Below are 56,591 nucleotides of genomic sequence, written 5' to 3'. Positions count from 1 at the left end.
GACCTTGAAAGGGTTGGGATTAAGGGTTACTGCTGCGCGATGCTGTACCCATCAAACGCCGTCTGCTGCTGCAACGCGGTAATCACGCTCTTGCGGTTCAAAGGCTGTTCGGCACCGGCGTTATCCACAAAGCTCTCGACTTCCAGCTCCGCTTCATCGCCTTCACCCACAAAGCTGAAGCCCAGGAACTCGAACGCCTCACGGTCAACGTTCAGTTTCGAGCGCGGCGTGCGCAGCGGCAGGGTGACGCTGATGCCATCCTTGCTGATCACAAACACTTCGGCTTCTTTCTTCGGGCGGGATGCCTTGCTCTTGCCGGCGCTCGGGTTGCTGATGGCCTGGTGGCTCTGGTTCAGCACTTTCAACGCCAGGCCGTAGACCAGCGCCTGGAACTCGGGGTCGTCCTTGAAGCAGGACAGGATGCGGCTGATGGAGAACTGGCTGCTCAAGTTTTCCAGGGCGGCATTGTCGGCGGCCTCGGCGTCCTTGAGCTGTTTGAGCTGACCCATCAGGTCGTAGGCCTTGTCGTCGTCGAAGGCATCGTGGGCCTGACGGATGGCCACGCGCAGTTCGCGGATCTGGTCGCTTTCCTTGGAGGTGTGGAACGCGTCCAGCACCATCTCGCTGATGATCTTGGCGGCGGGCAGATGCTGTGAAAGATTGATGGCGTTTTCGTATTCGGCTTTGGCGTGCAAGGCGACGACGGATTCTTCGGTGGCAGATTGTTCGGTGTAAGAATCGGACATTGAAATTTCACTACTTCAGTAAACGAGGACAAAAAAGCGTCGGGCATTTTCAGGGGGGAGGGAGGTCAGGTCAAGGCAGCACACTGCCTTTGAGGTTCCGCTGATCCATATCAAGTGGCTGCTTGGGGAATTTCGCGACAACAAGCCTGGGGCTTGGCTGGCCCTGGTGATCTGCCTGATCACGCATAAAAACAATTGCAGACCTGAACCGAGGAGACCACTCCAGGTCAGGTTTTAAAGGAGTATTGCGATGTTCTCGGGACAACCGCGCCCGGACTTCCCCGACAAGGTCAAGGACTAGCCGAACGGCGGCAGGCCCGTGGATGCGCGCTACTAGTCCAACTGCTTGAGGCAGGCCTCGAGGATATCCAGGCCTTCTTCCAGCACTACGGGTTCAATGGTCAGCGGCGCAAGCAAACGGATAATGTGCCGCGACTTGCCGCTGGGCATCAGCAACAACCCGGCGCCCCGCGCCAGGCCCAATAGTTGAGCGAGCTGTTGCGGTGCAGGGGTGCCGTCGGCGTTGGCCAGCTCGATGCCGCGCATGGCGCCGACGCCGGTCAGGCGGCCCAGGTACGGCAGGCCTTGCGCCCGCCAGCTTTCATAGCGGCTGACGATGGCGTGTTGCTGCTGTGCGCCCCAGGCGTGCAGGTGTTCGTCGGTCATCGCATCCAGCGTGGCCAAGGCCGCCGCACACGCGATGGGGTTGCCGGAATAGGTCCCGCCCAAACCGCCTTTGGGCAGGTTATCCATCAGCGCCTTGCGCCCGACCACGGCGCCCAGCGGCACTCCACCGGCGATGCTTTTGCCGAGCAGGATCAAGTCCGGTTCGATGCCCAGGCGCGAGAACGCAAAGCGCTGGCCGGTACGACCAAAGCCCGACTGGATTTCATCGGCAATCAGCAGGATGTCGTGTTCATCGCAAAAGCGTCGCAGCGCCTGGGCGAATTCGCTATCCAGTGCGAGAAACCCGCCTTCGCCCTGCACCGGCTCGATGATGAAACAGGCCACATCGTTGACATCGATTTCCACGCTGAACAGGCGCTCCATGGCCTTCAACGCTTCGGCGCAGGTCACGCCATTGTCGGCACTCGGATAGGGCAGGTGATACACCGGGCCCGGCAGCACACCGACTTTCTGTTTGTAGGGGGCCACCTTGCCGTTGAGGTTGAGGGTGGCCAGGGTACGACCGTGGAAGGCACCGTCAAAGGCGATCACTGCCGTGCGGCCAGTGGCGCCGCGCACGATCTTCAGGGCGTTTTCCGCCGCTTCCGCGCCGCTGTTGGTGAGCATGCCGCTGACTGGGTAAGTCACCGGGATGAATGCGGTCAGCCGCGCCATCAGTTCGATGTAGGGTGTGTGCGGGGCGGCGTTGAACGCGTAGTGCGTCAACCGGGTGGCTTGGTCACGAATCGCCTCGACCACGCCCGGGTGGCAATGACCGAGGTTGAGCACACCGATGCCGCCGACAAAATCGATGTAGCGTTTGCCCGTGGTGTCCCAGACTTCGGCGTTCTTACCGTGGCTGAGGCTGATGGGGTGCACGATGGAAATCGACTGGCTGATGGTTTCGTGGCTCATGAATCGCAGACTCGGCAGTGACGGGCGTCTTTTTATCTAAGCCGGGCACCCACCCTTGTCGCAAACGAAATAAAGTCGCCGGGTCATGACTGAAAATCGCGATGTGCGCCTACATAGTCGACCATCCAGCTCAGGAAAGCCTTCACCTTGGGAATCTCGCCGGCATGTTCGGCATGGGCGATAAAGTGCGCGCCGCTGCTGGGCATCGCATAGTCCCAGGGGATCATCAGGCTGCCCTGGGCCAGCTCCTCGGCCACCAGATACTGCGGCACCAACGCGACGCCATAGCCCGACTGCGCCGCGCGAATGCACATGTAGAACGTGTCGAAGCGCGGCCCGTGATAGCTGTTCTGCGAGTGCAGGCCCTGCTCCAGGAACCACTCATGCCAGGCCTCCGGGCGCGAGGTGCATTGCAGCAGGGTGTGACGTGACGAAGCATCACTGCCTTCGGCGACAAAACCCGGCGCACACACCGGCACCACTGCCTCACGGAACAGCTCGATGCAAGTTGCTCCCGGCCATGAACCCTGGCCGAAGAAAAACGCGATATCCGCCTTGGCCTGCAACACATCGAACGGCTCCAGCTCGTTGCGCACATCCAGGTGGATGTTCGGATGCTTCGCTGCAAAATCCTTGAGCTTGGGCACCAGCCAGCGGTCGCCGAAGGTCGGCTGGGTGGCGATGCGCAGCACTTCGGTCTCGCCGCCGTAGGTGAGGATGTAGCGGCTGGAGATGTCCACCTGTGTGAGGATCTTGTGCACTTCGGCCAGGTACAGCGACCCGGCCGGCGACAGGTACAAACGCTGGCGCACCCGGTCGAACAGGTTGTGGCAGAGCATCTCTTCCAACTGCGCGACCTGTTTGCTCACCGCACTCTGGGTCAGGTGCAGTTCTTCGGCGGCACGGGTAAAGCTCAAGTGGCGGGCGGCTGCCTCGAAGCATTGCAGGGCGGTCATCGAAGGGGTCAAGCGTTTTGAAATCATGCACTTCATTCCAAATCGGAAGGAGCCTTTGCCTAAAGGTCGTTTGTGGCAGCGGCGCAAAGCCGTTGATACTGCCCGGCAGCACTATAAACCGGCGCGGGCTGCACGACGCCGAATAATAAGGAATGACAGGGAGAGCCTTGCATGAACCCATTCAAAACCACCTTGGCCGTGATCGGCGCCACCGCTGCATTGGGCCTGGCGAGCAGCGCGCAGGCGGGCGTGACCCTGGACGCCATCCAGAAGAAAGGCTTCATCCAGTGCGGTGTCAGCGACGGCCTGCCGGGTTTTGGCGTACCGGACAGCACGGGCAAGATGACCGGTATCGATGTGGACGTGTGCCATGCGGTGGCGGCGGCGGTCTTCGGCGACGCATCGAAAGTGAAGTTCACCCAGTTGACCGCCAAGGAGCGCTTCACCGCACTGCAATCCGGTGAAATCGACCTGATCTCGCGCAACACCACCTGGACCAGCTCCCGCGATTCGGGCATGGGACTGGTGTTCACCGGCGTGACCTACTACGACGGCATCGGCTTTCTGGTGAACAACAAACTGGGCGTTACCGGCGCCAGGCAGCTGGACGGCGCGACCGTGTGTATCCAGGCCGGCACCACCACCGAGCTGAACGTCTCGGATTACTTCCGCACCCACGGCATGAAGTACACGCCGATCACCTTCGACACCGCCGACGAAAGCGCCAAGGGCCTGGAGGCCGGGCGCTGCGACGTGCTGACCACCGACCAGTCGGGCTTGTACGCCCAGCGCATCAAGATGGCCCACCCGGACGAGTTCGTGGTGTTGCCGGAAGTGATCTCCAAGGAACCTTTGGGGCCGCTGGTGCGTAAAGGCGATGATGAGTGGTTCAGCATCGTCAAGTGGACCTTGTTCGCCATGCTCAATGCCGAGGAAATGGGCATCACCTCGCAGAACGTCGAGGAGCAGGCCAAGAGCAGCAAGAACCCGGATGTTGCCCGGTTGCTGGGAGCTGATGGCGAATACGGCAAGGACCTCAAGCTGCGCAAGGATTGGGTGGTGCAGATCGTCAAGCAGGTGGGTAATTACGGCGAGGTGTTCGAGCGCAACATCGGCCAGGGCAGCGTGCTGAAGATCAAGCGCGGGCTCAATGCGCTATGGAACAACGGCGGCATCCAGTACGCACCGCCGGTTCGATAGCACGGTTATTCAGATACGCCATCCTTCCCCGCCGCCTTGGCGCGGTACAACGCCTGGTCGGCACGCGCCATCAGCGCGGCGGGGGACTCATCCTGCTCGCGCTCGGCTACACCCACGCTCAAGGTGACTCTGAAGTCGCCGCCTTGCGAGCTGTGTTTCAATTGCTGGCGGATGCTCTTTGCCAGTGCCTTCGCACTGTCCAGCGAGGTCTTGGGCAGGACCAGCACAAACTCGTCGCCGCCCCATCGGGCCAACAGATCACCAGGGCGAATACAGCGTTGCAGGCATTCCACTACCTGCACCAGCGTCTGATCGCCCACGCCATGACCGAAACGGTCATTGATCGGCTTGAAGTCATCGATATCCATCGCGATCAGCGTCAGCGGCAGGCGAAAGCGTTGGGCGCGGTCGCATTCTTCCAGCAGCACTTTCTCCAGGCGGTAGCGGTTGGCGACCAGGGTCAGGGCATCCCGTTCGGCCAGCGAGCGGTTTTCATCCAGCTGTAGCTGCAACTGCTGGTTGACCCGCGACAGCTCGCGTGTGCGCTCGGCCACCAGCGCCTCAAGGGATTGATTGCGTCTTTCCAACTGTTCGACGGAGCATTTTCGCAGATGAATGTTGCGATGGGCGCCTACCATCCTTGCGACCGAGCCGTCGGCGTTACGCGCAATCACGTAGCCACGGTCTTCGATCCACAAGTAGCTGCCGTCTTTTTTGCGGCAGCGGTACTCGGCCTGGTAGTGAGGGGCACGCCGGTGGATGTAATCGTCAAACAACTTCATTACTTGGGCATAGTCGTCCGGGTGAATCACGCTTTCCCAGGTGAATACACTGTTCTCCAGCGCGTGGCGGGGATAACCCAGCATTTCGTACCAGCCTGGGTTGCGGTAGACGAACCCTGTGTTGGCGTTCCAGTCCCAGATCCCGTCGCTGACCAACTCCAGCACGGTGTGCAGCATGTCGGCGTTGAAGTGAGAGAAGTCCTGTTCCAACGGGTTGTTGTCGGAGTTATCGACCATGTGCGCATTCCTTGCCTGAGCAGGCCTCAAGGCCTGCCGTTGTTGACGCCGATACTCCGTGGCTGGCGCTACTGTACAACGGGGCCTGGGTGCTTTGAATAGGGCAGATGTACGGCTAAAGGTTGATGGCTAATGGCTATTTACCAGGTGCCATCATCTCCGTCCGCCCCTTCCCATCCGCGTTGTGCTGGTAGATCGCCTCAGGCTGGCCTTGCTCGTTGAAAAACACCTGGCCGATCCCCGCCGAATTCCACAACCGCTCGCCGGCTTCGGCATGCTCGGGAATATGCGGCACCACCTGCATACTGCGACGGCGCGTGAACCCGTTGAGGGGCGAGCGGGGTGAGTAGAGCCAACGGTTGAGCCGGTCAAACCATTCCAGCAAGCGTGGGGGGAATTCATTCTTGATGCCGCTGCTGGTGATCTGCCAGATCCTGGGGCCGGCGTTGCGATGGCGGATCAGCACTTCGTAGACGAATGAATAGTGAACGTCACCTGAAAGGATCACGTAGTTACCCGGTGTACGCGAGTGGCGAAAGATATTGAGGATCACCTGGGCAGCGCCACGGTGGGCCATCCAGTTTTCCGCATCCACCAGCAACGGGTGGCCGCACCAGCTGAAAATCTTCTGGACCGTCTCGATCAACTTCACGCCAAAGATGGGGGCGGGGGAAACAATGATGGCCGAAGGATGGTCGAGCAGTTCCTGTTGCAGCTCACTTAACGCCTCCCAGTCCAGCAGGCCGGACGGTTGCTTGAGGGTGAACTCGCTGCGCCACCGGCGCGTGCGGGTGTCGAGCACCACCAGGGCCGGGGTAGTGGGTAGCACGTAGTGCCATTGCTGGAAGTTGAGCAGCGCTTGGATCAAATCATCCTGGGCGGCGGATTGCAGGTGGTTGGCCTGGGGCTGGCAGGTGAGCGCCTGGGTTTGGCTGACCAGTTCGTTGAACGCCTCCGGCTGGTTGCCCCAGCCCTGGCAGAGGAGGTAGGCCAGCAGAGCGTTACCGATGATGCGTTTGGAGAACGGGTGGCCGTAGGCGGTGGCTTCCCATTGGGCGCTGAGGTTCCAGTCGTCGGTGATGTCGTGATCGTCAAAGATCATCAAGGTGGACAGGTGCGCGAACACCCGGGCGACGGCTGGCAGGCCCTTGCGGAATCGGTCGAGCTGCACTTGTTCGCGGGTGTAGCGCTGCAGTTCTTCTGTACCCAGCTGAGGCGCTTCGGGCGCGATCAGTTCCCAGGACGTTGGCGACCATACCAGCAAGTACATCGCGATGACTTCAGCGAAGGTCACGAGGTGATTATCAGCAGTGCTGCTGGTGAAGATCGGTTTTTTCACACCGCCAAAGAAGCGTTCACGCAGGGTTTCGTTGCTGTCCAGTGCCGGCAGCAGGTCGGCGCGATGGTAGTAGCTGGCACGATGCCCGTAGAGGCTGGCGCTGTCATCGATCACGGCGCCCTCCAGGTATTCATCGAACAGGCCCAGGCGTGCGATCAATGCATGTATGGCGCGCAACATCGGCCCGGCCACATCGTCGGCGTACACCTGGTCACCGCTCATCATCAGCAGGGCCGGGCGCTCGGCGGCAGTGGTGGCATCGGCCAGCAGGCGGTCGACACACAGCAGGCCTTCATCGGCGCTGTGATGGGGTTTGCGGCATGAGCCGTGTACCAACTGGTGGATACGGCTGTGCAAAACGAAGCTTGGGTATTGGGCGTTGGCGTACAGCAGGTGTGGCGCCCAGTCGGCGATGCCGGTGTTGTCGAACAATAGGTCGTAATGGATCGTTATGTCCTGGGGCAGGGCATCGTCCAGCGGTACATCGATCAAGTGGATAAAAGCATGGTGCCCCACCGGAACGACCTGGCAATGATCCAGGTTGATCTCCAGGATTTGGGCGGGCAGATGCAACTGCAGGGTCAGTTGCAGGGCTCGACTGCCCACCAGCCACAACACCAGGCGCCGGGATTCGAGGCGGCGCAGCAGTGGGCCGGCTAATACGGCGGGCAGTGTATCGAGGTGCGGCATGCAGGTAATGGTTCCACGCTGGGCTTGACCGGCAAGGTTAACTCAGTAAGTGTCATGGTTTTGTTAAACAAGGATACGAAGGGCCGTGCACTGCCCTTCGTAATAGGACGGGTTAGAGCAATCTGCCTTGACCAATAGAGTCTAGCCCACCTCCCCTTTTGCGGCGGTCGTTGGCTGCCGTGCTCTCAAGATCGTCGTAGTTAAGTTGCGAGTGTGTGACGTCAATGCTGCGCTTCCTGCGCTGGGGCTCTGCATCATCCTGCTGCAGTGGCGAGTAAAAGCTGCCCAGTGTGTGATTGATAGCGCTTAGCATGGATGTTTCCTTCTATTGAGTAGAGGATTACTTCGCCAGTTGCAGCGAAGTGAGGCCAAACTTATAGGGAGCGAAATGAGTCAGCTATAAACACGTTGCTGCAAGTTATGACACGGCTGGCCAACGCTTTCAGGCGTCATTCGAGGTGCTGTTCGCGCAACTGTCCAGCCCGAGCGATGTCGCGCCTTCCTGGCCCTTGCCCATAAAAGCCGCCCGATTTTCCGCTTCCACAGTACGCAACGCAGTAATCTGGCAGTTGCTGCAGGCGCAATTACGCCACTTCATCCAAGACCGCACCCAACTGGACCTGGCGGCGTTGCTGCAAACCCTGATCGACGACTACCACGACCTGGCGACCGACATCACCTTTCGCGGCCCGCCACCTCTGGTGGGCTTCGGCCGGCCCCTGGGCCTCAAGCGGGTGATCACCAACCTCGTGGACAACGCGATCCACTATGGCATCGCGCCGGAGATCGAATTGCAGTACACACAGGACGAGGTCGTGATTCGCGTGCTGGATTGCGGGCCGGGCATTGCGGCCGAATATCGGGAGGAGGTGTGCCTGCCGTTCTATCGCCTGGAAGGCTCACGCAACAAAAGCACGGGCGGTGTCGGCTTGGGACTCTCGACCGCTCGGGCGATTGTGCTGGAACATGGCGGCACCCTGACCCTGGCTGAGCGCCAGGGCGGAGGGCTGGAAGCGGTGGTGGTGTTGCCCGTTTAAACATGGCTTGTGGCAAGCCCGCTCACCACAAAAGTCTCGACCTTCACAGTCGGGACGTTCAGTCAGGTATGCGAGTCGTCGATCACCTTCGGCACCGTAAACCGGAACTCACTTCCCCGACCCACTTCACTCTCGGCAACGATCTTGCCGCCATGGGCCTGGACGATGCCTTGGGTGATGTACAGCCCCAACCCGCTGCCGGTCGGGTTGTTTTCCGTCTGGGTCCAGTAGCGATCGAACACGTACGGCAGTTGTTCCGGCGCAATGCCTTCGCCGGAGTCGCGCACAGAGAACACAATCTCTTCGCCATTGCTCATGGCGCTGATGCCAATGTTGCCCTGGCGCGGAGTGAACTTGATCGCGTTGCCGATCAGGTTCGACAGCACCTGGAACAGACGCTCCGGGTCGGCATTGATCTGCAGGCCCGGCTCGGCGTTGAAAGACAGGTCGATGCCCTTATCCATCGCCAGTGGTGCCAGCAGGGAATACGCTTCCTCGAAGATCTGGGTCACGTCGAGTGCCACCGGCTTGACCACATACCGCCCGGCCTCGATTTTCGAGGTGTCGAGCAAGTCTTCCAACAGTACGTTCATGCGCCCGGCCGCCTGTTGCATGGTGTCGATGGCCGAGGAAATCCGTCGCGAGGTGTGTGGGCCATCGGAGCTGAAGGCCTTTTGCATCATGCCGCACAGCATCGAGATCACTGTCATCGGGTTACGCAGGTCGTGGGACACCACCGCCACCAGTTCATCACGCGCACGCACCGCTTGTTGCTCACGCAGCACCTGGCGCGCCAGGTCGTTTTCCAGGGCCGAGCGGCGCAGGTCGTTGGCGGCAAAGTGGTCGCCATGGCTCCACTTGGTGGAGATACCGGCCATCTCCACTTTCCAGATTTCAAACGAGGTACGTGGGCGAAGGCGCAGGCCAGCGTCGGAGTTTTCCAGGTCCAGCGGTTTTTTCGGGTCGCCACTCCAATTGATGTTCTCTTTCACTTCCGGACGGAACCACAGCACAGCGTTATCCACCGGCTTGGGCAGGCTCATGGCCAACACACCACTGGCCACCTGCTGGAACTCGGCGGCCGGCGGGTACACCGACACCAGGTTATGGCTGGAAAACACCGGCTCGCTGCGCTCTTGCAGCCACTTGTGCAAGGCGCGGATCTGCGCCGGCTCCGGGCAGTTGCCGTAGCGGTGCAACTGCTTGTCTTCGATGATCGCCACGCCGCCGGACAGGGTCAGGTCCATCAGTACCTGCGGTTGCTGGGCCAGGCCGTCGAATACGTTATCTTCCGAGCGTTTCATCGCCTGGTCGAGCAATGCCAGGGCCTCGACTTTTTCCTCGCGCTGACGGCTCAGGTCCAGGGCCTCCATGGCGCTGATCTGCAACGACAGCACCTGGCCGATGGTCTGGCAGGTGGTGCGCAGCTCGTTCGGCACCAGCAGCGGCTCGCGGTTGCCGCAACTGATCAGCCCCCAGAGTTTGTCGCCCTTCATCAGCGAAATGCTCATGGACGACAACACGCCCATGTTCTGCATGTACTGGCAGTGAATCGGCGACACGCTGCGCAGGGTGGCAAAGCTCAGGTCCAGCGGCTGGCCGGTGTCCGGGCGCAGCTTGGGCAACAGTGGAACCGGCTCGTAGGCCGCGTTCGGGATGATGCGTAGCCAGTTGGTGCGATACAGCTCGCGGGCTTGCTCCGGGATGTCGGACGCGGGGAAGAACAATCCGTTGAACAGCTCCATGGACGGCGCCGACGCTTCGGCGATCACCTGGCCATGGCCTTCCTCTTCGAAGCGGTAGATCAGCACGCGGTCGTAGCCGGTCATGGCCTGGATTTCAGTCACGCTGATTTCGTACAGCGCTTGCAGGGTTTTCGCCGCCTGCAAACGTTGCAGCATCTTGCCCAGGTCACTGATGCGCCCGTTCAGTGCCCGTGGGCGGAAGTCTTTGAGACGTGGCTCGAATTCCAGCACCAGCACATTCTGATGGCGGTGCAGCAGGCCTTCGAACTCTGCGCCGTTAAAGGAAACGTGCAGCGGTGGCGCGTCAAAAAACGTGTTGTTTTCGGCCATGGCGGCAACCGCCTGGGCGTGCTCGGCGCCCATCAGCGTGTGCAGTGGCTGGCCCAGCAGCGCCTCGGGCGCATGGCCGAACAGGCTGCCAACGTTGGCACTGACCTGGATGATAGTCAGCTCGGGCTCGGACAATGTCAGCAGCACGCCATGGGGCTGGATCGCCCCCGGGAAGCGAATCGGCTCGTCGGCACAGTTGGCAAGCAGCTCTTCAAAATCTTCGGGTTTCATAGCAGTACCTCCTGGCTGTCGAGCCATTGCTCAAAGCAGCGGAATGTCGAACGGGCTGCCTCTACTGCGCGCTGTTTGGCGGGGGCATCCAGCGGCAGGCGGCCCAGGTAATCGAGAAAGTCTTTCCAGCGTCGACCGGTCTCGGCGCCGTATACATTGAGAAACGCCCCACCGTTGTCGGCATTGACGTCCAGGCGCTGGGCCATTTCCCGGCGCAGCACTTGGCCGCCGAGGGTCGCGCCTTCCAGCACGTACAGGGCTCCGAGGCAGGCGGCGGAGGTGTCGAGGGTCGGAAGTTCGGCGCAGCGGGGCAGGGCGCCGATCGCCTGTTCATTCAGGCCCAGTGCATCGAGATCGTGCAGTAGCGTCGGCGTTTTCGTACGCGCCCCCTGATCAAAGCCCTCAGGGATCAACTCACATTCGTACAGCGCCGCTTCCATCGGTCCATAAAAACCGTAGTACGCCTCAAGCAAGCGCTGATACCAATCGGCATCCAGATGCTCAGAGAAAAACGGCAGGCGCTTCTCCAGCGCCACATGCAGCAGGGCCGTGCCTGTGCGCAACGTTTCCAGCAAAGAGGGCGCACCAACGTCATGGGCCTGTGAATGCATTCAGTGAGCTCGAACTGTGGGCCTCTCGGCCATGAATGACGCGTTAAACGGGCGACAATTCTACACAACTCATGGCGGGCAGCTGTACGCGCAAGGCGAAAAGGCTGACCAGCGGATCAGAAAAGTCGCTCCTTGCTTTCATAATGACTCTGGACGGCGCCATGAAGTTCGATCTGGATGATATCGTGACGCTATCAGTGCATTGACAAGCCTTGTTGGGTCAGCGCCGTTTGTACGCACTCAATCAAATGCTCAGTGCTCCACGGTTTGGGCAAAAACCGCACCGAGCCGCCCAACTGCGCCGCCAACTTGGTATTCCCCGAGGTCAACACCACCGGCACCTTCGGCCAACGATGGGCCACCACCTTGCTCAGGTCATAGCCATTGAGCAGGCCCGGCATCTGGATATCGCTGACAATCAGGTCGACCGGATCATCGGCCCGCTCAAGATAAATCATCCCCTCATCCGCCGAAGGAAACGACGTCACCAGCGCGCCGAAATCCTCCAGTACATCCACCATTAACGCCCGAATGATTTCGTCGTCTTCCAGCACCAAAATCGATGGCTGAGCCATGATCCTTACTCCACCATCAGGGATTCAGTAAGGTGGAGTGGGATGGGTTGGAATAGGTTCGATTGGATGTGTACCGGGCGATGGATGGTCGTTTCAGAGCGCTTCCCGGGCTGTTACCAGAAGCGGCGGAGTGAAATTGATACAGGCATAATCGGCCTACCGTTGCCGGCTGTGGAGCCTTTGATGAAATACGCCTTTTTCACCCTCGCCCTGATCCTTAACGCAAGCCCCGCTCTGGCGGCCGGCGACGCCGAGGCAGGCGGCAAGCTCTTCACCAAGACCTGCGGCGGCTGCCACAGCATCGGCGAAGGCGCGCGCGGCGGTTTCGGCCCGCAGCTCAACGGCATCATCGGCCGGCCCGCCGCGACGACCACGGATTATCAGTATTCCGACGCGATGAAAAACTCCGGTGTGGTCTGGACCCGTGACAAGCTCGCGGCCTATATCGAGGCGCCGAAGAAGGTGGTGAGTGGTACGCGGATGATCTTCTGGGGTATCAGCGACCAGGAGAAAATTGAAAACATCCTGGCGTATCTGGAAACCTTCCAGCCCAAGTGATTGGTGTCGATCGAAGCCTGCGGGCTTCACCTTAAAAAACCAGAGGCACGCTGATGGACCGGCAACTGCTCAAGCTCGCCCGCAACAAACAACTGGCACACCCCGCGATGCTCGACGAGTTCGACATCAACGATTGGATTGTGAAATACCAGGCGCTTTATCCTGGGCACAGTATCGAAAGAGGCTTCCTGGAAGGCGCACGCTGGCTGAACACCCAATTTAAACGGGTGAAGAGCAGCCGTCTGCACTATTCGTTCAGTACAGATGAGCCGCTGACGTATGACGCGCTGATCAGCGCACATATCGGGTCGGCCAATCACTTCTTCTGCGCAATGGCTGCCGAGGCCCTGCAGGCCGTCGAGGCCAACCCGACAGCATCCCTTGAAGAGCACCTTTCATTCCGTTCTTCATTGACCAACGGTGAGTCCGGCCTGCCACCGGATCACCTCAACATGCTGCGGCTGGATTCGCTTTGCGGGCCGATCTGGGATCTGTATCAAAACCGCCATGACCTGCGTGTGCTGTTCCCCGACAATTGCCCGCATATGCTCAGCGCTATCAACTTTTTTGCCTATGAAAGCGACCTGGTTCAACTGACCCATAGTTTCAAAAAAATCTGGCAAGAGTTGTTGTACGGCGGCATGGAGTTTTTTGCCGACTCCAAAGGCGTACTGCTCTCCTCTGCGTCGGAGCATCTGGATCTGGTCAAAGTGATTTATGAATACCGCCGTGATCGCCACAACGGTACCAACGGTCTGAGAATTTCCAACGACCTTCATCAGGGTCGCCTAACCCATGTGGCCCGGCTCGGGTGGCAGCGCTATATCCAATGCGTCGGCACCGACGTGTTGTCGATCGGCAACTGGTCTGAATTAAGCGACAGCGTCCAGACAGCCGCGCTTTATGCGTATCTGTCGCCGTATTACATGATCGACGAGTACCTGCATCCGTTGTTCGATGCCTCTCCCAACCCGGCTGTAAAAAGTACCGAGTGCCAAAACCTGCTGCATATCTGGCTGCACCTTGCGGTGATCGCGGCGCAACTCAAAGAGCGCTATGGGCAGATGCCTGCGCCTCGGCAGTGGGAAGACCTGCTCAAGCTGTGTCCGCGGTTTTCCCGCAACACTCTTGTCGAACGGCTTGCAGAGTCCACGGGGCTTGCAGTTGAACAGGTAAACGCGGCCATTGATCTGCTCCTTTACGAGGCCAAGAGCCTGCAGCACGACCTGTGGTCGCGACCGTTGGTGAAGGTGGATGAAGACGTACTGATTCCGATCAGTGCGCCGTTGACGGCCAGCATCTCCAGGAATTTTGATATCTGGCTCAGCATCATCGACCCCAAAGGGAAGCAACGCGGACGACTGTTTGAACGTTACCTGCTCGCGGTGTTGGAAGATTGTCGCAAAACCAACCCGATCATGGCGGGCTTGACATGGTTGGGGGCGGTGAAGTTCAGAGGACCGTCCAAGGTTGTCGAGGAGATCGACCTTGTGTTCTCGTTTGGCAGTCTGCTGGTGGTGTGTGAACTGCGCAGTCGTCGAGCACCGATAACTCCGCTGGATTACCACAACGATTTTTCCGACAACAATGGCATCATCCATAAAGCCCGCCAGGCGCGGCGAAAAGCCCAACATATTCAGCAAGGGCTGGGGGCATTTTGCAGCCAGTATTTTCCTCACCTCAGCGACGCGTCCGAAGTCACCGTGCTGCCGTTGGTGATCGTCAGTGGTCCTTATCACGCCGGTTTTGCATATGACGACGTGCCCATTCTGGATCCTCACTTGCTCAGGCATTTTCTCAAGGATGGCGAAGTCCGGTTTGGAGGACGCGCGGACTCCGATACCGCTCACGACTACGGCTATGCCTTATATAGCGATGTGGAAAGTGCGCAGCGTGAGTTCGCAGGTTATGCCGCGAACCCGGCTCTGATCAGGGTCTACCGAACCATGGCCCAGCCCCGGCTGCACAGGTATCCCCTGCGGGGCGAACAGGCTCAGCCAGTGCGGAGTCTGTTCTACGAGCTTTCGGGTTTCAGCTTCGAGGAACAATTGGCCGTGGCACAGTCGGTTTCAGGCGGCAAACTGCGCAAAATTGACAGGTGATAAGGTTTGGAACATTCCCTGTGAGCCCTAGTCTCTTCATCACCCTCATTCGATAAGGATATCCCCTGTGAAGCGAATCGCATTGCTCTCCCTCGCTCTGGCCCTGGGCGCCTGCCAATCCAACCAACGCGACTCATCATCCAGCCTGTTCAAGGACGGCATTCAGTTTCGCCAGAAAACCGTGGCTGTGGATGCGGAACACGCCAAAGTCATCATGAAGTCCAGTGGCGGTACCCCCGCCGTCGACTTCTCGATCAGTCGCGAAGGCGACCCTGACTCACGCATGGAAGCCCTCGGCACGGTGATGGACACCGGCGAAGGCAAGGTCTTCAACTGGATCGCCAAGCTCAACCAGACCGTGGCCAGTGCGGGCTTCAAGCGTTTCCCACAACTGGAAATCCAAGCCGACCCCGGCAAGAAACTCACTGTATCGGGTTACGCGAACGACACCCGTACTGGTTACTACTACACCTGCGGGCCGGAGATGAATACGTTTAGCCCAGAGAAGGCAAAAGTGTATCTGGTGGAATTCCAATTCAAGGGTTCGGGGTGTGAGCAGCATGTGTATGACGTGACGGACCCGGCAAATCGGGTACCGGTGGCTGAGGCGGGGAGTGGGGGTAAGTCGGGTTGAGGGTTAGCCGTGGTGTGGTAGACCCTGCGGGAATACCACACCGTTGAAGGTGTGGGTGCAGCAGTTGCAGAAGGGTTTCATCTGCTCGGGCGTCAGCTGTGGGTTGACCTTTTGCAGCAGGCCGCCTTCGTCGACCCACAAGCCGCTGTAGTAGCTGTTCTCATCCGTTCTCACGTAATCCTGCTTGTCGCTTTCATGTTGCGCGACCATCCAGAACATCGGCTCCGGACGATCCAGGCGGGCGTTGGCTTCGCTGAACACCTGATCCCAAGGGTGACCGACTTTGGAAAGTAGAAAGCGGAATAGCGGGGTGTAATCAAAGCCATGCCGTTGATGGCTATGCATCGAACCGCGGTTTGATTGTTTGTCTTTTTCGCTTTTGGTGTGCCGCTCATACCGGTAGGCGCGACAACTGCCGTGGCGCACGCCATGGGTTCGGGTGTTGACTGAGCGGTAGAGGAGGGGCTTTTGCGATGTGGGTTTCATTGCATCACGACGCCTTTTTGGATTGTTTTGGAGGCGGTGGCCAGGCGCCTTGGTAGCGGAAGGAGATTTGGTAGTCGAGGCGGTTGGGTTGGATCACGTGCTGGAAGTACGGCTGAATTAGCGTTATCCAATTGGGTTGGACGTTGAATACGTCGGCATATATCGCGGTCTCTTCGCTTAAGCCCAATGCTTCAAAAATACTGTCTGGGTCTGCGATATCCGCTGAGTATTCATCCGCTTTCAAGTCATTGCTGTGCTTTTCGTACCATCGCAGTCTGATTTTCATCACCATTTTCAGAATTCCTTTTTATCTGTAAATTCGACGTTTCGGGTCCGCCGGTCCTCGACGCTCGGCGGTATAAGGATCAAATGCACCGAGGTGTTCCAAGTCACTTTTTCGATAGACTTCCAGCTCGGCTTTCTTGGAATCCCATTCAAATATTCTTTTTCCTTTTGCGTCTATCCAACGTTCGCGTAAGCCAACGCCCCCTCTTCTTGGCGTCACAGGCCTTTGCGGAATCAGACCAGGGAAGCCTGTTATATCTTCGGCTTTGGGGGCTGGGAAGTAGTCATGGTCTGGGTTTCTGAGCCCTTTCCTTGGCTTGTTGAGCACCACATACAGCGGCCGTACCCCCGACTCCACCGGGAACACCAGAATAAAATCCCGATACTCCGGCGGATAAACCGGGTTCACCAGAATCTGCGCCGCTTTCTCCGTCGGCGGATAAATCCAGATCATCGGCGCTTGCGGCGCAGCCTCCAATGGCGGAATCCCCAGCGTGTCGCTGGGATCAACGGCGGGTGTCCAGATCAACTCCACACCCTCACCCAAATCCGCTACAAACTGATCGCTACGGTTTTGGAACTGCACCACATCAATCATCTGCCAATCGGCATGGTTGCCCGTGTAGAACCCATACCCCTTGAGCGTGCCGTCCTCGCGTTGCTCGATATGCAACCGCATCTGCGACCGCGCCCGTTGCATCGAACGCAACTGCTCCTCGCTGTAGAGCGCGCTATCACCCAGCTCTGACGGCCAGGCCAGCGCCACCAAGCCCGTCAGCAGGCCCCCGGCGACCGATCCAACGGCAGTTGCCGCCGACTCCCAAACCGCCGACCGCAACGCCAACTGGCCCAAACCTGCAGGCAATGTGCTGCCGCCGATCTTGCGCAAGGCAACCGCGCCCCTGCTGTCCACCTCACGCCCACCCAGCAGGCTTAAGTGGCCGTACTCCCTGATCAGTTCCAACGGCACATACCCTGCCGGGTTGAAGTAATGAGTGATGCCGTCAGGCAATTGGCAAGGCTTCATGAAGACGCAGCCGGGAGGTTTGGCTCGCGTAGGGGCTGGGGCAGGGGATGGCTCGAAAAAATCAACCGATGGCGAATACGGCGCACGCGATGGCTGTGGCGTCAGGATGCGTCGTTTGCGTAACTCTTCTTCGGTGGGTGGGTAAAAGCGTTCTGGCATGACGGGCTCACGTCCTTGTGCGAGGAGGTGAGCCTACGAGAGCGCGAGCAGAAGCTTATGTCGGCTTAATTCGATTGTACGTGTGGGAAAAGTGGACTGAGATCTGGTTGGAAAGGCACGTTTCGATTATCTCGTTTTCTGTTTTTTTCGTTTAGCATTGGACTCAATCAGGTTGCGTAATACCGGAGTTGTATCTCTCAAACGATCCGTCCGTGAGAAAAGGAGGTAAAAGTTGCCGCGCAACGCCAGCCGAAATGGGAACCTTGGTTGCGGAGCCAATTGAAAACTGACATTTATATCTTTGATAAAGAAGATAAAACTGCGCCCGCATATAGACATCCTTCGCATCGCGCCTGCGGTTTGATAGCCTCGGAAACTGGCCGTATGAAACGCCGGGGGTAAAGGTAATAAAGAGCGAACAGGAAACTATTTATGATTTATGACAACGTTGATCCAGCGCTGCTTGCCTTTTTGCATAATCCTATGGCGGTAATGACCACGGAGCCTCCAGTAGGGGAACGTCTCAAGTGGCACACTCGAGTGCTTTACCGTATCCCGTTACTGCGTAGCCTGATTCGCTCCGAGCAGATCCAATCGTTACTCTGGGAAAAGCTTAGCGTTAACTTGCGGCATGCCCGCGACACCCTGCCTGATTATTTATTTGAAGACTACACACCCCTTAATCAGGAAACCATGCATCGTTTTACTGATCAGTTAAGTCTGTATTTCAAGGTTGGAGTTTTATTGTCGGGAGAGGACATTAAGTCAGCGTCTCGACGCGAAATGATCGCTGGGTTTAATGCGTCTTATACGTGGGCAGCGCTCGAATATACTTGTAATAGGGTTGCCGAAAGCTTGAAGCTGCGTGCAGTTCATAATTTGGCCATCCTCATGAATGCTAATTTATGGACGAGTTACTACCTAAGTGAAGTTTATTTTCTGATGGCGCAAGGTCTGCTGACGGCTAGGCTGGCGGGAGACACTCTTCATATTACGCCTACTGTGAAGCTACAACGACGGGTTAAGGGTTTTTGGCTAGCGGAAATTACCGAGGCTAATTCAAAGATCAGTGACTTGATTTCTCGGCATGACGCTATACCTTTACTTCAAAGATATGGGCGGTTGCCAGAGGCGCTCCGAAAACTTTTGGTTGATCAGACCTTGGATAAATGTTTTTCCATACACGCCGACTATTTGTCAGAAGATATGGTCCGGCATCCGAAATATCAGTACCTGCGAGAAATCGTCGATTTTGCAGTTCACCTTGAGCTGCGTGTGATTTCAGGTCAAGTCACGACCGACGAAGCCTACTTGAGAAGTATTGTCAGCTCCGCAACAGTGGATATGATCAACAGTGCGCTGATTGGACGTTCACCCACGTTGGACTCAGCTAGCAGCTTTATTGAATACAAAGGCGGCGTATATATCAGGGGGGCGCTGAACTTTAAGTATGGGTTGAGAAAGTTTGTCAGGTTTTTATTGGGTGAGGCAAAAGGAAGTGAGAAAGGCCAAAATTTTGGTCATTTGCTAGGGGTGGGGTTCGAAAAAAATTATATCCTCAACTACATTCGGGATCTTAATGATCCGCGCTTCAAGGTCTATGATGAGTTTAAGCCGAGCAATAATTCGAAGGTTAAGGGGTATGATATAGATTTTATTCTTCAGGATGTAGAGGATGATATTTATTACTTTGTTCAGGTTAAGTATCAGTTGTCGGACATGCCGACCTACCTCGCGGAACAATGTCAGTTGTTTCTTAATGATAATTTCCGCGCCGGTTTTGTTCGCCAGTTAGCAGTGCTTAGAGATAGTCTGAGTGATGAGAGTATCCGCAAAAAGTTAAGTCGGCATGGTGTGGGCGGGGCTCATGAGCATAATAGTTATTTCGTGTTGTTGCACAATATCCCATTTTTGAATTTTTATGAGTTGGACGGGTTTTTCTTTTATGAGTGGAATTTGCTCCGTAATCTACTGCGAGACGGGCGCGTGCAGGTTCGCAAAAAACGAGACCTTACGGAGGAGCGAGTTCTGAATAAACCACGGTTGCACCGACCACAGGAGATGGTCGATGCTTACTTCAATCATACCCAGAGCGGCAGGCAGATGGCTGAGCACTATGATGTCTATTGTCGAGCTAACGCGCACTTTCTTTTTGATGACTTGAAGGTCATCTGCAAGCTGCTGTGAAATCACGCTCGCCGGTCACAGTGAGAAAACTGCATCGATCGTTTAAGCGGTGCAGGCTTTCACACTGTAGACTTTTCAAGGCCAGGAGTCAGAGCAGATGTTTGGAAATCAACCGCGAGATTTCCACAATTGAAGTCTTGCCGGTAAATTCGAATTTCACTTTGCCCAGCGACGAAAAATAAATCTCCAACTCCGAATCCAGATCAAACGTCCCGGACGTCTCCACCGAATACGCCACGATGTTTTTATACGGCAGCGACGTGAAGTCCTTCTTGCTGCCGGTAATCCCCTGCACGTTCACCGCGATGATGCGCTTGGTGGTGAACACCACGCCGTCGCGCATGGCCTTGTAGGCGTCGACCACTTCTTCGCCGTCCAGCAGCAGGGCGGCGACGCGTTCGGCGTATTCGTTGTTTTGCTTGAGCTTGAAGAAGCCTTTGTTGTTGAAGTCGATCATGTCCTGCCTCTTGGGTGTATGCCGTTTTACTCGCGGATCTGTATCTAACGCGCGCATTTTGAACGCCCTACCATGGCGGCCAAGCTGACAACCTTGGCCAAATGTTTCGCCGACAACCTAACACCCCAGGAGCCCAACAATGCCCGAACTGTCCAGTTGGCTGGCCTATGCGCTGATTTCACTCGGCATGGTGCTCACGCCCGGTCCGAACATGATTTACCTTATCTCCCGTTCGATTTGCCAAGGCCGCACGGCCGGGTTGATTTCCCTCGGCGGCGTGGCGTTGGGGTTTCTGGTTTATATGGTGTGCGCGGCTTTGGGGATCACGGCCCTGGTCATGGCGGTGCCGTTTGCCTATGACGCGCTGCGTTTCGGCGGCGCGCTGTACCTGGCGTACATGGCCTGGCAGGCGATCCGGCCGGGTGGGCGTTCGCCGTTCCAGGTGCGGGATCTGCCCAAGGACAGCCCGCGCAAGCTGTTCACCATGGGCCTGGTGACCAACCTGCTCAACCCCAAGGTGGCAGTGATGTATTTGTCGTTGCTGCCGCAGTTCATCGACCCGAACGGTCATGGCAGCGTGTTGACGCAATCCCTGGTGCTGGGCTTTACGCAGATTTTCATCAGCGTGAGTGTCAACGCGGTGATTGCCACAATGGCGGGGTCCATCGCGGTGTTTTTCGTTACCCGGCCGGGTTGGCAGGTGGTGCAGCGCTGGTTGATGGGCTCGGTATTGATGGGGCTGGCGGTGCGGATGGCGGTGGAGGGGCGGCGCTGAACCGTGCGTTACAGGATGGCTTTCAGGTAATCCTTGAGTGCGTTGAGCGGGTCATTGAGTTCATCCAGTGTCGACGCCTGGCGCACGCCCAGCGCCAAGCGCTGCAACTCGCGCCCCATCACCGTATCGGCCCCGCCCAGTGCTTCAAGCGCTTGATCCACAGATTCCGCGACTTTGGATTGAATGGCCGCCAAGTCTCCCTGCCGCACCAGCAGCCCGAATACCTCCCGCTCATACCCATCCATCACCGGATCGTCCCGCAAGACCGGGCTGCCGCCATCCGTCTCGTGCACCAGCTTCAGTGCAAAAAGCGCAACAGCTTCCAGCGTCAACTCCATGGTCTTGGTTCCTAGGGCTTGGGGGAGGGCGATGATCACTGTTCCAGGCAGGAAAAAAAAGACCCCAATACCGCGAACTGCCAGGCTCACCCTCCTGTGAAGTCATCTTCCCAAGGAACGATATTAATTAGCCATGTTCCAACTCGCCGTGCCAAATGCACCCGGCCACCAGACTGACAGTGTGCAAGGCTTAACCCATTACAAGGACGCAAACACTTATGCAGTCATCCCCTACCCAAGCACCTTCGGCCACCGGCGAGCTGATCGCGAGTTTCCGCCACGGCAAAGGCTTCCTGATTTTCAGTTTGATATTCGGGGTTGTGTTATTGGCCCTCGCCGGTTTTGTGATGTACCTGAGCACGATACTGCCACCGGGCAACGATGGCCCGGTCAACCTCCAGACATCACGTGGCATGGCCTTGAACTTTGCCAACCCACATACCCTGATCTACGCCACCAGCGCCTTGCTGGTCGTTCTTGCCGTGGGCGTGTTTGCAGCCTACGCCTGGCACAAAAAACTGCGCGCGCCACGCTACAACGTGTTTGAGTTCGGCATCGAACGCATCATCAACGAGCAACGCGAGTACACGGCGTTTGCCGATATCGAAGACCTGTACTTGTTCGGCTCCGGGCAAACCGTGATGACCGGCATGATCACCAACCTGGCCTATCGTCGAAACGCGTCCGAGCCGTTTCATCGGGTGATTGAAAGCCTCAAAGGCTTTTACGAATTCCAACAACTGGTGCGTGAATTGCACGTTCGCGCACGCATGCCGGCAGTGATCGCGACGCTGGAGATGGGCGGGGCTGTGACGTTCAACTGCATCAGCTCGGGGCAGGTCTGGGGCAAACGCGTGAGTGGCAACTTCCTGAAAATCACCACCTCGCCAATCGTCGTCAGCCGCGCATCCCTCGAGTACCAGGGCCACAAAGTGCCGATGTCGTCGCTGCGCAGCGTCGACCTCAACGCCTGGACCGAAAAAGTGGTGATCAAGGACGAGAGCGGCAAACCCGTGTTGTCGACCATCTCTACCGGCATTCTGAGTCACGACCTGTTCCTCAATACCCTCGATGCCGTGTTTGCGGCGCAACAACAAACACGCGAGCGGGCTTGAGCCAGCAGCGTCACAGCTGAGGATTAAATGATGATCTATCGCGGCGCAGGCTGGCTGACGTTGTTTACACCGGTGGCGATGGTGCTGCTATTGACGGGGCTGTGGCCCGACCCCAGCGTCAAACCCGGCAACACATCGCTGATGCAGGTGTTGCTCGGCTTCGGGGTGGGGTCAGCGATCAACACCCTGCTGGGCTTTGTGCTGAACCGACAACCGCACGCCGATGGCGTGCGCCACCACTTCTTTTTCATGCCGATGCAATGGCCGGCGTTGGCGATCACGGTGGTCTGCGCGCTGATTGCCTTGTTGAAATAACCCTACCGGCCGCCCGGCAAGGGCGGCCTCAAGGAATGCCTGCCTCAGGTCCACGGGTCATTAACATATCGGTCATAAACCAGACGGAAGGCACTCAACAGACCTAAAGTTGAGGCGCTAGGGGCGGATAAACACTATGTCGTTTATATCCGCAACACTGTTCAAGGACCGAACTCATGCCCCAGCGCCCATCCAGCCGCATGCCCCTTCCCGTTTATCCTCGTTTCCGTTGGTTCGCCTTGATCCCGGTCGTGCCGGCCGTTTTGTGGATACTCGTGCAATCAACCTCGCCGGCCAATCTGGTGGCCTGCGCGGTACTGGTGGTGGTCGGCCTCGGTGCCTGTGCCTGGAGCGCGGCTTCACAGCGCAACGCACTGCAGCGAGCGATTGCGCAGGCGCAGGCGGACCAATCGAGTGCGCACGCACATGACGGCTTGGCCTCGCGTGCACAGCTCGATGAGGTATTGCTGGGTGCCATGCCCATCTGGGCCAAGCAGGTGGAAAGCTCGCGCCATCAGACCGAGGAAGCGATCGTGAGCCTGGTGAACCGTTTCACCGGGATCGCCACTCGCTTGGAGGAAACGGTACAAGCGTCGCAGCACGCGGCCGGCGAGCTGGACGGGCAGGCCGCTGACGGCGCGCTTGAGGTGCTGGCGCGCAGTGACAGCGAGTTGAGCCAGGTGATCAATTCGCTCAAGGCCACTCAAACCAGCCGTGACCAGACCCTGGCGCAGGTGCGCAGCCTGACCGCCTACACGGGCGAGCTGCGTACCATGGCCGCTGATGTGGCAGCGATTGCTGCACAAACCAACCTGCTGGCCCTCAACGCGGCCATCGAAGCGGCGCGCGCCGGTGAGGCCGGTCGCGGCTTCGCGGTGGTGGCCGATGCGGTGCGCAGCCTGTCGAGCAAATCCAGTGAAACGGGCCAGCAGATGTCGGCCAAGGTCGACATCATCAACAACGCCATTACTCAATTGGTGCAGGCCGCGTCCAGCAGTGCCGACCAGGACAGCCATTCGGTGGCCGAGTCCGAAAACAGTATTCAAATGGTGCTCACACGCTTCCAGAACATCACTGGGCGCCTGGCCGAATCCGCCGACCTGCTCAAGCAGGAAAGCTACGGCATCCGCGATGAGATGACCGAGGTGTTGGTCAACCTGCAATTCCAGGACCGGGTCAGCCAGATCCTCAGTCACGTGCGCGACAACATGCACGCGCTGCATGACCATCTGCAACAGGCCAACCAGACCCCGGACCAGCCGCTGGCCATCGACGCCCGCCAATGGCTGGCGCGCATGGAAACCACCTATGCCACTGACGAGCAACGACGCCTCCATCGCGGCGAGGCGGCTGTGCAGTCGAATTCCCAAGACATCACTTTCTTTTAGGAGCACATCATGGCGAAGAATGTATTAGTGGTCGACGATTCCAGCAGCGTGCGCCAAGTGGTCGGCATCGCCTTGAAAAGCGCCGGTTACGACGTGATCGAGGCCAGCGACGGCAAGGACGCCCTGAACAAGCTGACCGGACAAAAAGTGCACCTGATCATCAGCGACGTGAACATGCCCAACATGGATGGCATCACCTTCGTCAAGGAGGTGAAGAAGCTGGCCAACTACAAGTTCACACCGATCATCATGCTGACCACCGAATCTCAGGAATCGAAGAAGGCCGAAGGCCAGGCCGCGGGCGCCAAGGCGTGGGTGGTCAAGCCGTTCCAGCCGGCGCAGATGCTGGCGGCGGTCTCCAAATTGATCCTGCCCTGACACCCGGCGCCAGGGAGGCCACCATGCCGATCACTCACGAAACAATCGACGACACCGCCCATGTGGGCATCGACGGCGAACTCACGATCTACACCGTCGCTGAACTGGCGGGCGCGTTGTTGTCGCAGATGGGCGCGGTCCCGCGCCTGGAACTGGACCTGTCCCAGGTGACGGAAATGGACGGTGCCGGCCTGCAGTTGCTGGCCGTCATCCAGCGTGAAGCCGGCGTTGCCGGCACCGCCTTGAGTGTGACAGGCCAGAGCCAGGCAGTCATGCAGGCGCTCCAACTGTGTCGCAGCGCCGCGCTTTAAGCGGCACTGTCCCGTTCATTGATCGACAAGGAAAGTCCAGGTGAGCATCAATCTCGATCAGGCACTGCAGACCTTCATCGTCGAGGCGCGCGAGCTGCTGCAGGCCATGGAGCAATCCCTGCTGCAGTTGGAAAGCGACCCCGGTGACCAGGATGCCATCGGCGCGATTTTCCGCGCCGCGCACACTATCAAGGGTTCCGCCGGGCTGTTCGGCCTCGCGTCGATCGTGGGGTTCACGCATATCGTCGAAGACGTTCTCGACCGCCTGCGCGATGGCAGTGTGGCGGTGGACGCGGCGTTGATCGCGCTGCTGCTCAAGTGCGGCGACCACATGCTTGAACTGATCGACGTGGTCGCCAGTCGCGGTGAGACGCCGACCCCGGCCACGCTGGAGCGCGGTGAGACCTTGCGCGAGGCGCTGAGCGACTACCAGCCGCTGCGCACCGCCACCGCCGACGTCGTACCCGCTGCGGTGCACGACGACACGGGGGCCGACGTGCTTTGGCATATTTCTCTGCGTTTCGGCGTGGACGTGTTCCGTAATGGCATGGACCCGCTGTCGTTCCTGCGCTACCTCGATACGCTGGGGCAAATGGTGCAGGTCACCACCCTGACCGACAGCATCCCCGCCCTGGAGCACTGGGACCCGGAAAGCTGCTACCTGGGCTTCGAGATCGACCTGCGTTCGACGGCCAGCCATGCCACGCTCAACGAAGTGTTCGACTTCGTGCGCGACGACTGTGACGTGCACATCAGCGTGGTCGACGAAACGCCCGAAAGCAGCGTCGCCATCGGCAGTGACCTGATCGCGCAAGCCGAGCCAGGCCTGGCCCCCGCGTCGCCTCAGCGCCAGCCAGCGAACAGCGAGGCGAAAACCCGCGACGGCAGTTATGTTCGGGTCAACGCCGACAAGCTCGACGAGTTGATCAACCTGGTCGGCGAATTGGTGATCGCCAGCGCCGGCGCCAGCCTGTTGGCGCGCTCCTGTAACAACGACCCGCTGCAAGAGGCCACCTCGACGGTGTCGGGGCTGGTGGAAGAGATTCTCGATGGTGCCCTGCACCTGCGCATGATCCCCATCGGCGACACGTTCAACCGCTTCCGTCGCGTGGTGCGCGATGTCAGCCAGGAACTGGGCAAGGACATCGAGCTGATCATCAGTGGCGCGGAGACCGAGCTGGACAAGACCGTGGTCGAGAAGATCGGCGACCCGCTGATGCACCTGCTGCGCAACGCCATGGACCACGGTATCGAAAGTGCCGATGCGCGACGTGCGGCGGGCAAGTCGAGCAAGGGCCATCTGAGCCTGAATGCCTACCACGACTCTGGAAGCATCGTTATCGAAATCGCCGACGACGGCGCCGGGCTCAACCGCGACCGCATTCTGGAAAAAGCCCAGGAACGCGGGCTGGTGGCCAGCGGCGCGGTGCTCACCGACCAGGAGGTCTACAACCTGATCTTCGAAGCGGGCTTCTCCACCGCCGAGGCCGTCACCAACCTCTCCGGGCGGGGCGTCGGCATGGACGTGGTCAAGCGCAATATCACGCTGTTGCGCGGCACCGTGGACCTCGACAGCCGCCCAGGCCAGGGCACGGTGGTGCGCATTCGCTTGCCGCTGACCCTGGCGATCATCAATGGCTTCCTGGTCGGCATCGACCAATCCACCTACGTGATTCCGCTGGACATGGTCCAGGAATGCGTCGAGCTGGATGAACGCCAGCGCCAGTCCAGCCGCGATCAGGGCTATCTGGACCTGCGTGGCGAGGTGCTGCCCCTGGTGGACCTGCGCGACCACTTCAGCCACGAAGGCCCGGCCGCGCGCCGTCAGAACGTGGTGGTGGTGCGCTATGCCGAGCACAAGGCCGGGCTGGTGGTCGATGACCTGCACGGCGAGTTCCAGACCGTGATCAAGCCCCTGGGCAAGCTGTTCGGCGCACTGCGCGGTATCAGTGGCTCGACCATTCTGGGCAGCGGCGCGGTGGCCTTGATCCTGGATGTACCGGCGCTACTCAATCAAATCGTACAACTGGAAGCCCGCACGGCCCAGGCGCCTCAGTCGCCACCGCTCGTCGCCCGCTGACGTCTTTGCAATTCCATGGAGGTTCCCCGATGAAATGGTTCTACGATCTTAAAATTTCCACCAAGCTGATCAGCTCGTTCCTGGTGGTCCTGGCCCTCACCGGGGCCATGGGCGCCTTCGCTATCCTTCAGCTCGGTGCCGTCAACCAGGCCGCCCAGGACATCAAGGGCAACTGGATGCCCTCCATGCGTGCAGCCGCAGGCATGCGTTTTTTTGCCGCCAACTATCGCTTGAAAGAAAACCGCCACATCGGTACCGAGATTCCCGAAGAAAAGGCCCAGGCCGAACGCGAAGCCGCCGAGGCGCGCCAGCAGTTCGAAACCCGCATGCAGACCTACGAGCAATTGCTGTCGAACGATGAAGATCGTCAACTCCTGCTTAGCGTGAAAAGCGCATGGGACGCCTACATTGCGAGCAGCAAGCAGGTCCTGGAGTTTTCCCGTCAGAACCAGGAAGCCCAGGCGCGCAGTTTGCTCCGGGGTGAATCCAAAGGGCATTTCGATGAGGTGACCAACCGCCTGCAGAAAATGGTCGAGCTCAATGACGCCGGCGCCACTGCCGCGGGTGACAAGGGCTCGGCGCTGTATGAAAGCTCACGCGTGTCGATCATCGCGGTACTGGCCGCATCCCTGCTGATCGGTCTGGGCCTGGCGATATTCATCGCGCGGATCATTTCCCGGCCGTTGCGCCAGGCGGCGAGCGCCGCCGAGCAATTGGCCGAAGGCAACCTTAATGCGCACATCGAGCCAGGTGGCAAAGATGAAACCGGCATGGTGCTCAACGCCATGCGCAACATGGTCGGCAAGCTGGCCCATATCATCGGCGAAGTGCGTAACGCCTCCGATAACCTTGCCAGCGCCTCCGAACAAGTCAGCGCCACCGCGCAATCGATGAGCCAGGCCACCAGTGAACAGGCCGCCAGTGTCGAGGAAACCAGTGCGTCGGTCGAACAGATGAGCGCCAGCATCAACCAGAACACCGAAAACGCCAAGGTCACGGATGGCATGGCCAGCAAAGCGGCCAAGGAAGCCACCGAGGGCGGCGAATCGGTACAGCAGACGGTGGTGGCGATGAAGAAAATCGCCCAGCGCATCAGCATCATCGATGACATCGCTTACCAGACCAATCTGCTCGCGCTCAATGCCGCCATCGAGGCCGCCCGGGCCGGCGAGCACGGCAAGGGTTTCGCCGTGGTGGCCGCCGAAGTGCGCAAGCTGGCCGAACGCAGCCAGGTCGCCGCCCAGGAAATCGGCGAACTGTCTTCCAGCAGCGTGGAGATGGCCGAGAAAGCCGGCAAGTTGCTCGACGAAATGGTGCCTTCCATCAACAAGACGTCCGACCTGGTGCAGGAAATCAGCGCGGCGTCCGAAGAACAGGCCGCCGGTGTCGCGCAGATCAACACGGCGATGACCCAGCTCAACCAAGTGACCCAGCAAAACGCCTCGAGCAGTGAGGAACTGGCGGCCACGGCCGAAGAAATGAGCAGCCAGGCCGAGCAACTGCAACAGGCCATGAGTTTCTTCGTGCTGGATTCCGCGTCCAAGGCTGCGGTGCAAAGCACCGGCGTGGACAGCTCCGGCAGCACGCCCAACCGTCAACCGCCGCGCACCAAACCAACGCCGCCGCGCAAGGCGTTCGCCTACACCATGGCCAGTGCCCCGGACGAATCGGATTTCACCCGCTTCTGATCGCACGATCGATGCGGGCCTACAAGGGAGAGTAGTGACATGGGCGCAGTAATGACGACTCGGCAGACCGCGGTGGCGGTCGATGAGGATGCGCAGTACCTGACCTTCATGCTGGGCGGCGAAATGTTCGCCATCGGCATCCTGGGGATCAAGGAAATTATCGAATACGGCAGCCTGACCGTGGTGCCGATGATGCCCGCTTTCGTGCGCGGGGTGATCAACCTTCGCGGCGCAGTGGTGCCGGTGGTGGACTTGTCGGCGCGCTTTGGGCGGGCCAACTCGGCGATCACCCGGCGTTCCTGCGTGATCATCATCGAGGCGAGTACCGAGGACGGTCAGCCACAGGACATCGGGCTGCTGGTCGATACGGTATCTGCCGTGCAGGAGATCCCGGCCACGCAGATCGAACCGCCACCGAGCTTCGGTGCGCGCATTCGCGCCGATTTCATCAGTGGCATGGCCAAGGTCGAGGGCAAATTCGTGATCGTGCTGGAAGTGGACAAGGTGCTGTCTATCGACGAGATGTCCAGCCTGGCCGAGGCTGGCCAGGCGCCGGCCCCTGACCTCGACCTGCGTTGAGGCTCGATCATGTCAGATACCGTCTCCATCGACGATCATGAATTCGGTCAGTTCCAGACCTGGCTGTACCGGGCGGCCGGCATCAACCTGTCGCCCGCCAAGAAAGCCCTGGTGGCCGGGCGCCTGTTCAAGCGCCTCAAGCACTATGAGCTGCAGAGCTATGGTGAGTATTTCAAGCTGATCATGAATGACCAGCGCAAGGGCGAACTGCAGGTTGCGCTGGATTTGCTGACCACCAACGAAACCTATTTTTTTCGCGAGCCCAAGCACTTCGACTTCCTGCGTCAGCACGTGCTGCCCCAGGCCGCGCCGGGCCGGATGTTTCGCGTGTGGAGCGCGGCCAGTTCCACCGGCGAAGAGCCCTATAGCCTGGCGATGACCCTGGCCGAAAGCCTCGGCACCACGCCCTGGGAAGTGATCGGCTCGGACATCAGCTCCCAGGTACTGGCCAAGGCGCGCACGGGGCATTACTCAATGGAACGCATCGAGACATTGCCCCAGCCGCTGCTGGTCAAGTACTGCCTCAAGGGCATGGGGCGTCAGGAGGGCACCGTCCTGATCGACAAGACCTTGCGCAACCGCGTCAATTTTATCCAGGTCAACCTTAACGAAGCGCTGCCGGCGCTGGGGGAGTTCGAGGTGATTTTCCTGCGCAACGTGATGATTTATTTCGATCAGCAGACCAAGAGCCAGGTGGTCGCGCGTCTGTTGCCGCTGCTTAAGCGTGGTGGTTATTTGATCATCAGTCACTCCGAAAGCCTCCACGGCGTCAATGACACCTTGAAGCTGGTGGCGCCGTCGATTTACCGCAAGCCATGAAAAAGCCTGTGGGTACGACCGAAGTGGTATTGGCGCCTGGCCAAGTCAGTTTTGCAACGCGGCCGACGCGCCTGCGGACCTTGCTCGGCTCCTGTGTGGCGATCACCTTTTGGCATCCGCAGCGGCTGATCGGCGGCATGTGTCACTTCATGCTGCCGGGGCGCCTGCGCAACCATCAGCCCCTCGATGGCCGGTATGCCGACGAAGCCTTGGAACTGCTGCTGCGTCACGCGCAAATCAATGGCACGCATGCACGGGATTACCAGGTCAAGTTGTTCGGCGGCGGCGAGATGTTTCCTGATCTGCAACGTCGTCTGCCGACGCAGGACGTCGCCAGCCTGAATATTCGCGCGGCGCTGGCCCTGGCCGAGCGTCATCACCTGCACCTGACCGCCCAGGACATGGGCAGTACCGGTTACCGCACGATCATGTTCGACCTGTGGAACGGCAACGTCTGGGTTCGGCACCAACCAATGGGAATACTTCAAGAAGATGCCTACCAAAAAAATCAGTGTGCTGCTGGTCGATGATTCGGCCGTGGTGCGCCAGGTACTGCTGGCGATTCTCAGCGATACGCCGGATATCCACGTCATGGGGGCGGCTTCCGACCCGATTTTCGCCATGGACAAACTGGCGCGGGAATGGCCGGACGTGATCGTGCTGGATGTCGAAATGCCGCGCATGGACGGCATCACGTTTCTCAAGAAAATCATGAGCGAGCGGCCGACGCCGGTGGTGATCTGCTCCTCGCTGACCCAGAAAGGCGCGGAAACCTCCCTGCAGGCGCTGTCGGCGGGCGCTGTGGAAATCATCACCAAGCCCTCAACCGGTTTGAAGAGTTTCCTGATTGAATCGGCGGCCGAGTTGGTGGCCGCGATCCGGGCCGCCGCAAACTCCAATGTCAGGAACCTGGGAAAACGCAGCGTCAGCCCGCCCTTGGTTCCAGCCAGCAAGCTCAGTGCCGATGCGATCCTGCCCGCCGCCAATGGGCATGCCATGGCCCAGACCACCGAGCGTATCGTCGCCATCGGCACCTCCACCGGCGGCACCCAAGCGCTGGAAGCCGTGCTGACGGCACTGCCGCGCGTGTGCCCGGGTATGGTGATCGTGCAGCACATGCCCGAGAAGTTCACCGCTTCGTTCGCCGAGCGCCTCAACAGCGTGTGCGAAATCGAAGTGCGCGAAGCGCGCAACAACGACCGTATCCTGCCTGGCCTGGCCCTGATCGCACCCGGCGGCAAGCACCTGATGGTCAACCGCAGCGGCGCCTATTACCACGCTCAGGTGATCGATGGACCGCTGGTCAACCGCCATCGACCCTCCGTGGATGTGCTATTTCGCTCGGTGGCTCGCTACGCCGGCAGGAATGCCACCGGCATCATCATGACCGGCATGGGCGACGACGGCGCACGCGGGCTCAAGGAAATGCTCGAGGCCGGGGCCGCGACAGTCGCCCAGGATGAAGCCAGTTGCGTGGTGTTCGGCATGCCCAAGGAAGCCATCAAACTCAACGCCGCTCAGCGCATCATGGCGCTGGAGGATATTTATCGGGCGATCTTGCATAAGTGAGGGGGAAGGGGCGGGTGAATAGTTAGTGCGTCGACGAGCCACTTTTCTGTAGGCGAAAAAAAGACCTTGAATTTCAAGGTCTTTTTTTAAGAGGGGCCGAGGGAGACTGGAGTCTTCTAGTAAACTCAAGGCCTCCAGAGAGGTTTGCTGTTTAGGGATACATGTAGGGATACACGATCTCTTTTGCTGGGCCTATTCTAATGTGCTTTCGCGGACCTCAGTAATCGGCTGAAGCTGGAAATTGCGAGGTGTATGTCATCTCGGGTATCTCCATCCCATTCCTCAACCGTTTCGAGCTCTGCTCGTAGCTTGGCAATACGGTGTTCGATCTCTTCGATTTCTGGGGCGCCACATTGCTGGGCGATTGCCTGCCAACGGTCATCAGAGATTTTTTCCTGTACAGATAAACCGGAGCGGGCATCTGCGATTAGCTTTTGGAGGTTACTCATCTGAGATCTCGGATCGGGTTACAGAAAAAGACGCCGGGGACCCTGACGATATCCTGATCATACGGGGTCAGAAACCCGCGGGATCGTGGTAGCGGCAGCCGTACCAGCTTACTGAAATTTCAACGTTGAAATTGAAAGGATCTTGAAGAGAAAAGTGCATCCTTACCGGATGTGTAACGGTCATGGGTTTCGTTCAGAATAGTGAACGATTGGCCTGGTCAACTCGGTCAACCAGTCAACTAACTTTGGAGCCCAGCCACTAACGAGATCCGGCGGGTTCTATGCCCCGTGTCTATCCGAAATGCCCAGGGTCCCCAGCGGCTTTCCGATTCATAGGGCAAATGCACTGGTGAACAGCTGTTCACCCGGTTCAACTGTTCACTAAGCTGGGCACCTTTCCGCTGCCACGATCACGCGGGTTTCCTACCCCGTGACAAACCAACATGCGCAGGGACCCCGCTGTCTAATCAAAGCCAAGAACATGATCGATCTCCTTTCGCTGGAGGAGCAATACTGATGGGGCTAGGGGGATACCCTAATAAAACCGTGTTACGGGTGTTACGGGTGTTACGATATTTATTAAGTATATGTTTTTAAATGATTTATTTTGCGTTACACAGCTGTGTTTCGTTTGCCGATAGACGTGTTACACGGCAAATAGGTGTTACATCAAGAACTGCTCTGCGAGGAGCGGCTTATGATGATTGGACTACAGTCTTTAACTTAGAAGGGCTGCTACCGGCCAAAAGCGGACTTTGATGGCGTGTTCGCTCAAGATAGCCTACGCAAGCTGGTACTGGCAGAATGCATCCACGTTTTGACAAGGACAGGTCCTATGCAAGTTACCAAGCAGTCGTCCCCCAGCTGGCACGCTTCACCCAGGTGCGAAACAATCCGCTTCGTCTGTCTTCACCGATAGTCCTGGCGATCGGGCCGTTTTCGCCGCGGAAGGCATCTGAATATGTAGCCAAGAGCTAGAAAACATTACAAGCAGCATGCTCTTGCATCACTACAGGACACCAAGCCAGCATCACCCGCTAACTGGAGGGAATCATCGATGAACAACCTAATTACAAAACCACAAATGCAGCTAGTTGATCCACAAGCACAGATGATCGTTGAGGTCCTGCAAAGCATTGGGCTCCCACATGACAATATTATTGCGTCCGCTGAAGACAGAGCCATTATTGGGCATAGCTTGCTGGCACTTATCGAGTCACTTCCTCCCGAAGCGAAGCAAGGAGCTAGATATCTCTCAAAATTTGTGGTGGGCGCAGGATTCGGTCTTTTCGATTACTCCCTCAATGCGATCTGGAATGAAGTAGTCCTAGACCTTCACAAAAAAGTCGTAGCTTACGGTCTTGATATATTCTACGACGCAGCTATTGGCGGGAAAAACAGAGAGTTTTATCAAACAGAGGAGGATCTTCGCTCCGTAAAAGATTCAACCCTACTTGATACCTGTCGTAAGCTTGAACTAATCAGCGAGACCACATCAAAAAAATTAAAGCATATGCTCGATATGCGAAATGACATAGGTATCTCGCACCCCACTAATTACACCATCAATGCTTACGAACTATTAGGCTGGCTAACAAACTGCATCAAAGACGTTCTGAAAGACCGACCTACAGAGTCTGCACTACAGGTTCAGGCATTTATTCAAAATTTACGCAGCTATACGCAACCATTAGACGCCGCCAATCTTGCAGGAATAATCGGAAAAATCAACGAGCTCGCTTCTCACCACTGCGGGAACGTACTGAGAACAATGTTTGGGATATACGTCGCTCAGGATACGGATCCACAGGTCCGAAAAAACATTTCACTTTTATCTGTATCTGTTTGGCAAGCGAGCAATGACGATTTCAAATACCGCTTAGGCTTAACATTAGAAGGATATAATACAAATCTTCACAAGGATAAATATGATCTCGGTGCTCAGTTTTTCCAAGTCGTCAACGGTAATGCCTTCCGCTCCAACGCAGAGCGGGCAATAATAGTTGATGGTTTGGTCGATACATTGCTAGAAAAACATCATGCTTGGGATAACTATCATCATGAAGCACCCGTAGCTGCCGAAATCATGTCGTATATCCACAACCAGCAAGATATCCTGCAAAACTTTGGCCCTAAACTCATAAAAACTTTTCTCATGTGCCGTATCGGGAATGGGCGAGCCTATTACAACGGAGTTTCACCAAGAGGTGCAGGGTATTACGACCAGCTTCTTGTTTTACTAGGCGACACGTGGGCTCCATCGGCACTGGTTGCTTTAACCTCCTACGAAATACAGCTTCAGCTAAGCCAAGAAGTTTGCAGAAAACAAGCATGCATCGCGCTAGAAAAGCTAAAATCAGGTGTAGTCAATCAGCGATTACTTGAATGCATCGACTTCCTCATCGCCAATCTGCCTGGTAATGGCAAAGCTCCACTTGATAGCCGGTTCAAGCAGCTGACTGCGGGATACCTAACTTGGTCATAATGCTGTGTCATAAAACCAGCGCACTCACCTAGATAAAGCAATTTCAAGCGTCTCAACACATCGATTGTGCTTTCGAGTCACCGGGAAAAGCCTCTCAATCCATTGAAAACTGGTGCGAGAGGCTTTTTTTTTTCCACCAGCACATGCGGGCTCCGATTTGGCATGGGTTGGTCTTGCCATAACTGTTTAACGACCGAATCTGTTCTACCATCTCTGATGGCCGAACATCGCAACACTGCGTCTGAAGTGATCATAAGTTCAGCGCCCGTTTTTGGCCGTGATCTGTCATTGTGCTAGGTGACTTTCTCGCCGCGAACATGGGGGGCTTGGACAAGATGACGGCCATTTACTACTGTCACCTCTTGAAAAGGTGATCTCTGCCAACGAACGCGTTCAAGGAGGGGCTAATGAAGTCAGCCATTGCGGCAGCTACGATCCTGCTTGCTGCCAGCGTGCAAGCACAAGACTGGGGAAGATTCTCGGAACCACTGAACGTGGAGCTTTTGAACGAAAAAAACCATGCCAGGCTCTTGATAGACTTCACATACAAGGGGCCGGGGCCGGAGGAACTTTTCTGGTTGGCGCCTAAGGACACTATCACTGACGGAGCTTCGATCCCTCGCGTTGCTTGGAGTGTAATAGGGGCGCCGTTCGAAGGTCAGTATCGAAAAGCCGCCATCATTCATGATGTCGCATGTGTGGAACGAACCAGGGATTGGCGAGCCACACATCGGGCGTTCTATACCGCCATGCGGGCTGCTGGTGTGGGTGAAACTCAGGCAAAGATCATGTACGCAGCGGTGTACCATTTCGGCCCTAGATGGGCAGAGCCGAAAAGCATAATGCTACCTCGCACTGAGGCGGCGTTGATTGCGCCGAAGCTGGAAAAGCTGAAAGCAGAACTTCCTGTTGGTATGGAGGCCGTTCTCGCAAGCGACGGAAGGCTCGTTTCGAGGACAATTTCAACTGGTTTGCTGAAGCGCGAGAAGGTGGAAGAAGTTGTAGGTGCGGTCTTCGAGGTACGCGTGGTCCAACCCTCATCATCAGAGGCAGAGTTCCAGCGGATGAAGGCTACGATTGAACAGAAGAACCTGAGTCTCGCAGAGATCGAAGATATCCAAGTCGCCGAACTGAGCGAAATCAGATAGCGTGGACCTGTGACGCTATGCACCGACGTTGTCCATTTATAGTTAGGCGCTAAATATGATCGAGTCCTATTACTGGCGCGCAGAGCTTAGAAATGATCTCATTTGGCTCCGCAAGAAACGTAAGTACAAACGCTGGTCTGAAAAACAGCATGTTCTCTATGAGAGAAAACTGATGATAGTTGCTTTCCAGGTTCGCTCGCTCCTGGAACGACCAAAAGTAAATGATCAAGCCCGCGGAACTTGCCTCCCAGTACTACGTTACAAAAAGATCGGAAATCGACCGTTTACTATCACGGGTGCGGGCTGGCCTGAAGAACGATTCGAAATGGAGCATCCGGAGCCTCATACCCTCTCTGCACTTGAGGTGTGCAACCAGCTAATTCATTACTACTGGATGCAAACAATTACTGAAGGTACATCCTTTGCATCGATGCTAGTTTTCTCAGACTATCAGCGGCATAAATGGGCATATGAGATTAGAATCGACGCTCTTTTGAGTTTCTTTGGTGTATTCTGTGAAGAGTCATCTGCGATAACTAGCGCCTCATTTAAGTGGTGCGACAAAAAGCAGGATTACTTACTGGTGGAAGCAAGCGGTCCTGGGTAACAACAGCCTAACAAATAGTTTAAACCGTTCGCTTCGCTTCGCTTCACTTAACGGGACAGCCTGGAGCCCGTTCCTAAACGATCTCGTCTTGGCAGGCGATAGTTATTTGCTTTGCGCTCGTTTTTGCCTCTGTTGACCGGCCGCTTCTGGCCGATTCTGTTGAAAAAGTCGGACGCGGTTCTTAGGGCAGAAAAGTAAGCGCGTGAGATTGAAATCTTAAATGGTCGTACAAGTATTCGGACAAAGATTTCACGTAGCCGCGCGAAAAACAGGCTCCTACAACATTCAGATTCCGGGCAATCCGGGAGAACCGACTTTTGCAACAGAATCGGCCGATTGCTGCCCGTCACAAACGGCAAAAATCGGCCAAAAGCTACCACTCTGTCTCTGATAATCGCGACGAGTTATTCGCCTATTTCGACCGGCATAAGTCGTTGGCAGCGAGTAGCTTTTTTTGCATTTCGGCTCCATCCGCATGGGGTCAGATATCCCTGAGAAGCCCTTGGGATTCATGTGCTGACTGGTTAGCCAAGTCTGTGGCTGATGCTGCCTTCTGTCGAAAAGCACGCGGTGGGCAATTGCACTCTTGGCTGTTCATCCATACAGTAGTATGTGTGACTCGAATGCAAGGCCGAAAACAATCAGCTTGAGGCAGATTGACATCATGAGGTAAATTCGGTGACTTAACGAGGTTATTTGTCGAAAACAAGGAAGTATATATGGACGTAAAGGTAAATTTCGCGGTTGTTCATGAATTAATCAAAGAACAATTTAAAGATATTCAAAAATCCGATATTCGTGAGGTAGTGCTCAAGAAAGATAAGCCGGCTGTAAATAAGCTGATAATTGGTGCGACGTCTATTTACGGCAAGAAGAACAATGCTACTCACTACGGGATATTTGCAAAAAAGACCGTTAGTGATTTTCCTAAAGATTTTGATGCCTATTCAAAGATCGAGATTTCGGAAAAATCTTTTTTGGAGATTACTGAGTCGGCAATGGTAGAGCTTTTCGCCGCAGCAAAAAAAACGACAGCGTCTTCTGGTGGTTATATTTTGTTTGTAGATTACGAGAATAGCCAAGGGCGGTTCTTGCTAATTGCAATGCTTAAAAAGCGTGATGGTTTAAGGCTGAACGAGCACCTCGAACCTGAAGAGTTAATTGAGTTAGATCTGAGCAGCCTGTATCACGCAGCTCGCATTAATTTCAACAAATATAATGAGCACGCTGCAGCCGATGATGAGGCTAAACAGGAGCTAAACTACCTTAGCTTTTTGAGTCAAAGCGCAGGTCGGTCTGCTGCTGGATATTTTGTAACGGCGCTTGGATGTGCAGTAGGCACCGCTTCAGCAGCAGCCACAAAAAATCTTATTCTGGAGAGTGTAAAGTTTTTCAGAGAGCGTCCCAATCTCCGTGACAAGCGTATTCAGTTCAAGGATGAGGTTCTGAGGTACTTGGAGCGCCAACGAGACTCTGGACAATCTGTGAAACTGTCGGAAGTGGAGGCCATCGCTCGTCAGTTCTTTCCTGCGGAGATGGAAGGTGAGGCTGATGATTTAGCAAGTGAGTTTATAGGGCATCTAAATAGTGAGGCAGTAGGGATTCCCGTCGAGTTTCCTATTAGTAAAGCCACACTTGATAAGTACACCCATGTGGTCTATAAGGCAGACAACTGGCAGCTAAAATTTGATCGTAACTCTTTAGGTGAGGGGATTGATGCTGAAATTCGCTTTGTTGAAAAAGATCGCAAGCTAATCATCAACAACCTTTCTGAAAACGCTATCGAAGTTATACGTCAAGCTATTGCAGATAAGCGAGACTCAGCCGAGATAGAGTAAACGATATGGTGGATGTGCTTATATTTGCCGAGGCGTACCGGTCACTTGGACGTCCTGTGCTTGCAACGGGCAACGCTTTTGATTTCAGAGCGTCTTGTTTTGATCCTAAAATAAACACTGCAATTGAAGCATTGGCAATTTCTAAGACTGGACGGTTTGATGAATTAGTTGTTGATGGGCACGACATCAGTTCATCTGTTATGGAACTCCCTAAGCAGTGGTCCTCAATTGAGCTAACGTTCGTGCTTGATACTTCAGGAATGGTGCCGATTTTCAAAAACTTTGATCAGCTTATGGCTCGTTCAAAAAGTTTTGTGCGCGCGCAACTCCCAGAAGTCTTCTACCTTCTGGAGGAAGATATTCTTTCCTCGGAAGAACCGTTTGATAAACGGATAATAACTCTCCAATCATTATGTAGGCTTATTGTTTACTTGGCCGACCTGGCGCACTTTCATGATGAAAAGGAGTCCAGCGATGAATACAAGCTAGTATTCGTTGCAGAAGATATCGCCAAAGGCGAACGCGCCATAACACTTTATCCTTATTTGGATCGTGAGCTTCTAACTTTTGAGGTTGGAACAGACCTAGTCGACAGTCTTCAAATGAATAGCTTGGATAAGAGTCCGCATCTCTTTAAGGAACGGTCGATTTTTCGTGCGACTTTGATTGAGTATTTATCTGGGTATCACGGAGGAAAAGAGCGATTTAAAGCTTTAGTTGCCACTTGGTCGCAATTTTTGAGTTTGTATGGGAATAATCTTTCTACTTATCTTAGCGGCTTCTCTTTTCACAAGGCAAAACAAGAAGTGGCAGCCGCACAACTAACTATCGCGGATCAAATGTCAAAAGTGGTAAGTGATATTAGTGGGAAAATACTTGGCGTCCCGATTTCTTTGATTGCTGTTATTGCAATTTCAAAAGCCGATAATGCTTTGGAGAGCTCGATTCTAGTTGTGGGGATTTTAATGGCCTCTGCCTTATTGGCGGAGACTCTAGCTGCTCAAAAACTACAATATGACAGGATCAAGCATTCGCGCCTAATTTTGTTCTCATCCCATCAACAGAAATTAATTCAATATCCGACAGATCTTCGTAACTATATACACGAGTCTGTGGTTGCTCTAGTTGCGAATGAGACAAAGCTCAAGCGCTCGCTACTGATACTGCGATGTCTATCATGGTTTCCCGCGATGACTGCAGCAAGCGTGCATGCATATATCTATCGAAAGGATTTGACTGAGGGTGTGATGATGATTGCTAATTTTGCGTGCGGGGTAATTCATCGCTTTTGCGCATAGCCTTAAGCGGTCATAAGTCTAGGTCTGTCGTAGACCAGAAGTCAAAAAAATTCTGAAATTTTGGTTTGTAAGGATAGTATCTAGCGAAGCGGAAGCTGTTTAGGCTTCCACCTCTTCATTACCCGTTCTTTCTTTTCAGCTGGAGGCCAATGAAATCAAGCTCCGCCTTAATTGCATTAATCGTGAGCGTCTCAACTTTGGTGTCTTTGTTTTCTCTAACGTTGCGCTTTTTCATGCCAGCCAGGACGACAATTATCCCGTTTAAATGAAGCTTTCGGGCCTTCAGGTAATCAGGCATCTGTGCGCTGTTTTGTGGTGGTTTGTTCATGATTGGACCGATGGTAGGCCCGAAGCCACCAGCTCTCGCCGGTTGCTTCGGGGTAGGCTGGTTTAGGCAGCCAGCAGGTCATGCAGGCTGTGTTGGCGCGAGCGATCTGCGAGTTCTCGCCAGGTCCAGCTTCCAAAGTGCTCGCCCAGTTCAGGGATATCCAGCTTCATTAGTGCAACTGGGTCACGACTAATCAAGTTGCGTGCGGCCCACAGCTTGCCGCCGGTCTCCAGCAGTGTTTTGGCGGCCTCATTCCACTGTTCTTCCAGCACAGTGTTCGCCAGGTGGGCCGCTTTATTCTCGATCTCGGTGCGTTCCTTTTGTGCCTCAGTGGTATGCAGATCAATCGTCACCAGCTCTTGCTCCAGTGCGGTTATGAGCAGTTGTTGGCGGCGGTGATGCTCAACCGCGGCCGTGAGGTTTTTTGCTGCCTTTTGCGCTTCGGCGTTGGCCGCTTTCTCGCCCTCCACATCGCCCCAGGCGACAGCCTGTGCATAAGCGGTGGCTGAGTCCGTTTCAGCTTGTCGAGCTTTTGCCATGTCCTCCTGATCGCTCTGGCGGACCTGCTGTAACCGAGTCTCGATACTGGTGCGCTTTTCGTTGAGTTCCATCTCGTCGGCTTTCCAGTTCGCCATGGCGCTAATGTAGTCCGCAGCCAAGCTCTCACGGTTCGCCAGTGCCTCGAGGCGATCAATCTTTTGATTCAGGTGATAGATCTCAAGACCTCGCGAGTCGATGCGCCTTTTGCGATCGTTGATTTCATCCTGCACGGCCCGTTGACGGCCCTGTTGGATGACCTCTGGGCTTTCCAGCGCCTCTTCGAAGGGAGCCAGGTCACCCTGAATGCTCTCCATTTCGAGGGTCAGTGTGTCGCGGCGGTCTTTCAGTTCTTGGATAGTGTTCATCTGTATTGTCTCTGGGTATTGCGGTTGATAGGGATGGTTGTCGAACGGCTGGCGAGGCCGGTAATGAGCCGGCGCTACCTCGATCAGTAGACATGCCGTCATGCGGCCTTGGCCTCGCCTTCATCCGTTCCTGGAACGGTCTTCACCACGTAGCAGCGTTGAGGCCCTAACCCGGGCAGGCGAATCAAGCTGTACGCCTTGCCGTCGCTTCCCGGCTCGAGCACGCCCCGTTGCAGCAGCTCCTTGTTCACCGCACTGATATTCATGCCCTTGAAGATTTCGGCCCTCCAGGCTTCCGGCAGTACGTAGTAGGTGTTGGTGGTGTGCAGGGCGTCGCCCATGCCGTGTTCCAGAGTCTTGCGAAAGCCCAACCGATCAATCGTGCGTGGGCCGTGCTCATCGATTTTGGCGGCGGCGGATTCCCATCGGGTGAAGCGGCTTTCTCCAAACCGCTCGATGACCTGGCGTAGGCGCGCCAAGATCGCATCACCCTCGAAGTTACCGGCGCCGCCACGTTCAGCCAGCCATGCATGCAGGCAAACCCGTGCAGCGGTTATGGCCGTACCATCGGGCCAGCCGGTGACGCCGAAGGCGGTGGCCAACTCTCCGGCCGCTGCGGCAAGGCCGAAGCGAAGGGCGGCACGTTGCGCCTGACCACTGGCCGACGCGGGCAGGTTTTGGGTGATGAACTGTTCCACCGTTCGGCGAACGATCACCGACCACCTGAGCATTTCTCCAGGCGCGCACAGTGCGTGCAGGAAGGCGGTGAGGGGTGTGCCGTAGTATTTGGCTACACGGGCCTTGAGCGCATCGGAGAGAGCAGCAGCATCCTCAAAACCATTCAGCACATCGAACATGCCGAGGCCTTTGCTCGCATCCGCAGGCACCGCAAGCATGCGCACCTCCATACCGGCTTTCAGCTCCTTGTTTGCATCCGCCATGTGCTGCGCCAACGTCTTCTCGCCGGTCGAGAGAAACAGCAAGCGCCACTCCTGCACCTGTCGGCCCGCTTGTCCTCGATCATTCGCCCGGGCTTTGCCGGTGCCATTGCCGAGCATGTACACCGTTTCCCCAATGATTCGTGGGTCACACATGCCGATTTCATCCAGCACCAGGAGACCGTCTGAGTGGGCGGCGGCGATGGACTCCAAGGCGTTATCCGTGGAACGCCACGAACGCACCAGGCGCGGCCCGCCATAAACCGATGCAGCAACTTGTAGATGGGTAGTCTTGCCCCCGGAACTGTCGCCGTAGAGATGAAAGCCACCCGACTCATGCCCGAGCAGGTTCAGCAGAGGCCCTGCAAAGGCCACAGAAACGACAAACGCCAAGCGATGATTACCAACGCACAGCGCGCCGATTTGCTGCTGCCATTGCTCCAGAGAGCCCGCTTCACTGATCGGTGGCAACTGCGCACCGGCCTCATAAAAATGCAGGTGTTCGGCGTGCGATCCGATTTGCTGTTCTGGCAAAAGGAAGGCATTGTCGTGCCAGCCCAGGCGCGTAACCAAGCGTGCGCGCTGGGCACTGTCGAAGCCGCCCAGATAGCTTTGTAGGTCATTGCGTGCGTTACGTCCGGATCGGCTTCCTGCAAGGCGCAAACCCATATCTACCAGTGGACCGAGTACGTCCTTGCCGAAGTCGCCGGTCATGGTTCGGGCCGGAATGTTCCAACGTTTTTTAGCGCCGTCCGGGTCATCGAACTCAACCAACAAGCCCCAGTTGTGGCCCTTGTCGTCGCGAGTGCGGGCGATGATTTCGAGAGGCGAACACACGGGGCGTGCCTCGCCATCATCACCGGAATAAAACACCCCCTCAGACGTCAGGCGAAAGCCGCCCGGTAACAGATCATTTTTCGACTTAGCAGGGCGTTTGGCGGGCGCCTTGGCCTTAGGTTGTTGAGGCTCAGTGGGCTCATTGGCACCGCCGAAAAACTCACCGCTGCGCACCAGCTCGGCGACGTGGTCTGCGGTCCAGCCTTTGGCTAATGCATCCGCTGCATCATCGCCATCCGCCCACTTTCCACCCTTGATGAGCGTCGGTTTGCCGCCTTTGCTGCTTGGCTTGAGCTTGAACACGTCGAGCGAGACTCGTTGTACCGAAGCGACGCCCAGCTCAATCAACTTGAGTTCGATGGCGTCCATGCAGGTCCTGCCGCTGGCATCGTTATCCGGCCATAGCACCACCGTGCGCCCTTTGAGTGGCGTCAAGTTGGCCTTGTGCCAAGAGTTGGAGCCGTTCGGCCAGCACGTGGCGACGTGTTCCGGCATCAGCTCAGCAGCGGCATCAGCTGCTTTCTCCCCCTCACACAACACCACAGGCGCATCCGCACGCAGCTCCAGTTCATCCAGGCGCAGCAAGGGCCGAGGCTCGGGCAATCCCTGCCAGCGCCATTGTGTGGTTTGCCCATCGGAGCGTTTGCACCAGGTCAACGGCGCAAAGACCTTTCGTGGCTTGCCATCTTCATCGGGGCTCAGGTCGAAGCGATACAGCGCCATGACCGGCTGGCCCTGGGCATCACGATAGATCCACACCTTGGAAGGAACACCGTGGTGCCGGTGCTTGGCTGGGCACTTGTTCATGGCCTCGGCCGGGATCGGTTGAATCGCAATCCACTCCGGCATAGCACTCTTGGGCTGTGCACTTTTGGCAGTCGCAGAACCAGCGGAAACACTGAGCAGATCTGCCAGTTTTTTACAGGCCTCAACGTCCGTGCCGCCGTCGATGTAACGCACCAGGTCGATCAGGTCGCCGCCCTTATCGCCGGTAGCAAAATCCGCCCAGGTGCCTTTGCTCAAATTGACCTTGAGTGAGCCCGCACGTTTGTCCGTGCGCGTGGGATTCGGTGCGGTGTATTCCTTGCCGCCATCAACACGTTTGCCGTTCGGCAGCCAGTGAGTAAGGACGCGGTCGATGTTCTTCAGGGCGGCGCTTTTTACGTCGGCAAAGCTGGGGCGTTTTGATGTGTTGCCGGTGTGCGGGGTCATGGCGCTGTACTCGCTGCGCACAGCGCATCGTTCACGTCATCAATCAGCGCTTTAGCCATCTCGCCCAGGTAGAACGCCGGCCAACTAAACCGCTCGCCTTCGTCACTCATGGCGGCATCGAGAGTCAGTTGATTGGCGTAGTGCTGAAACAGTGAAATTGCTTCCAGCGCATCCTCAAGCGGCACACCTGCGTTGACCCGAAAGAGCTTCTGATGAGTGCCGTTGGCACATGAGAATTCGGCACGCCCGAGAGTAGTGGCAGTGTTCACAAGGCACCGCCTTTCTGGCCCATTGGCACAGAGGAGGCATCACCGTACATGGTGAGTGTTTTGATCAAGCCCAATGTGCCGCGCACGTCCCAAATAACAGACGACAGCACGCGGTTGGAAAGCAGGGGTTTATCGCCGTCTAAGTGATCTTCCAACAGCATGAGAACGGAGTCGGCACGGTCGAGCGCACAGGTGATCGCGTCGATAGGCAGACCGGCTTCAGCGTCTTGGCTGACGCAGAGTAGATCCTCGGGCAGTGCAAAGCCTGGGAGCATGCTCATTGGGCACCTCCTGCGGCTTCCAGGGCTCTCGCTTTGGACATATGGACGTTGTAACGGGAAAGGCGTGTAGCGAGGCTGGAGTTGGCGTGTAAAGCGGCGAGAGCCATTGCTCGATGAGCGGCGGCGCGAATTTTGGACGGATTGAGGGCGTGCATGAGTGGAGCTCCTTCTTAAGTGGGAACTGCCACGATTCGTCGCCAAACGAATTAGGGTGGCAGCTGTGCGCAGGTTGGCGAACCGGGTAAGAAGGAACCCGGCAGACCCGAAGGTCTCCCGCGCACAGCCGCCATAAAGCAGGAATGCGGGCACAAAAAAAGCGCCAGCAATCGTAATGGGGGCGCCTGTGCGCCTTCTTAAGCTCGGGTCGCCAAACCCGGTCGCTGAATTTGCAGCGACGTTCAGAGAGTAACGCCCGTTTTTTGAAAGTGCAACTGTGCGGATCACTTGCAGATTTTTTCGATGCGGCATAAATTGCTCAGGCATGTAGATTTACCTCAACGCCTCCGGTTGCCGCCGGGGGCGTTTTCGTTTCAGGCATGGATATCCCAGCGCAGGGAGACAAAGGGCAAGAAGTCGCCTTCGAGGCAGGCGCGCGCGTCCTCGTAGGCGTCGATTTGTTGGCCTTCGTCGACGATGATTGCTTGCGGGGCTTGGCAGGGAACTGACAATGCGCACCAGATGCCATCTCTCCATCGCATCACCATCACGTCCCGGTTCAGGCGTTTTTGCTCTGTGCGGTAACGTTCAAAACGCTGCATACCGCGTGATGAGAACCCGACTTTTCTGAGCACAGAAAAGGGCTGCAAGATGGCCCTGTTGGCAGCACGATTTTTCATGCTGCCACCTGATCACGGGCAGCGATGCGTGCGCGTGTCCATGCCTGAACTTCCCCAATACCCACGCAACCGGAGCGCTTCGAGCATTGCTGTTACTCAGCTTTACCGGCAACGGGAATCCGCTTTCAGGTTGACGCATCAGCTTGTAGATAGTCGGGCGTGCGAGCCCTACGATTGAAATGACCTCTGGCATGCGGATGAGGGTCATTGAGGGATCATGCGAGGGAATTGCTTTTAATACGGTAGTCATAGCGAGCTAACCCTTTGTTAATTGAGACAACGGGTCATACGCTACGCAGGGGGGCGGGAGTGGACTGTGTCCGCTCCCTTTTTTATTTCAGAGGTCGAAGCTTCAAAGCTTCCAAATGGCGTCGGATGGTCTTTTCCGTACCGTGAACCTTTTGGTTGAAAAGAATATTGGTGAGTTCAGAGTCGGACAGACTTCGCATTTCAATTTTTCGGCCGTTAATGATTTGCTCGGCAGCAACCTTGATTTTTGCTCGTCTATCCATTGTGTCGGTCTGTATTTTTGAGCTGGGATCTCGGTTCCCCTTGCCGGCTTCCTGACCCCTTCTCGTCGCCTTTGTAGACAAGGCGTCGTCGAGAATTCGATGCATCAGGCTTGATGTGTTGAAGCCTTTTTTAAACACATCCATTTGCTCCACCTGGCGATAAAGACTCGCCATCAGCAGCGCCTGATTCGCCTCGCCTAGCAACGTCGCGAATTCTTCTCGTGCCCTGATCTCGTTTCCACTGCTACGGTCCCGCTCTTTTTCGATCAGGGCAAGGTACTGGCGGGGAGAGTCGTGTTTCAGTTGCTCTATCAGGTCTGCATCAATGTCGTAAGTGGTCAGCTCAAGGTCGAACAGCCAATTTGCAAGCGTCTCCACAGCCTGCGTTCCCATGACCAGGGCAAAGGTAGCCGTAAGCTGTGAATCTGCTGCGGAATGACTCACCCCAAGAAACCGTCGAATGACACTGGGCAATGAGCCTGCCTCTGCATAACTGGCATGCTCGCTAATGGGATCGCGAAGTCGATAAAGGGTTTTTGTTACCGACTCTGCACACGGAGCGTAGGAGCCCTCCTCAAGCCAGAACGAGGTGGCCGTGTTGATCAGATGGAACGCATCTTTGAAGTGGTTGTTGAACTGCGGAAACAGCGCAAGACTGCGAACGGCTGCCTCAACGTCGTCCTGATCCCATACCAGGCACGTTACATCGAAGCCTGCGATTTCGAGCTCAAGCTCTTCTGCATCGATGTCCTGCTCAAAGTCCATTTAGATCTCCCCGTCGCCCCGAAGGCGATAGGCCGTTACAGCGATTCGCAAACGAAAACGCCGATGCCAGCAGGGTTGCGGGTGTGGCTTTTCTGTAACACGACTGCTCGATGTAACACGTGGTGTTCAGAAGCTTTGCAGTGCGTGTAACGCTAAATATATTGAATAAATACAATGGGTTATTGGTTGGCGTAACACGCGTAACACCCGTAACACGATTTTTGAGGGCGTGTAGGGTTAACAACTTCATACAACCTTCCCAAATTGACCTTGCACTACATTTCCGGCCTCTAGGGAATCAAGGTGATCGGCGTACCATTGCATCATTTTTACGCGTTGCTCAAAGTATTGGGCCTTGTTGTATACCCCCGAGATGCCTTCCTCTTTGTGAGCCAACTGCGCTTCAACATGTTCCTTCGGCCAGCCATGTTCTCGAAGTAACGTGCTCGCGGTGTGTCGAGTACCGTGTCCTACTAGACGCCCTTTGTAGCCGATGGTAGCGAAGACTTTGTTGATTGTGTTTTCGCTGATGGTTGGGTTCTTTGCTCCGACGCCGGGGAAAAGCCAGCGACTCCGTCCCGTTAAACAGTGCAGGTCCCTCAGTGCTGTAACGGCTTGGTGGGGAAGGGGGCATACAAAATCCCGGCGCATCTTCATCTTGGCAGCAGGCGTCGTCCAAATGGCCTTCTCAAAGTCGAACTCTTTCCATTCAGCCAAGCGGACCATGCCTGGGCGGGATGCCGTCCAGATACAAAGCCATGCGGCGGTACGTGCCGTCAGTCTGCTCGGAGTGTTTTTGAGTGCTTGGAGAAACTCAGCGAGTTCAGGCTCCAGCAAGTGTGGATGCTGCTGAGTTTTGGGTACCTGGGCGGCAATGTCGCGAAGGCGGCTGCCCGGATCGTTTTCGGTGAGTCCTAAACCAATCGCTCGGCCGAAGATTTGGTTGATCCAGGTGCGGCACTTTTCTGCCACGTTGTGAGCGTCTCTAGCTTCGAGGGATGCCTGGAGATGTGCACAGTCAGTGCGGGTGATTTCGTCGAGGGGCTTATCTCCCAATGCGGGGAGTATGTCCTTGTCGAGGTAGGTACGGATTTTGTGAAGGGTAGAGGTTGCGAGGCCCTTTTCTTCTTTGGCCTTGAGCCAAGCTTCAGCAGCAGCTCGAAACGTTCGAGCCTTGGCCGCATCGATTGCAGCTTTAGCGGATCGTTTCTGCTCAATGGGATCGGCGCCGCTACTCACCACTTTGCGTAGATCGGCAGCTTTCTCTCTTGCCAGCGCACCACTGACCTCTGGGTAACCCCCGAGCCCCATCCAAGCCCAATTGCCCGCCGGACGTTTGTAGCGTAGCTGCCAGGATTTACCACCATCAGGTTTGACCCTGAAGTAGAGGCCGTTTCCGTCTAGCTCCCGGTATTCCTTTGACTCCGGCTCCAGCCCTGCAAGCGTCGTGTCTGCGAGAGGGCGGCGCTTGATATCTGCGCGCTTCATCCTTGTATCCCAAAGTTCGGTATTTTTCTCAGGATACAAGCAGGGATACAGGGATACAACGGATAAGGGGATACAGAGGTAGAAAGCCAGACACAAAAAAACCGGCTCAAGTGGCCGGTTTCTCTGGGTCTGAGAGCCTGGTAGAGACTTTCAGATACTGCTATATGGTGCCCCGAGGGAGACTCGAACTCCCACTCCTTTCGAAAACGGATTTTGAATCCGCCGCGTCTACCAATTCCGCCATCAGGGCTCAATGGCGGCGAAGTATAGAGAGGTGATTACCGTTGGTCAATCACGTTTCATGGTCAATTTTGACTATTTCCGCTAGACTTCCCGGCCCTGCTAGACGAACCCCATCATGCGCGTTGCTGACTTTACTTTTGAGCTCCCTGATTCGCTGATCGCTCGCCACCCTTTGGCCGAGCGTCGCGCCAGTCGACTGCTGACCCTGGACGGGGTGAGCGGTGCCCTCGCACACCGTCAATTCACTGATTTGCTTGAGCATTTGCGCCCAGGCGACTTGATGGTGTTCAACAATACCCGGGTGATTCCGGCGCGGCTGTTTGGCCAGAAAGCCTCTGGCGGCAAGCTGGAAATCCTGGTGGAGCGGGTGCTGGACAGCCATCGCGTGCTGGCCCATGTGCGCTCCAGCAAGTCGCCGAAACCGGGCTCTTCCATCCTCATTGATGGCGGTGGCGAAGCCGAGATGGTGGCGCGCCATGATGCGCTGTTCGAGCTCAAGTTCGCCGAAGAGGTGTTGCCGCTGCTGGAGCGTGTCGGCCATATGCCGTTGCCTCCTTATATAGACCGCCCCGACGAAGACTCGGACCGCGAGCGCTATCAGACGGTGTACTCCCAACGCCTGGGCGCCGTTGCCGCGCCGACGGCCGGGTTGCATTTCGACCAGCCGCTGCTGGATGCGATTGCGGCCAAGGGCGTCGAGACCGCCTATGTGACCCTGCACGTGGGGGCCGGGACGTTTCAGCCGGTGCGTGTGGATAACATCGAAGACCACCATATGCACAGCGAATGGCTGGAAGTCAGCCAGGACGTCGTGGATGCCGTGGCTGCGTGCAAAGCGCGTGGCGGGCGGGTGATCGCGGTCGGCACCACCAGCGTGCGCTCCCTGGAGAGTGCGGCGCGTGATGGCGTGCTCAAGCCGTTCAGCGGCGACACCGATATCTTTATCTACCCAGGCCGGCCGTTCCATGTGGTCGATTGCCTGGTCACCAACTTCCATTTGCCGGAATCCACGCTGTTGATGCTGGTGTCGGCATTTGCCGGTTACCCCGAGACCATGGCCGCTTATCAAGCCGCCATCGACAATGGGTACCGTTTTTTCAGCTACGGTGATGCGATGTTTATCACCCGTAACCCGGCGCCACGCGGCCCAGAGGAACAACTATGAGTCGTATGTCGTTTGAATTGCTCGCCACCGACGGTAAAGCCCGTCGTGGTCGCCTGACTTTCCCGCGCGGCACCGTCGAGACCCCGGCCTTCATGCCCGTGGGCACTTACGGCACCGTAAAAGGCATGCTGCCGCGTGACATCGTCGCCACCGGCGCCGAGATCATCCTCGGCAACACCTTCCACCTGTGGCTGCGCCCGGGCACGGAAGTGATCAAGAAGCACGGCGACCTGCATGACTTCATGAAGTGGCAGGGCCCGATCCTGACCGACTCGGGTGGTTTTCAGGTGTTCAGCCTGGGCGCCATGCGCAAGATCAAGGAAGAGGGCGTGACCTTCGCCTCGCCGGTGGACGGTTCCAAAGTGTTCATGGGCCCGGAAGAGTCGATGCAGGTGCAGCGCGACCTGGGTTCCGACATCGTGATGATTTTCGACGAGTGCACGCCGTACCCGGCAGACGAAGATGTCGCGCGGATTTCCATGGAGTTGTCGCTGCGTTGGGCCCAGCGCTCGAAGAACGCCCATGGCGACAATACGGCGGCGCTGTTCGGGATCGTCCAGGGCGGCATGCATGAAAGCCTGCGCAAGCGCTCGCTGGAAGGCCTCGACAAGATCGGCTTTGACGGCCTGGCCATCGGCGGTCTGTCGGTGGGCGAGCCCAAGCACGAGATGATCAAGGTGCTGGATTACCTGCCGGGCCTGATGCCCGCTGACAAACCTCGTTACCTTATGGGCGTTGGCAAACCGGAAGATCTCGTAGAGGGTGTGCGCCGCGGTGTGGACATGTTCGATTGCGTGATGCCAACCCGTAATGCCCGCAATGGGCATCTGTTCATCGATACAGGCGTGCTGAAGATCCGTAACGCGTTCCATCGCCATGATGATTCGCCGCTGGATCCCACCTGTGACTGCTACACCTGCCAGAACTTCTCCCGTGCTTATCTGCACCATCTGGACAAGTGCGGGGAAATGCTGGGTAGCATGTTGAATACCATCCACAATTTGCGTCACTACCAAGTCCTGATGGCTGGTTTGCGCGAGGCTATTCAACAGGGTACATTGGCCGCCTTCGTCGATGCCTTCTATGCCAAGCGCGGGCTCCCTGTGCCGCCCTTGGACTGAGTTTTCCGACCCTAAGATTCACTATTTGCAACTGGAGTGCTAAATGAGCTTTTTTATCTCTAACGCCATGGCTGATGCCGCTGCGCCTGCCGCTGCCGGTCCTATGGGCGGTGGTTTCGAGTGGATTTTCCTGGTCGGCTTCCTGGTCATTTTCTACCTGATGATCTGGCGTCCACAGGCCAAGCGCGCCAAAGAGCAGAAAAACCTGCTCGGCAGCCTGCAAAAAGGCGACGAAGTGGTGACCACTGGCGGCATCGCCGGCAAGATCACCAAGGTTTCCGATGCTTTCGTGGTCCTGGAAGTTTCCGACACCGTAGAAATGAAGTTCCAGAAGGGCGCCATCGCCGCCACGCTGCCAAAAGGCACGCTCAAAGCGATCTGAGTAACAACCTTTACCAATCGACGGGGCGCGCAAGGCGCCCCGCGTTATAAGCGGGCGGCGTGATGCTGAACAAATACCCTCTGTGGAAATACGTACTGATCCTGGCGGTGCTGGCGATCGGTTTTATTTATTCCGCTCCCAATCTCTATCCTGATGACCCGGCGATCCAGATCACTGGCGCCAGCACTACGCTGCAGGTCAATCAGGCTGATCTGGAACGCGCGAGCAAAGCGCTCAACGACGCGGGTATCCAGGTCAAGGCGGCAACGTTGGCAGCTGGTGCGAAAGGCGGTTTGCTGCGCCTGACCAAGGCAGAAGACCAATTGCCGGCCAAGGATGTCGTGCGCAAGGCCATGGGTGACGACTATGTGGTCGCGCTCAACCTGGCACAGACCACGCCACAATGGCTGCGCAGCATTGGCGCGCACCCGATGAAGCTGGGCCTGGACTTGTCCGGTGGCGTGCACTTCCTGCTGGAAGTCGACATGGACAAAGCCCTCGACGCGCGCCTGAAAGTCTACGAAGGCGATGTGAAGAGCCTGCTGCGCAAAGAGAAGTTGCGTTATCGCAGCCTGCCGCAGATCAACGGCGCCATCCAGCTGGGCTTCTCTGACGAAGCATCCCGCGAACAGGCCCGTGCGCTGGTGCGCAAGAACTTCAACGATTTCGACATCGTACCGGCCGACCTCAATGGTCAGCCTGTACTGCGCCTGGCGATGACGCCAGCCAAGATCGCGGAAATCCGTGAATACTCCATCAAGCAGAACTTGACCACGGTGCGTAACCGCGTCAACGAGCTGGGTGTGGCCGAGCCGATCGTCCAGCGCCAGGGCGCCAACCGCATCGTGGTTGAGCTGCCAGGTGTACAGGACACGGCTGAAGCCAAGCGTATCCTGGGCAAGACCGCCAACCTGGAATTCCGTCTGGCGGCTGAGCCGGGTGCTACCCGCGCCACGGCCGAAGAGTTCGAATTCCGCGAAGGCAACCGTCCTCCTGCATTGATCGAGCGTGGCTTGATCATCACCGGTGACCAGGTCACCGACGCCAAGGCCGGTTTCGATTCGCAGCACGGTACGCCTGAAGTGAACATCCGTCTGGATGGCCATGGCGGCGACCTGATGAGCCGCGCCACGCGCAGCAACGTCGGTCGCAGCATGGCGGTGATCTTCATCGAGCAGCGCCCGGTCACCACTTACACCAAGCAAATGGTCGACGGCGTCGAGAAAGACGTACCGGTCCAGACCTTCAAGGAAGAGAAGAAGATCATCAGCCTGGCGACCATCCAGTCGCCACTGGGGGCTCAATTCCGTATCACCGGCCTGAACGGCCAGGGTGAATCGTCTGAGCTGGCCCTGTTGCTGCGTGCCGGTGGCCTGGCGGCGCCGATGTATTTCGCTGAAGAGCGTACCATCGGCCCGAGCCTGGGTGCCGACAACATCACCAAGGGTATCGATGCAGCCTTGTGGGGCATGCTGTTCGTGTCGCTGTTCATCATCGCCATCTATCGCTTCTTCGGCATCATCGCCACCGTGGCCCTGGCGGGCAACATGGTGATGCTGCTGGCCCTGATGTCGCTGCTGGGCGCTACACTGACCCTGCCAGGTATCGCCGGTATCGTACTCACCATGGGTATGGCGGTAGACGCCAACGTACTGATCTTCTCGCGGATCCGTGAAGAGATCGCGGCAGGCATGACCGTACAGCGTGCAATCAACGAAGGCTTCGGCCGGGCATTTACCGCGATTCTCGACTCCAACCTGACCACGTTGCTGGTCGGCGGGATTCTCTTTGCCATGGGCACCGGCCCGGTCAAAGGTTTTGCGGTGACCATGTCCCTCGGTATCTTTACCTCGATGTTCACGGCCATCATGGTGACCCGCGCAATGGTCAACCTGATCTTTGGCGGGCGTGACTTCAAGAAGTTGTGGATTTAAGGGGCTGCCATGTTACGTACAATCAACTTCATGGGCGTTCGCAACGTTGCGTTCGGCGTCACCGTGCTCCTTACCGTTCTGGCGTTGTTCAGCTGGTTCCATAAGGGCCTGAACTACGGTCTGGACTTTACCGGCGGTACGCTCATCGAGCTGACCTACGAGAAGCCTGCCGACGTTACCCTGGTGCGCAACGAGCTGGTCAAGGCCGGCTATCACGAAGCTGTCGTGCAGAGCTTCGGTGCGACCACCGATCTGCTGGTGCGCATGCCGGGCGAAGACCCGCAACTGGGTCACCAGGTGGCGGAGGCCTTGCAGAAGGTCGGCGGCGACAACCCGGCATCGGTCAAGCGCGTCGAGTTCGTCGGCCCGCAAGTCGGTGAAGAACTGCGCGACCAGGGCGGCCTCGGCATGCTGATGGCGCTGGTCGGCATCATGATCTATCTGGCGTTCCGCTTTCAGTGGAAGTTCGGTGTCGGCGCGATTGTGTCGCTGATCCACGACGTGATCGTGACCGTGGGTATCCTGGCGTACTTCCAAGTGACCTTCGACCTGACCGTACTGGCGGCTGTGCTGGCGATCATCGGTTACTCGCTCAACGACACCATCGTGGTATTCGACCGGGTTCGTGAGAACTTCCGCGTACTGCGCAAGGCGTCGCTGATCGAGAACATCAACGTCTCCACCACCCAGACCCTGCTGCGCACCATGGCGACGTCGATCTCCACGCTGCTGGCGATTGCGGCGCTGATGATCTTCGGTGGCGACAACCTGTGGGGCTTCTCCCTGGCGCTGTTCATCGGCGTACTGGCGGGTACCTATTCCTCGATCTACATCGCCAACGTTGTGCTGATCTGGCTGAACCTCAACAGCGAAGACCTGATCCCTCCGGCCAGCACTGGCAAGGAGGTCGACGACCGTCCTTGATGGGCGCTTGTTGATCTGCTGTTACAAAGAAGGCACGAGTATTGAACTCGTGCCTTTTTTTTTGCTCCAAGGCTGGGTATAGCGCGGATCTTTCGATCCGTTTGTGATGGTCAGGAGGTTCACGTGAACAAGTCGTTACTGGTTGGTGCGGTATTGGGTGCTGTCGGTGTGACTGCCGGGGGTGCTGTTGCCACCTACAGCCTGGTAAAAAGCGGCCCTGAGTATGCGCAAGTGCTGGCAGTGCAGCCGGTGAAAACCCAGATCAAAACCCCGCGCGAGGTCTGCAAGGACGTCGCCGTGACCCGGCAGAAGCCGGTGCAGGATCAGCATCAGATCGTCGGCACTGTGGTAGGTGCACTGGCCGGTGGCCTGCTCGGCAACCAGGTCGGTGGCGGTAATGGCAAGAAGCTGGCTACGGTAGCCGGTGCGGTGGGTGGCGGTTACGCCGGTAACAAGGTTCAGGAAGGTATGCAGAACCGCGATACCTACACCACCACGCAAACCCGCTGTAACACCGTCAACGACATCAGCGACAAGGTTGTCGGTTATGACGTGCGTTACACCTTGGATGGCAAGGAAGGCTCGGTGCGTATGGACCGTGATCCAGGCGGCCAGATTCCGGTCGACAAGGAAGGCCGCTTGGTGCTGGGCCAGAACCAGCAGTAATCTCAAGCCTGGTATAGATGCAAAAAATTATGTGAGTTCAAAATGTGGGAGGGGGCTTGCCCCCGATAGCGGTGGATCAGTCAGCTTGTTAGGTGCTGACCCACTGCAATCGGGGGCAAGCCCCCTCCCACAATTGATTTGTGTTGTTGCTGGAGTCGCGGCAAACCTCAAATCCCAGGCATAAAAAAAGCACCCCTCGGGGTGCTTTTTTTGTGCTCGCTCGCTTAACGCTTCAGCGAAGCCGGTAGGTGCGGCTGGATCGCCGTCAGTACTGCCTTGAAGCATTTGGTGTTGCCGGCAACCACGTGGCCTTTTTCAAGGAAGTCGTGGCCACCGGTGAAGTCGCTCACCAAGCCGCCTGCTTCCTGGATCAGCAGAGCGCCTGCCGCCATGTCCCACTCGGACAGGCCCGACTCCCAGAACGCATCAAAACGACCGGCGGCCACATAAGCCAGGTCCAGGCTTGCTGCGCCAGCGCGGCGAATGCCGGCGGTCTGGCCAACCAGAGCGCGGAACATGCCCAGGTAGTTTTCCAGGTTGTCCATCTGGTCGTCACGGAACGGGAAGCCGGTACCCAGCAGGGCGCCGTCCAGGCTGGTGCGGCCGCTGACGCGCAGGCGACGACCGTTCAGTTGGGCGCCACGGCCACGGCTGGCGGTGAATTCTTCCTGGCGGACTGGGTCGAGTACAACGGCGTGTTCCAGGCGGCCACGGTATTTGCAAGCGATGCTCACGGCAAAGTGTGGGATGCCGCGCAGGAAGTTGGTGGTGCCATCCAGTGGGTCGATGATCCACAGGTAGTCTTCGCCTTCACCGCTGCCTTTGTGCAGGCCGGTTTCTTCACCGAGGATGCCGTGGGTAGGGTAGGCCTTGCGCAGGGCGTCGATGATTTTCTGTTCGGCGGCGCGATCAACCTCGGATACGTAATCCTTGGCGTCTTTTTCGTCGACCTTGATGGTATCCAGGCGCTCGATGGAGCGGAAGATCAATTCACTGGCGCTGCGGGCGGCGCGCAGCGCGATATTCAGCATGGGCTGCATGGATGTGTCACCTAAGGTTGTTAAAGAAAGCCGAGCATTCTAGCAGAAACTTTCTTCAGGTGAAGGACGACGTTAGCTTTCATGGCATAACCTTAGGCTGTTCTGTAAGATTTGCTCCCCTTTCCCGTGTCCGAGAGCGCCTCCCTTGCTGCAAAACATTCGTGTCGTCCTGGTCAATACCAGTCATCCCGGCAATATCGGTGGGGTGGCGCGAGCCATGAAAAACATGGGGCTGACGCGCCTGGTGCTGGTCGACCCGCGCGTGTTTCCGCATCACGAGGCCGATGCCCGTGCATCCGGCGCCAATGACCTGCTTGAAAAAGCCCAGGTCGTCGCCACCTTGGAAGACGCCTTGGTCGGCTGCAATCTGGTGCTTGGCACCAGCGCCCGTGACCGTCGCATCCCCTGGCCACTGCTGGATCCGCGTGAGTGCGGCACCAAGGTGGTGGAAGAGGCCGCTGGTGGTGCTGAAATCGCCTTGGTGTTTGGTCGTGAAGACTCCGGTCTGACCAATGAAGAGCTGCAGCGATGTCATTACCACGTGCACATCCCATCAGACCCCGAGTTCAGCTCGCTGAACCTCGGGGCTGCGGTGCAGGTGTTGACGTACGAAGTGCGCATGGCCTGGCTGGCCGCTGCTGGCCGGCCGAGCAAGGTAGAGAAGGACGAGGTTGCCTCGACCAAAAGTGGCGAACTGGCCACCATGGACGAGCTGGAACGGTTTTATGAGCACCTGGAGCAAACCCTGGTGGCCATCGAATTCCTCGATCCGGAAAAACCACGGCACTTGATGGCGCGCCTGCGTCGCCTTTACGGACGCAGCTCGGTCAGCCGGGCAGAAATGAATATATTGCGTGGCATCCTCACGGAAACCCAGAAAGCGGCCCGTGGCGAGCTTCTTAAGCGGAAGGATTAAAAATGTTCGAGCGTTTGCGAGAAGATATCCAGAGTGTTTTCCACCGTGACCCGGCGGCGCGCAACGCCTTTGAAGTGCTGACCTGCTACCCGGGGATGCACGCCATCTGGATTCACCGCTTGTCCGGTGCCCTGTGGGGCATGGGCTGGAAATGGCTGGCGCGGCTGGTGTCGAACTTCGGTCGTTGGTTGACCGGGATCGAGATTCACCCGGGCGCCAAAGTCGGGCGCCGTTTCTTTATCGACCATGGCATGGGCATCGTGATTGGCGAGACCGCCGAAATTGGTGATGACGTCACCCTTTATCAGGGCGTGACCCTGGGCGGCACCAGTTGGAACAAAGGCAAGCGCCACCCCACGCTAGGTGATGGCGTGGTGGTAGGGGCGGGCGCCAAGGTCCTCGGCCCTTTCACCGTCGGTGCGGGTGCCAAGGTCGGTTCCAATGCTGTCGTGACCAAGGCTGTGCCTCCGGGCGCGACCGTAGTCGGTATTCCAGGCCGGATCATCGTCAAGCCGGAAGCCGGCGACGAGCAGGAGGCCAAGCGCAAGGCCATGGCCGAGAAGATCGGTTTCGATGCTTATGGTGTCAGCGAGGACATGCCCGACCCGGTGGCACGCGCCATCGGCCAGTTGCTGGATCACCTGCAAGCGGTGGACGGCAAGCTGGAGGGAATGTGCGGTGCGTTGAAGGATCT

At 57.1% G+C, this 56,591-nt stretch carries 53 protein-coding genes, 1 tRNA gene and 2 pseudogenes (1 of these 56 cut by a window edge); 31 read left to right on the top strand and 25 right to left on the bottom strand.

All coding sequences use genetic code 11. The features are described 5' to 3' along the window. Positions 1-26 precede the first annotated feature (26 nt). From LUU92_RS24080 to LUU92_RS24070, 3 genes are all read right to left on the bottom strand, one after another. Positions 27-746 carry a hypothetical protein gene (locus LUU92_RS24080; protein ID WP_257102745.1) on the bottom strand — a complete coding sequence of 240 codons (720 nt, stop codon included), beginning with the start codon at positions 744-746 and terminating at the stop codon, positions 27-29. 333 nt (positions 747-1,079) lie between these two features. Further along, on the bottom strand, positions 1,080-2,327 hold the full coding sequence (locus LUU92_RS24075) for a 2-aminoadipate transaminase (RefSeq protein WP_257102744.1): 1,248 nt from the start codon (positions 2,325-2,327) through the stop codon (positions 1,080-1,082). An 83-nt stretch (positions 2,328-2,410) separates the two neighbouring features. Further along, positions 2,411-3,310: a LysR substrate-binding domain-containing protein gene (locus tag LUU92_RS24070; protein WP_071489208.1), complete on the bottom strand. Its 900-nt coding sequence runs from the start codon at positions 3,308-3,310 to the stop codon at positions 2,411-2,413. 144 nt (positions 3,311-3,454) lie between these two features. Between LUU92_RS24070 and LUU92_RS24065 the strand changes: the two genes are divergently transcribed. After that, positions 3,455-4,483 carry an amino acid ABC transporter substrate-binding protein gene (locus LUU92_RS24065; protein WP_102592566.1) on the top strand — a complete coding sequence of 343 codons (1,029 nt, stop codon included), beginning with the start codon at positions 3,455-3,457 and terminating at the stop codon, positions 4,481-4,483. 5 nt (positions 4,484-4,488) lie between these two features. Here the strand turns inward: LUU92_RS24065 and LUU92_RS24060 are convergent, their stop codons facing one another. Both LUU92_RS24060 and LUU92_RS24055 read right to left on the bottom strand, forming a co-directional pair. Further along, positions 4,489-5,502, bottom strand: a complete 1,014-nt coding sequence (locus LUU92_RS24060) for a diguanylate cyclase domain-containing protein (RefSeq protein ID WP_257102743.1) — start codon at positions 5,500-5,502, stop codon at positions 4,489-4,491. A 136-nt stretch (positions 5,503-5,638) separates the two neighbouring features. Further along, entirely contained in the window at positions 5,639-7,531 is a 1,893-nt protein-coding gene (locus LUU92_RS24055) for an alkaline phosphatase D family protein (protein ID WP_257102742.1), read from the bottom strand. Between the two features lie 596 nt (positions 7,532-8,127). Between LUU92_RS24055 and LUU92_RS24050 the strand changes: the two are divergent. Beyond that, positions 8,128-8,568: pseudogene (locus LUU92_RS24050) on the top strand (sensor histidine kinase); the annotation flags it as partial. A gap of 62 nt (positions 8,569-8,630) precedes the next feature. On the opposite strand, the gene LUU92_RS24045 reads toward LUU92_RS24050, so the two are convergent. From LUU92_RS24045 to LUU92_RS24035, 3 genes are all read right to left on the bottom strand, one after another. Next, positions 8,631-10,874 (bottom strand): ATP-binding protein, encoded by a 2,244-nt coding sequence (locus LUU92_RS24045; RefSeq protein ID WP_071489214.1) that lies wholly within the window; start codon positions 10,872-10,874, stop codon positions 8,631-8,633. Beyond that, positions 10,871-11,485 (bottom strand): biliverdin-producing heme oxygenase, encoded by a 615-nt coding sequence (locus LUU92_RS24040; protein WP_071489215.1) that lies wholly within the window; start codon positions 11,483-11,485, stop codon positions 10,871-10,873. The genes LUU92_RS24045 and LUU92_RS24040 overlap by 4 nt, the downstream gene beginning before the upstream one ends. Before the next feature lie 194 nt (positions 11,486-11,679). Further along, positions 11,680-12,060, bottom strand: coding sequence for a response regulator (locus tag LUU92_RS24035; RefSeq protein WP_071489216.1), 381 nt, complete (start codon positions 12,058-12,060; stop codon positions 11,680-11,682). A gap of 183 nt (positions 12,061-12,243) precedes the next feature. Between LUU92_RS24035 and LUU92_RS24030 the strand changes: the two genes are divergently transcribed. The 3 genes from LUU92_RS24030 (at position 12,244) to LUU92_RS24020 (ending at position 15,354) form a co-directional block, all read left to right on the top strand. Beyond that, positions 12,244-12,618 (top strand): c-type cytochrome, encoded by a 375-nt coding sequence (locus tag LUU92_RS24030; RefSeq protein WP_071489217.1) that lies wholly within the window; start codon positions 12,244-12,246, stop codon positions 12,616-12,618. A 53-nt stretch (positions 12,619-12,671) separates the two neighbouring features. Continuing rightward, positions 12,672-14,720 carry a hypothetical protein gene (locus LUU92_RS24025; protein ID WP_257102741.1) on the top strand — a complete coding sequence of 683 codons (2,049 nt, stop codon included), beginning with the start codon at positions 12,672-12,674 and terminating at the stop codon, positions 14,718-14,720. A gap of 67 nt (positions 14,721-14,787) precedes the next feature. After that, entirely contained in the window at positions 14,788-15,354 is a 567-nt protein-coding gene (locus LUU92_RS24020; RefSeq protein WP_092249296.1) for a hypothetical protein, read from the top strand. Between the two features lie 3 nt (positions 15,355-15,357). On the opposite strand, the gene LUU92_RS24015 is transcribed toward LUU92_RS24020, so the two are convergent. The 3 genes from LUU92_RS24015 to LUU92_RS24005 form a co-directional block, all read right to left on the bottom strand. Continuing rightward, positions 15,358-15,699 carry a hypothetical protein gene (locus LUU92_RS24015; protein ID WP_306459258.1) on the bottom strand — a complete coding sequence of 114 codons (342 nt, stop codon included), beginning with the start codon at positions 15,697-15,699 and terminating at the stop codon, positions 15,358-15,360. A gap of 145 nt (positions 15,700-15,844) precedes the next feature. Next, the gene (locus LUU92_RS24010; RefSeq protein ID WP_071496423.1) at positions 15,845-16,132 is read right to left on the bottom strand and encodes a colicin E3-like toxin immunity protein; all 288 of its coding nucleotides are present in this window, start codon (positions 16,130-16,132) and stop codon (positions 15,845-15,847) included. A 15-nt stretch (positions 16,133-16,147) separates the two neighbouring features. After that, positions 16,148-17,311 carry an S-type pyocin domain-containing protein gene (locus LUU92_RS24005; protein WP_257102740.1) on the bottom strand — a complete coding sequence of 388 codons (1,164 nt, stop codon included), beginning with the start codon at positions 17,309-17,311 and terminating at the stop codon, positions 16,148-16,150. 432 nt (positions 17,312-17,743) lie between these two features. Between LUU92_RS24005 and LUU92_RS24000 the strand changes: the two genes are divergently transcribed. Continuing rightward, positions 17,744-19,498, top strand: a complete 1,755-nt coding sequence (locus tag LUU92_RS24000) for a hypothetical protein (RefSeq protein ID WP_071489222.1) — start codon at positions 17,744-17,746, stop codon at positions 19,496-19,498. 88 nt (positions 19,499-19,586) lie between these two features. Here the strand turns inward: LUU92_RS24000 and LUU92_RS23995 are convergent, their stop codons facing one another. After that, positions 19,587-19,955, bottom strand: coding sequence for a PH domain-containing protein (locus LUU92_RS23995; RefSeq protein WP_071489223.1), 369 nt, complete (start codon positions 19,953-19,955; stop codon positions 19,587-19,589). Between the two features lie 139 nt (positions 19,956-20,094). On the opposite strand from LUU92_RS23995, the gene LUU92_RS23990 reads away from it, so the two are divergent. Further along, positions 20,095-20,730: a LysE family translocator gene (locus LUU92_RS23990; RefSeq protein ID WP_024077308.1), complete on the top strand. Its 636-nt coding sequence runs from the start codon at positions 20,095-20,097 to the stop codon at positions 20,728-20,730. Between the two features lie 8 nt (positions 20,731-20,738). Here the strand turns inward: LUU92_RS23990 and LUU92_RS23985 are convergent, their stop codons facing one another. Further along, positions 20,739-21,068 carry a hypothetical protein gene (locus LUU92_RS23985; RefSeq protein ID WP_071489225.1) on the bottom strand — a complete coding sequence of 110 codons (330 nt, stop codon included), beginning with the start codon at positions 21,066-21,068 and terminating at the stop codon, positions 20,739-20,741. A gap of 218 nt (positions 21,069-21,286) precedes the next feature. Here LUU92_RS23985 and LUU92_RS23980 point away from each other — a divergent pair, with 218 nt between their 5' ends. The 11 genes from LUU92_RS23980 to LUU92_RS23930 all read left to right on the top strand — a co-directional run bounded on the left by LUU92_RS23980 (position 21,287) and on the right by LUU92_RS23930 (position 31,310). Next, positions 21,287-22,183, top strand: coding sequence for a hypothetical protein (locus LUU92_RS23980; RefSeq protein WP_257102739.1), 897 nt, complete (start codon positions 21,287-21,289; stop codon positions 22,181-22,183). Positions 22,184-22,210: 27 nt separating this feature from the next. Next, on the top strand, positions 22,211-22,498 hold the full coding sequence (locus LUU92_RS23975) for a hypothetical protein (protein WP_071489227.1): 288 nt from the start codon (positions 22,211-22,213) through the stop codon (positions 22,496-22,498). Between the two features lie 176 nt (positions 22,499-22,674). Continuing rightward, positions 22,675-23,886: a methyl-accepting chemotaxis protein gene (locus LUU92_RS23970; protein ID WP_071489228.1), complete on the top strand. Its 1,212-nt coding sequence runs from the start codon at positions 22,675-22,677 to the stop codon at positions 23,884-23,886. 9 nt (positions 23,887-23,895) lie between these two features. After that, positions 23,896-24,264 (top strand): response regulator, encoded by a 369-nt coding sequence (locus LUU92_RS23965; protein ID WP_058423391.1) that lies wholly within the window; start codon positions 23,896-23,898, stop codon positions 24,262-24,264. A gap of 23 nt (positions 24,265-24,287) precedes the next feature. Further along, positions 24,288-24,575: an STAS domain-containing protein gene (locus tag LUU92_RS23960; protein WP_257102738.1), complete on the top strand. Its 288-nt coding sequence runs from the start codon at positions 24,288-24,290 to the stop codon at positions 24,573-24,575. 40 nt (positions 24,576-24,615) lie between these two features. Next, positions 24,616-26,655, top strand: a complete 2,040-nt coding sequence (locus LUU92_RS23955; RefSeq protein ID WP_257102737.1) for a chemotaxis protein CheA — start codon at positions 24,616-24,618, stop codon at positions 26,653-26,655. A 29-nt stretch (positions 26,656-26,684) separates the two neighbouring features. Next, complete coding sequence (locus LUU92_RS23950) at positions 26,685-28,343, top strand: methyl-accepting chemotaxis protein (protein ID WP_257102736.1); 1,659 nt, start codon at positions 26,685-26,687, stop codon at positions 28,341-28,343. A 39-nt stretch (positions 28,344-28,382) separates the two neighbouring features. Beyond that, positions 28,383-28,922 carry a chemotaxis protein CheW gene (locus LUU92_RS23945; RefSeq protein WP_058423387.1) on the top strand — a complete coding sequence of 180 codons (540 nt, stop codon included), beginning with the start codon at positions 28,383-28,385 and terminating at the stop codon, positions 28,920-28,922. 9 nt (positions 28,923-28,931) lie between these two features. Then, on the top strand, positions 28,932-29,741 hold the full coding sequence (locus LUU92_RS23940; protein ID WP_092249251.1) for a CheR family methyltransferase: 810 nt from the start codon (positions 28,932-28,934) through the stop codon (positions 29,739-29,741). Further along, positions 29,738-30,271 carry a chemoreceptor glutamine deamidase CheD gene (cheD, locus tag LUU92_RS23935; protein WP_058423385.1) on the top strand — a complete coding sequence of 178 codons (534 nt, stop codon included), beginning with the start codon at positions 29,738-29,740 and terminating at the stop codon, positions 30,269-30,271. Before LUU92_RS23940 ends, cheD begins: the two co-directional genes overlap by 4 nt. Beyond that, complete coding sequence (locus LUU92_RS23930) at positions 30,234-31,310, top strand: protein-glutamate methylesterase/protein-glutamine glutaminase (RefSeq protein ID WP_093128371.1); 1,077 nt, start codon at positions 30,234-30,236, stop codon at positions 31,308-31,310. Before cheD ends, LUU92_RS23930 begins: the two co-directional genes overlap by 38 nt. A gap of 197 nt (positions 31,311-31,507) precedes the next feature. Here the strand turns inward: LUU92_RS23930 and LUU92_RS23925 are convergent, their stop codons facing one another. Continuing rightward, a complete protein-coding gene (locus LUU92_RS23925) occupies positions 31,508-31,759 on the bottom strand; it encodes a hypothetical protein (protein WP_222540389.1) in 252 nt (83 codons plus the stop codon). Positions 31,760-32,816: 1,057 nt separating this feature from the next. On the opposite strand from LUU92_RS23925, the gene LUU92_RS23920 reads away from it, so the two are divergent. From LUU92_RS23920 to LUU92_RS23900, 5 genes are all read left to right on the top strand, one after another. Next, the gene (locus LUU92_RS23920; protein WP_222540388.1) at positions 32,817-34,244 is read left to right on the top strand and encodes a hypothetical protein; all 1,428 of its coding nucleotides are present in this window, start codon (positions 32,817-32,819) and stop codon (positions 34,242-34,244) included. A gap of 407 nt (positions 34,245-34,651) precedes the next feature. Beyond that, the gene (locus LUU92_RS23915) at positions 34,652-35,392 is read left to right on the top strand and encodes a DUF1353 domain-containing protein (protein ID WP_024072729.1); all 741 of its coding nucleotides are present in this window, start codon (positions 34,652-34,654) and stop codon (positions 35,390-35,392) included. Positions 35,393-35,447: 55 nt separating this feature from the next. Beyond that, the gene (locus tag LUU92_RS23910; RefSeq protein ID WP_257102735.1) at positions 35,448-35,999 is read left to right on the top strand and encodes a hypothetical protein; all 552 of its coding nucleotides are present in this window, start codon (positions 35,448-35,450) and stop codon (positions 35,997-35,999) included. A gap of 719 nt (positions 36,000-36,718) precedes the next feature. Next, positions 36,719-37,837, top strand: a complete 1,119-nt coding sequence (locus tag LUU92_RS23905) for a nucleoid-associated protein (RefSeq protein ID WP_222540387.1) — start codon at positions 36,719-36,721, stop codon at positions 37,835-37,837. Between the two features lie 5 nt (positions 37,838-37,842). Continuing rightward, positions 37,843-39,135 (top strand): hypothetical protein, encoded by a 1,293-nt coding sequence (locus LUU92_RS23900; RefSeq protein WP_024072732.1) that lies wholly within the window; start codon positions 37,843-37,845, stop codon positions 39,133-39,135. A 118-nt stretch (positions 39,136-39,253) separates the two neighbouring features. Here LUU92_RS23900 and LUU92_RS23895 read toward each other — a convergent pair whose 3' ends face one another. From LUU92_RS23895 to LUU92_RS23850, 10 genes and pseudogenes are all read right to left on the bottom strand, one after another. After that, on the bottom strand, positions 39,254-39,463 hold the full coding sequence (locus tag LUU92_RS23895; protein WP_257102734.1) for a hypothetical protein: 210 nt from the start codon (positions 39,461-39,463) through the stop codon (positions 39,254-39,256). A 62-nt stretch (positions 39,464-39,525) separates the two neighbouring features. After that, on the bottom strand, positions 39,526-40,368 hold the full coding sequence (locus LUU92_RS23890) for a chromosome segregation protein SMC (RefSeq protein WP_257102733.1): 843 nt from the start codon (positions 40,366-40,368) through the stop codon (positions 39,526-39,528). A gap of 98 nt (positions 40,369-40,466) precedes the next feature. After that, on the bottom strand, positions 40,467-43,355 hold the full coding sequence (locus tag LUU92_RS23885) for a DUF927 domain-containing protein (RefSeq protein ID WP_257102732.1): 2,889 nt from the start codon (positions 43,353-43,355) through the stop codon (positions 40,467-40,469). Beyond that, complete coding sequence (locus tag LUU92_RS23880; RefSeq protein WP_257102731.1) at positions 43,352-43,624, bottom strand: DUF3077 domain-containing protein; 273 nt, start codon at positions 43,622-43,624, stop codon at positions 43,352-43,354. The genes LUU92_RS23885 and LUU92_RS23880 overlap by 4 nt, the downstream gene beginning before the upstream one ends. Further along, positions 43,621-43,905, bottom strand: coding sequence for a hypothetical protein (locus LUU92_RS23875; protein WP_017846196.1), 285 nt, complete (start codon positions 43,903-43,905; stop codon positions 43,621-43,623). The genes LUU92_RS23880 and LUU92_RS23875 overlap by 4 nt, the downstream gene beginning before the upstream one ends. A gap of 530 nt (positions 43,906-44,435) precedes the next feature. Next, complete coding sequence (locus tag LUU92_RS23870; protein ID WP_257102730.1) at positions 44,436-44,741, bottom strand: hypothetical protein; 306 nt, start codon at positions 44,739-44,741, stop codon at positions 44,436-44,438. After that, positions 44,738-44,991: pseudogene (locus tag LUU92_RS23865) on the bottom strand (helix-turn-helix transcriptional regulator). Before LUU92_RS23865 ends, LUU92_RS23870 begins: the two are co-directional and overlap by 4 nt. 82 nt (positions 44,992-45,073) lie before the next feature. After that, positions 45,074-46,018, bottom strand: a complete 945-nt coding sequence (locus LUU92_RS23860) for a hypothetical protein (protein ID WP_257102729.1) — start codon at positions 46,016-46,018, stop codon at positions 45,074-45,076. Positions 46,019-46,264: 246 nt separating this feature from the next. Then, entirely contained in the window at positions 46,265-47,506 is a 1,242-nt protein-coding gene (locus LUU92_RS23855; RefSeq protein WP_257102728.1) for a tyrosine-type recombinase/integrase, read from the bottom strand. Between the two features lie 165 nt (positions 47,507-47,671). Continuing rightward, a tRNA-Leu gene (locus tag LUU92_RS23850) sits at positions 47,672-47,756 on the bottom strand. Positions 47,757-47,864: 108 nt separating this feature from the next. On the opposite strand from LUU92_RS23850, the gene queA reads away from it, so the two are divergent. The 6 genes from queA to LUU92_RS23820 all read left to right on the top strand — a co-directional run bounded on the left by queA (position 47,865) and on the right by LUU92_RS23820 (position 53,941). Beyond that, complete coding sequence (gene queA / locus LUU92_RS23845) at positions 47,865-48,914, top strand: tRNA preQ1(34) S-adenosylmethionine ribosyltransferase-isomerase QueA (RefSeq protein ID WP_071489241.1); 1,050 nt, start codon at positions 47,865-47,867, stop codon at positions 48,912-48,914. Positions 48,915-48,919: 5 nt separating this feature from the next. Beyond that, complete coding sequence (tgt, locus tag LUU92_RS23840) at positions 48,920-50,035, top strand: tRNA guanosine(34) transglycosylase Tgt (RefSeq protein WP_003175976.1); 1,116 nt, start codon at positions 48,920-48,922, stop codon at positions 50,033-50,035. Positions 50,036-50,078: 43 nt separating this feature from the next. Then, positions 50,079-50,417 carry a preprotein translocase subunit YajC gene (yajC, locus tag LUU92_RS23835; protein ID WP_003175975.1) on the top strand — a complete coding sequence of 113 codons (339 nt, stop codon included), beginning with the start codon at positions 50,079-50,081 and terminating at the stop codon, positions 50,415-50,417. Positions 50,418-50,479: 62 nt separating this feature from the next. After that, positions 50,480-52,351, top strand: coding sequence for a protein translocase subunit SecD (secD, locus tag LUU92_RS23830; protein ID WP_257102727.1), 1,872 nt, complete (start codon positions 50,480-50,482; stop codon positions 52,349-52,351). Positions 52,352-52,360: 9 nt separating this feature from the next. Further along, positions 52,361-53,275 carry a protein translocase subunit SecF gene (gene secF, locus LUU92_RS23825; RefSeq protein WP_071489244.1) on the top strand — a complete coding sequence of 305 codons (915 nt, stop codon included), beginning with the start codon at positions 52,361-52,363 and terminating at the stop codon, positions 53,273-53,275. Between the two features lie 123 nt (positions 53,276-53,398). Further along, the gene (locus LUU92_RS23820) at positions 53,399-53,941 is read left to right on the top strand and encodes a glycine zipper 2TM domain-containing protein (RefSeq protein ID WP_015885750.1); all 543 of its coding nucleotides are present in this window, start codon (positions 53,399-53,401) and stop codon (positions 53,939-53,941) included. A 224-nt stretch (positions 53,942-54,165) separates the two neighbouring features. Here LUU92_RS23820 and suhB read toward each other — a convergent pair whose 3' ends face one another. Beyond that, entirely contained in the window at positions 54,166-54,981 is an 816-nt protein-coding gene (gene suhB, locus LUU92_RS23815) for a type III secretion system regulator SuhB (protein ID WP_003175971.1), read from the bottom strand. A 145-nt stretch (positions 54,982-55,126) separates the two neighbouring features. On the opposite strand from suhB, the gene trmJ reads away from it, so the two are divergent. Then, positions 55,127-55,897: a tRNA (cytosine(32)/uridine(32)-2'-O)-methyltransferase TrmJ gene (gene trmJ / locus LUU92_RS23810; RefSeq protein WP_071489245.1), complete on the top strand. Its 771-nt coding sequence runs from the start codon at positions 55,127-55,129 to the stop codon at positions 55,895-55,897. A 2-nt stretch (positions 55,898-55,899) separates the two neighbouring features. Next, positions 55,900-56,591: the 5' portion of a serine O-acetyltransferase gene (gene cysE, locus LUU92_RS23805; RefSeq protein ID WP_058423379.1), read on the top strand. 91 nt of this gene lie beyond the right edge of the window; only the first 692 of its 783 coding nucleotides appear in the window; the start codon lies at positions 55,900-55,902; the stop codon falls past the right edge of the window.

The organism is Pseudomonas extremorientalis, from assembly GCF_024584605.1.
In the GTDB taxonomy this organism is placed as follows: Bacteria; Pseudomonadota; Gammaproteobacteria; order Pseudomonadales; family Pseudomonadaceae; genus Aquipseudomonas; species Aquipseudomonas extremorientalis.
This window is presented reverse-complemented; position numbering and strand designations above follow the sequence as displayed.

What these genes read in the sequence shown, in the direction of transcription:
- LUU92_RS24080 (WP_257102745.1), bottom strand. Translation starts at nt 746, where the DNA reads ATGTCCGATTCTTACACCGAACAATCTGCCACCGAAGAATCCGTCGTC.
- LUU92_RS24075 (WP_257102744.1), bottom strand. Translation starts at nt 2,327, where the DNA reads ATGAGCCACGAAACCATCAGCCAGTCGATTTCCATCGTGCACCCCATC.
- LUU92_RS24070 (WP_071489208.1), bottom strand. Translation starts at nt 3,310, where the DNA reads ATGATTTCAAAACGCTTGACCCCTTCGATGACCGCCCTGCAATGCTTC.
- LUU92_RS24065 (WP_102592566.1), top strand. Translation starts at nt 3,455, where the DNA reads ATGAACCCATTCAAAACCACCTTGGCCGTGATCGGCGCCACCGCTGCA.
- LUU92_RS24060 (WP_257102743.1), bottom strand. Translation starts at nt 5,502, where the DNA reads ATGGTCGATAACTCCGACAACAACCCGTTGGAACAGGACTTCTCTCAC.
- LUU92_RS24055 (WP_257102742.1), bottom strand. Translation starts at nt 7,531, where the DNA reads ATGCCGCACCTCGATACACTGCCCGCCGTATTAGCCGGCCCACTGCTG.
- LUU92_RS24045 (WP_071489214.1), bottom strand. Translation starts at nt 10,874, where the DNA reads ATGAAACCCGAAGATTTTGAAGAGCTGCTTGCCAACTGTGCCGACGAG.
- LUU92_RS24040 (WP_071489215.1), bottom strand. Translation starts at nt 11,485, where the DNA reads ATGCATTCACAGGCCCATGACGTTGGTGCGCCCTCTTTGCTGGAAACG.
- LUU92_RS24035 (WP_071489216.1), bottom strand. Translation starts at nt 12,060, where the DNA reads ATGGCTCAGCCATCGATTTTGGTGCTGGAAGACGACGAAATCATTCGG.
- LUU92_RS24030 (WP_071489217.1), top strand. Translation starts at nt 12,244, where the DNA reads ATGAAATACGCCTTTTTCACCCTCGCCCTGATCCTTAACGCAAGCCCC.
- LUU92_RS24025 (WP_257102741.1), top strand. Translation starts at nt 12,672, where the DNA reads ATGGACCGGCAACTGCTCAAGCTCGCCCGCAACAAACAACTGGCACAC.
- LUU92_RS24015 (WP_306459258.1), bottom strand. Translation starts at nt 15,699, where the DNA reads ATGCATAGCCATCAACGGCATGGCTTTGATTACACCCCGCTATTCCGC.
- LUU92_RS24010 (WP_071496423.1), bottom strand. Translation starts at nt 16,132, where the DNA reads ATGGTGATGAAAATCAGACTGCGATGGTACGAAAAGCACAGCAATGAC.
- LUU92_RS24005 (WP_257102740.1), bottom strand. Translation starts at nt 17,311, where the DNA reads ATGCCAGAACGCTTTTACCCACCCACCGAAGAAGAGTTACGCAAACGA.
- LUU92_RS24000 (WP_071489222.1), top strand. Translation starts at nt 17,744, where the DNA reads ATGATTTATGACAACGTTGATCCAGCGCTGCTTGCCTTTTTGCATAAT.
- LUU92_RS23995 (WP_071489223.1), bottom strand. Translation starts at nt 19,955, where the DNA reads ATGATCGACTTCAACAACAAAGGCTTCTTCAAGCTCAAGCAAAACAAC.
- LUU92_RS23990 (WP_024077308.1), top strand. Translation starts at nt 20,095, where the DNA reads ATGCCCGAACTGTCCAGTTGGCTGGCCTATGCGCTGATTTCACTCGGC.
- LUU92_RS23985 (WP_071489225.1), bottom strand. Translation starts at nt 21,068, where the DNA reads ATGGAGTTGACGCTGGAAGCTGTTGCGCTTTTTGCACTGAAGCTGGTG.
- LUU92_RS23980 (WP_257102739.1), top strand. Translation starts at nt 21,287, where the DNA reads ATGCAGTCATCCCCTACCCAAGCACCTTCGGCCACCGGCGAGCTGATC.
- LUU92_RS23975 (WP_071489227.1), top strand. Translation starts at nt 22,211, where the DNA reads ATGATGATCTATCGCGGCGCAGGCTGGCTGACGTTGTTTACACCGGTG.
- LUU92_RS23970 (WP_071489228.1), top strand. Translation starts at nt 22,675, where the DNA reads ATGCCCCAGCGCCCATCCAGCCGCATGCCCCTTCCCGTTTATCCTCGT.
- LUU92_RS23965 (WP_058423391.1), top strand. Translation starts at nt 23,896, where the DNA reads ATGGCGAAGAATGTATTAGTGGTCGACGATTCCAGCAGCGTGCGCCAA.
- LUU92_RS23960 (WP_257102738.1), top strand. Translation starts at nt 24,288, where the DNA reads ATGCCGATCACTCACGAAACAATCGACGACACCGCCCATGTGGGCATC.
- LUU92_RS23950 (WP_257102736.1), top strand. Translation starts at nt 26,685, where the DNA reads ATGAAATGGTTCTACGATCTTAAAATTTCCACCAAGCTGATCAGCTCG.
- LUU92_RS23945 (WP_058423387.1), top strand. Translation starts at nt 28,383, where the DNA reads ATGGGCGCAGTAATGACGACTCGGCAGACCGCGGTGGCGGTCGATGAG.
- LUU92_RS23940 (WP_092249251.1), top strand. Translation starts at nt 28,932, where the DNA reads ATGTCAGATACCGTCTCCATCGACGATCATGAATTCGGTCAGTTCCAG.
- cheD (WP_058423385.1), top strand. Translation starts at nt 29,738, where the DNA reads ATGAAAAAGCCTGTGGGTACGACCGAAGTGGTATTGGCGCCTGGCCAA.
- LUU92_RS23930 (WP_093128371.1), top strand. Translation starts at nt 30,234, where the DNA reads ATGCCTACCAAAAAAATCAGTGTGCTGCTGGTCGATGATTCGGCCGTG.
- LUU92_RS23925 (WP_222540389.1), bottom strand. Translation starts at nt 31,759, where the DNA reads ATGAGTAACCTCCAAAAGCTAATCGCAGATGCCCGCTCCGGTTTATCT.
- LUU92_RS23920 (WP_222540388.1), top strand. Translation starts at nt 32,817, where the DNA reads ATGAACAACCTAATTACAAAACCACAAATGCAGCTAGTTGATCCACAA.
- LUU92_RS23915 (WP_024072729.1), top strand. Translation starts at nt 34,652, where the DNA reads ATGAAGTCAGCCATTGCGGCAGCTACGATCCTGCTTGCTGCCAGCGTG.
- LUU92_RS23910 (WP_257102735.1), top strand. Translation starts at nt 35,448, where the DNA reads ATGATCGAGTCCTATTACTGGCGCGCAGAGCTTAGAAATGATCTCATT.
- LUU92_RS23905 (WP_222540387.1), top strand. Translation starts at nt 36,719, where the DNA reads ATGGACGTAAAGGTAAATTTCGCGGTTGTTCATGAATTAATCAAAGAA.
- LUU92_RS23900 (WP_024072732.1), top strand. Translation starts at nt 37,843, where the DNA reads ATGGTGGATGTGCTTATATTTGCCGAGGCGTACCGGTCACTTGGACGT.
- LUU92_RS23895 (WP_257102734.1), bottom strand. Translation starts at nt 39,463, where the DNA reads ATGAACAAACCACCACAAAACAGCGCACAGATGCCTGATTACCTGAAG.
- LUU92_RS23890 (WP_257102733.1), bottom strand. Translation starts at nt 40,368, where the DNA reads ATGAACACTATCCAAGAACTGAAAGACCGCCGCGACACACTGACCCTC.
- LUU92_RS23885 (WP_257102732.1), bottom strand. Translation starts at nt 43,355, where the DNA reads ATGACCCCGCACACCGGCAACACATCAAAACGCCCCAGCTTTGCCGAC.
- LUU92_RS23875 (WP_017846196.1), bottom strand. Translation starts at nt 43,905, where the DNA reads ATGAGCATGCTCCCAGGCTTTGCACTGCCCGAGGATCTACTCTGCGTC.
- LUU92_RS23870 (WP_257102730.1), bottom strand. Translation starts at nt 44,741, where the DNA reads ATGAAAAATCGTGCTGCCAACAGGGCCATCTTGCAGCCCTTTTCTGTG.
- LUU92_RS23860 (WP_257102729.1), bottom strand. Translation starts at nt 46,018, where the DNA reads ATGGACTTTGAGCAGGACATCGATGCAGAAGAGCTTGAGCTCGAAATC.
- LUU92_RS23855 (WP_257102728.1), bottom strand. Translation starts at nt 47,506, where the DNA reads ATGAAGCGCGCAGATATCAAGCGCCGCCCTCTCGCAGACACGACGCTT.
- queA (WP_071489241.1), top strand. Translation starts at nt 47,865, where the DNA reads ATGCGCGTTGCTGACTTTACTTTTGAGCTCCCTGATTCGCTGATCGCT.
- tgt (WP_003175976.1), top strand. Translation starts at nt 48,920, where the DNA reads ATGTCGTTTGAATTGCTCGCCACCGACGGTAAAGCCCGTCGTGGTCGC.
- yajC (WP_003175975.1), top strand. Translation starts at nt 50,079, where the DNA reads ATGAGCTTTTTTATCTCTAACGCCATGGCTGATGCCGCTGCGCCTGCC.
- secD (WP_257102727.1), top strand. Translation starts at nt 50,480, where the DNA reads ATGCTGAACAAATACCCTCTGTGGAAATACGTACTGATCCTGGCGGTG.
- secF (WP_071489244.1), top strand. Translation starts at nt 52,361, where the DNA reads ATGTTACGTACAATCAACTTCATGGGCGTTCGCAACGTTGCGTTCGGC.
- suhB (WP_003175971.1), bottom strand. Translation starts at nt 54,981, where the DNA reads ATGCAGCCCATGCTGAATATCGCGCTGCGCGCCGCCCGCAGCGCCAGT.